Genomic DNA, 55,215 nt, shown 5'->3' on the forward strand with positions numbered 1-55,215 from the left:
GTCACCGGGTCGACGACCTTGACCTCCAGATGCGGCATGACCCGGCCGACCGTACCGGTGCGCCGCTCCAGGTCGTCGTCCCGGCGGGTCTGGGTGGAGACCGGTGAGGTCTCCGTCATCCCGTAGCAGATGGACACCTCCTCCATGTGCATCTCGGCGACGACCCGCTTCATCACCTCGACCGGGCACGGCGATCCGGCCATGATCCCGGTGCGCAGCGAGGAGAGGTCGTACGAGGCGAAGTCGGGGAGGTTCAGCTCCGCGATGAACATCGTGGGCACGCCGTAGAGCGAGGTGCAGCGCTCCTGCTGCACGGCGGCGAGCACCGCCGCGGGCTCGAAGGCCGGGGCCGGGATCACGATGCAGGCGCCGTGCGAGGTGGTGGCGAGATTGCCCATCACCATGCCGAAGCAGTGGTAGAACGGGACGGGCAGACAGACCCGGTCCTGTTCGGTGTAGGCGATCATCTCCCCCACGAAATAACCGTTGTTGAGGATGCTGTGGTGGGAGAGCGTGGCGCCCTTGGGGAAGCCGGTGGTGCCGGAGGTGTACTGGATGTTGATCGGGTCGTCGCAGGACAGCTCGGCCTCGCGGGCGGCGAGCTCACTGCTCGTCACCGATGCGGCCGAGGCCAGGAGTTCGTCCCACGAGGGATCGCCGATGTAGTGCACGGCGCGCAGGGCGGGGCAGTCGGCGCGGACCCGGCCGACGAGGGCGCGGTAGTCGCTGGTGCGGTGCGCGAGCGAGGAGATCAGGAGGGATATCCCGGCCTGTTCCAGCACGTACTTCAGCTCGTGCGCCCGGTAGGCCGGGTTGATGTTGACCAGGACGGCGCCGATCCGGGCCGTGGCGTACTGCGTGAGCACCCACTCCGGGCAGTTGACGGCCCAGATCCCGACCCGGTCGCCCTTGGCCAGGCCCGCCCCCATCAGCGCGCGGGCCAGCTCGTCAACCGCCGCGCCGAACTCGGCGTACGTCCAGCGCCGCCCGGAGGCGACGTCGACCAGCGCCTCGCGGTCGCCGTACGCCTCGACGGCGCGGTCGAGACTGCGCCCGATGGTGTCGCCGAGCAGCGGCGTGGTGCCGGTGCCGTGCGCGTAGGACAGTTCGCTCATCCCAGGTCCCCCTCGACGTACTCGGTTCCGGTGGCGTGCGCGCGGGACGGCCCGCTCATCGGAAGTCCCCCTCGGCGTACTCGGTGCCGGCGCCGGTTCCGCGGGCCGTGCGCTCGCGCAGTTCGATGCGGCGGATCTTGCCGGAGACGGTCTTGGGCAGGTCGGCGAACTCCAGCCGGCGGACGCGCTTGTACGGGGCGAGGACCGAACGGGAGTGCTCGAAGAGGATCTTCGCGGTGTCCGGGCCGGGCTCCCAGCCCTCCGCGAGCACGATGTACGCCTTCGGCACGGCGAGTCGCGTCGGGTCGGGGGCCGGCACGACCGCGGCCTCGGCGACCGCCTCGTGCTCCAGCAGCGCGCTCTCCAGCTCGAACGGCGAGATCTTGTAGTCGGACGCCTTGAAGACGTCGTCGGCCCGGCCGACATAGGTGATGTAGCCGTCCAGGTCCCGGGAGCCGATGTCCCCGGTGCGGTAGTAGCCGCCCGCCATCGCCTCCGCGGTCCGCTCCGGGTCGCCGTGGTAGCCGGTCATCAGGCCCACCGGGCGGTCCGACAGGTCCAGCGAGATCTCGCCCTCGAGCGCGCCGGGCTCACCGGTCACCGGGTCGAGGAGCTCGACCCGGAATCCCGGGCTGGGCCGCCCCATCGACCCGGCCTTCAGCAGCTGGCCGGGGGTGTTGGCGACCTGCACGGAGGTCTCGGTCTGACCGAAGCCGTCCCGGATGGTCACGCCCCAGACGCGCCGCACCGTCTCGATGACCTCCGGGTTCAGCGGCTCCCCGGCCGCCACGACCTCGCGCGGCGGGTTCTTCAGCTGGGAGAGGTCGGCCTGGATCAGCATCCGCCAGACGGTGGGCGGGGCGCAGAAGCTGGTGACCCCTGAGCGGTCCATCTCGGCCATCAGCCGCGCCGCGTCGAAGCGGGTGTAGTTGAAGATGAAGACGGTCGCCTCGGCGGTCCAGGGCGCGAAGAGGTTCGACCAGGCGTGCTTGGCCCAGCCGGGCGAGGAGATGTTGAGGTGGACGTCGCCCGGCTTGAGACCGATCCAGTACATCGTCGACAAGTGGCCCACGGGGTAGGACGCGTGGGTGTGCTCGACGAGCTTGGGACTGGCGGTGGTGCCGGAGGTGAAGTAGAGCATCAGCGGCTCGTCGGCGTCCGTCTCCCGGTCCGCCCGGTACGTCTCCGGGTGGCCGTCGGCACCCGTGTACGGCAGCCAGCCCGGCACGTCCGCGCCCACGGCGATCCGGGTGTAGCCGCCGGGCACCTCGTCGAACTTGGGGGTGTCGGTGTCCCGCACCAGCACGTGCCGGACCCGGCCGCGCTCCACCCGGTCCCGCAGGTCGGCCGGGCCGAGGAGCGGGGTGGCGGGGACGACGACGGCGCGCAGCTTCATCGCGGCGAGGGCCGTCTCCCACAGTTCGACCTGGTTGCCGAGCATGACGAGGATCCGGTCCCCGGCCCGGACGCCCTGGGCGCGCAGCCAGTTCGCGACCCGGTTGGAGCGTGCGGACATCCGGGCGAAGGACACCTCGGTGCGGTCGCCGTCCTCCTCCACGATGTGCAGGGCGGTGCGGTCGTTGTTCTCCGCGATCACATCGAACCAGTCGAGCGCCCAGTTGAAGTGATCGGTCCTGGGCCAGCGGAAACCCTCGTAGGCCGCCTGGTAGTCCTCGCGGTGACGCAGCAGAAAGTCCCGGGCGGCCCGGAACGTCTCCGTCGCGCTGGTTGCCGACATGTGCCCTCCTCATTGCGGACCGGACCGGTCGCTTAACATCATGTAAACAGTGACCCAGGTCTCACCACCCCCGAACGGGGGTGCGCCGAGTGGGTCACCCGGGCCGTGTCTTCGAACCGGCGGTGTGCGGCCGTCGGCCGGGCAGAGAGGCGTCAGCGTGCCGGAACCCGACAATCCCGTCGACATGGGAGCGGCCCTGCTGCGGCTGCGCCGGACCAGTGGGCTGCCCGTCGCCTTCGGCGGGCTGCTCTCGGACACCCGTCATGCACGGATCGCGGAGCTGAACGGGGCGCAGACCGGCGCCCTGCGCGGGCTCGTCATCTCGGCGGGCAGCGGCCTGGGCGGGAAGTCGATCGCCCTGTCCCGGCCGTGCGCGGTCACCGACTACCGCGCCTCCCGTCACATCAGCCACGAGTACGACATGGCGGTGGCGGCGGAGGGGCTGCGCTCCGTGGTCGCGGTGCCCGTGGTCGTACGGCGCAAGGTACGCGGCCTGCTGTACGGGGCGCTGCGCGAGCCGGTCACGCTCGGGGACCGCGCGTTCGACGCGGCGGTGGCGGCGGCCCGCGACGTGGAGCAGGCCCTGGTCGTCCGGGACGAGGTGCAGCGGCTCCTGGCCGTCACGCGGGAGCAGCTCACCGACGCCGGGTCCGCGGCCCCGGGGGCGTGGGAGGACGTCCGCGAGGCCCATCGCGAGCTGCGCACCCTGGTCCCGAAGGTCGTCGACCCCGCGCTGCGCGAGGAGTTGCTCGCGGTGTGCGGACGACTCGCCTCGGCGGCCGGGGCCGGATCGGGGGCGGGCGCCGGGAAGCCGCGGCGGTGCGAGGTGCGGCTGGCGCCGCGCGAACTGGACGTGCTCGCGTGCGTGGCCGCGGGCACGACGAACGCGGTGGCGGCGGAGCGGCTGGGGCTGCGGCCGGAGACGGTGAAGGGGTATCTGCGTTCGGCGATGCGCAAGCTGGGAGCGCACACGCGCCTGGAGGCGGTGGTGGCGGCGCGGCGCGCGGGGCTGCTGCCGTGAGGCCCGCCCGGTCCGCGCGACCGGGGCGGCACGTCGTCCGGGCCGGGTGGAGGGCGGGTTCCGCCGGGGCGGGGTGAGCGGTACGCCGCCGGAACCGGACGCGGCAGACACGCCCGGGGCCGGGGTCTCCCCCCGGTCCGTGCGGCCCGCCATGCCGGAGGGGCGCGGGACCGGGGATCGCGGGTCGGCCGCCCGCATCATGAGCGGGTGATCAGTGTCCTGTTCGCCGTCCTGACCGCACTCACCAACGGCGCGGCCTCCGTCCTCCAGCGCCGGGCCGCGCGCACCGTCCCCGACAGCGAGGCGATGCGGCTGTCGCTGATCGGGCACCTGCTGCGCCGTCGGACCTGGCTCGCCGGGATCGGTCTGGTGATCGTCGCGGCCGTCTGCCAGGCCGTGGCCCTGGCCACCGGGCCGATCGCCGTGGTCCAGCCGATCTTCGTGATCGAGCTGCCGGCCGCGCTGCTGATGGCGGGATTCGTCATGCGGGTCCGGCTGCCCGCCTCGCTCTGGTACGCGGTGGCGGCCATGACCCTGGGGCTGGCCCTGGGCATGATCTCGGCGGCGCCGCAGGGCGACGGCGCCGCGGTTCGGGGAGCGGTCTGGATTCCGGCGCTGTTCCTGACCGGGCTCTTCGAGGCGGCGCTGATCGGTACGGCGCTCGGCGTCCGCGGCAACGCCCGGGGCGCGCTGCTCGGTCTCGCCGCCGCGTGCGGGTACGCCCTCACGGCCGCGCTCATGAAGGACGCCATGGCGCGGCTCCAGGGTGGGGGCGGGGCGGTGGCGCTGCTGGCGTCCTGGCAGCTGTACGCCACCGCCGCGGCGGGGGTGGGCGCGCTGTTCCTGCTCCAGAACGCGCTCCAGGCGGGCATGCTGGTCGCGGTCCAGCCGCCGCTGACCCTGGGTGACGCACTGATCAGCGTGCTGTACGGGGTGACGCTGTTCGACGAGCGACTGCGCACCGGGTGGTGGCTGGTGCCGGAACTGGTCGCAGTCGGTCTGATCACGGTGGGCAGCATCGTGCTGGCCCGCTCCCCGCTGGCCTCGGGGGCCGCGCCGGAACCGCGCCGACTCCGGTGAGCGGGCGGCGCGATTCCCGGACCGGGTCGCGCCGCGCGACCGCCGGGGCTATTCTCCCGTCGAGCCATGTGTGGCGACGGGCGAGGGGCCCGGTTCTTTTTTGGGGGTTGGTGTGGTTTCTGGTCGCGTGGTGCGATTCGACAGCGCTCGGGGGTACGGCTTCATCGCGCCCGATCACGGCGGTGAGGACGTCTTCCTGCATGTGAACGACATGATGATCCCGGAGTCCTATGTGCACACGGGCACTCTGGTCGAGTTCGAGATCGAGGACGGTGACCGCGGGCTGAAGGCGTCGTCCGTCCGGCTCGCCGAGGGGCCCGACGGCAAGCCGCTGACCCCTCCGAGGCCGACCGTCTCTCACGCGGGGTCGGCGGACGACGACGCTCTGTGCGACGTGCTCAGTTCGGCCGCGTTCACCAGGGAGGTGACCGACACCCTGCTGGAGTCGGCGCCGACGCTGACGGGTGCCCAGATCCTCCAGGTCCGGGGCGCGTTGCTCCAGTTCGCCAAGAACCACGGCTGGACCGAGGGCTGACCGGGGCCCGCGTGCCGGTCCCGGCCCGCTGCCGGTGACCCGTCCCGTGCCGCACGGGCCCGGACGGGGCCCGTTCCCCGGGCGGGCCCGTGCGGGTCAGGCGCTCGTCTCGCGCACCACCAGCGGCGTGCCGAGGACCTGGTGTCCGCCGCTGGCCAGCATGCGCACCTCTCCCCGGTCGCTGATCTCCGCGCGTACGATCCCGGTCTCGTCCTCGTAGATCGGGTACCCGCCCGCGCCCGAGTGCTCGGTGCGCCGGACGGTCACCGTGTCGTCCTCCACGGCTGACGACTGAAACACCAGCTCGTAACTCTCCGGGTAATCCATGGCGGCTCTCCCGACACCGATGGGGCAGGACATGGCCCGCCTGTCACACGTCCATCGTCCCTCGGACCGGCCGTCCGCGCCCAGGGGGCGAACGGCTGCGGACTCCTGCCGGGGCCACTTATCCTGTACCCATAAGGACGCTTCGGCGGTCTTGAGGCGCTTATTACTTATATGCCGCAGGCGCGCACGTTTGCCTGCGACCCGATCCGCCCGAGTCATGTGTCCGGCGCGCAGGGCCGGGGTCCCGGAACCGGGAAGGGACAGACCATGAAGGACGCCGAGATGGGGGACGATGTCTACCAGCCCCAGCAGCCGGAGGCATCCGACCTCCCCGAGCAGCTCGACATCGAGGACACCCTCGACAACCGCGGGCTGACCGACCTGCTCGACGAGGGCTACTCCCCGCCCGAGCGACCGTGGGCGGTGGAGGACGTGGGCACCACGGCCGCCGAGCAGCACAGCGGCGAGCCCCTGGAGAGCCGTCTGGCCCGGGAGCTCCCCGACATCACCGCGGTCGACGGCGACGGCATGGGGGATCTCTCCGACAGTGACGGCGAGCTCTGGGACGGGGAGGTCGGCGACGTACGCGCCGGACGTCTCACCCGGGAACTGGACATCGACGAGCCGGACACCCTGGCGGCCGAGGACGTCGGAATCGACGGGGCCGGGGCATCGGCCGAGGAAGCGGCCGTGCACGTGGTGCCGGACAACCAGTTCTGAGCTCCGAGCGGAGACCGGCTCCGGGCCGGCCCCGGACGCCCGGAGGCGGACGGGGACCCGGACGGCCCGCACGGTCACGGCATCGCGCACGGTCACGGCACCGCATCGCACTCGCGGCATCCCCACTTCGCGCACGGCCTCGCCGTCGTGCGCTTCGGCCGGCACGCGGCCCGAGCGCCCTCGCCGTCCTCACTCCGGCTCGTCGAGGAATCTCCCGCCCTCCAGCAGGGTCTTGAGCGTCGAGAGGATCACCACCCAGCCGCTGCTGACGCCCTCCAGCATCCTGCTGTCCGGACTGTCGAAGCCGTCGTGGGTGAGCGTCAGCTTGATGCCCATCTCGGGCTCCTCGGCGGGCTCGATGGCGAAGGCGACCTTCGACCGTTCACGGACGGCCTTCTCCCACTCCTCGTCCGAGGCGAAGTCGAACATCTGACGGTGCATGGGCTGCAGGGTGTGCCAGGTGTAGGAGAGCCGCCTGCCGGGCTCCGCCGCCAGGACGCGCTGCCCGACCTCCTCGAACTCGCCGTCCGGGTCCATCTTCCAGCGGACCGGCGCGCCGACCTCCCAGGTCGAGTCCGGGCCGTATCCACCCATGTAGATCTTGATGGACTCGGGGTCGGTCAGCGCCTGGTAGAGCTTCTCCGCCGTGGTCTGGATGTAGATGACGTAGACGAATTCGGGCTTGTCCATAACTGTTTCCTTCCGGGCCTGTTCCTTCCGGGCCTGTTCCTTCCGGGGTGCGTTCAGGGGGCGGCGCGGTCGGGCGGCGTTCGTAGTGGTCGTTCCGGCGGTCGGTGACCTCCTGGACCGGGGCCCGGGTCGAGGTGGCGCGGCGTCCGCCGCCCCGGCGCACGTCGGTGGCCGGCCGCGCCGCCCTCCGGCACCGCCTTGTGCTCGCTCGCGGGCCCGTCGGGGCGCGCCCCGGCCCACGGCACCTGCGCGGCCCGCCGACCGTTCGGAGTGCGCGCCGGGCGGGATCCGCGAGCCTTGCATGTCGCGTCCACCGCCCTCGTCGCACCCACAGCCGCCCGCCCGCGTTCCCGCCCACTCCCCTCCCACCGTAGGCAACCATCCGGCCGCACGCCGGGCGCGACCCGCCCCTGCGCTTCCACGACGTCGTCAAGGATGTACGGGCCGCCGACGTGCTCACCACCGCCATCCGCACCAACCTGTCCGCCCGGATCTGCCACCGCGTCGACACCGTCGAGGACTTCCTCCACCTCTTCCCCGACGGCCGGGACCTGGACATCACCGCCGCCGACCGCACCATGCCCCAAGGCGTGTCCATCGCCTCCGTCGGCGACATGCGCACCTCCGTCCGGCTGCGCTCGTTCTACCTGCCCACCGAAGCCTGCTGGCAGATCAACGACCTCATGTGCGCCGAAGGGCTCAAGATCCGCGAACTGCCCGACCTCGTCGACCTGGACAAGGCCGCGTGACCGCCTCCGGATACCGCTTCGCAGTGATCCCCGGCAAGGGCGTGTAGTCGCCAAACCCTCGCCCCTGCCGGGGCCTCCCTCCCCAACCCATCCGCAGCACGCGTGTGCCGCAGAGCAGAGAGGTCCCGCCAGCATGCCACCGCACGACCCCACCGCCACAATCCCCCGCCCCGAAACGGCCACGGCCGCGCTGCCCACGTTCACTGGGTACCGCGACCTGCTCGGCCTGGTACGGCAGCTGTCCTCCCTTGGCGGCTGCTCCCAGCCGATCCGGCTCGAAGACCAGCGCACCGAGATCGACGCCTTCACCGGCGAGATCCTGCGCGAACTGAAGTCCAAGGACCTGCCCGCCGGACACCTCCTGGTCCGCTGCGGCAACCGCCGCACCACCCGCTGCCCCTCCTGCGCCGAGCTCTTCCGCCAGGACACCTACCACCTCATCGCCGCCGGCCTGCGCGGCGGCAAGAACATCCCCGAACAGGTCGCCACCCACCCCCGCGTCTTCGCCACCCTCACCGCGCCCTCATACGGACCCGTCCACGGCCGACGCGTGGGCGGCTCCGCCCGCTGCCGCTGCGGACGCACCCACACCAAGGGCGACCCGCTCCTCGGCACCCCGCTCGACCCCGAGCGGTACGACTACACCGGCGCCGTGCTGTGGAACGCCCACGCCCCGGCCCTGTGGGCCCGCTTCATGCTCCACCTGCGTCGCACCATCGCCGCCGCAGCCGGTTTCCCGCAACGACTGCTCTCCAAGGTCGTCCGGGTCTCGTACGCCAAGGTCGCCGAGTACCAGCAGCGCGGACTGATCCACTTCCACGCCGTCATCCGCCTCGACGGCCCCGCAGGCCCCCACACCCCGCCACCCGCCTGGGCCACGCCCGAACTCCTCGCCGATGCCATCCGGATCGCGGCCACGTGCGCCCACATCGACGGACCGGAGATCAACGGCCGCGCCCGCTCCTTCGGCTTCGGTGAGCAGGTCGACATCAGGATCATCCGGTCCACCGCCTTCCGGGCCGGGACCACGATCACCGAGGGCAAGGTCGCCGGATACGTCGCCAAGTACGCCACCAAGGGCACCGAAGCCGCGACCGGCACCCTCGACCGCCGGCTGAAGAGGATCACCGACCTCTGGTTCGAGTCCGTACCCGAGCACGCCGCCCGGATGATCCGCACCGCCTGGGCCCTCGGCAGCCGAGACGACCTCAAGCACCTGAACCTGCGCAAGTGGGCCCACATGCTCGGCTTCCGCGGCCACTTCTCCACCAAGACCCGCGCCTACTCCACCACCCTCGGCGCCCTCCGGGCCGCCCGAGCCGCCTGGCACCGCCGCCACACCCCTCTGCCCTCCCCGACCACCCTCGTCCTCGCCCACTGGGCCTATGACGGCACCGGCCTCACCCCCGACCTCGAACGCCTCGCCGCACTCATCCACGGCGGCCCGACACGCGAACAGGGAGTGACAGCCGGTGCGTGACGACGAACTCCTCACCGTCCCCGAGGCGATGGCCCGACTCAAGATCGGCCGCTCCGCCCTCTACGACCTCCTGCGCACCCGCCGCCTCGCCTCGCTGACCATCGGCCGCGCCCGCCGCATCCCCACCCACGCCCTGGACGACTACACCAGCGCCACCTGGAAGAAGCCGCCCGATGACCGCCCCCAAGCGCAAGAAGGCCCGCGCCAACGGCGAAGGCACCATCTACCAGCGCAAGGACGGCCGCTGGGAAGCCGCCAGCTACGTCCTCGCCGCCAACGGCACCCGCAAACGCGTCCGCGTCTACGGCACCACCCGGAGAGAAGCCGCCGACAAACTCGCCGAGAAGATCGCAGACAGCAACCGCGGACTGCCCGTCGCCACCGCCGACAGCACCGTCGGCGACTACCTCACCTACTGGCTCGACAGCGTCGCCGTCCACCGGCTTCGGGAGAACACCCACACCCGCTACGCGGCCTGTGTCCGCCTCCACCTCGTCCCCGGCCTCGGCACCAAGAAGGTCGCGCGCCTCACCGCCAAAGACGTCCGCACCTTCCTCGACCGCCTCCGCACCACCTGCCAGTGCTGCGCCCAGGGACTCGACGCTGTGCGGAAGAGGTGCTGCGCGGTCGGCGAGTGCTGCCAGAAGCGGTTGTCCGCTTTGACCGTGACCTACGTGCACTCGGTGCTCAAATCGGCGCTGGAACACGCCGTCCGCGAAGACGAACTGCCCCGGAACGTCGCGCGCAACGTCAAGACGACCACGCACCAGCCCAGGCGCTTCCGTCCGCTCACCGCAGCCGAGGCCCGCCAGTTCCTCGACGCGGCCCGCGCCGACCGGCTCCACGCGCTGTACGAAATCGCCCTCCGCACCGGACTCCGCAAGGGCGAACTACTCGGCCTCCACTGGGAAGACCTCGACCTCACCACCGGAACGGCCAGCATCCGGCACTCGCTCCAGCGCACTCACACAGGCGGCCTCACGCATCTGCCCACCAAGACCCGGGCGTCCGAGCGTCGTATCGCGCTCCCGACCGAATGCCTCAACTCCCTCAAGGAGCACAGAGGACGGCAGGACAAGGAGCGAGAGACAGCAGGATCGGACTGGAGCGACAGCGGGCTCGTATTCACCACGCCGACTGGCCGGCCTCTCGACCCTGCCAACCTCACCCGCCGCTTCCGCACCTTCCTCGACAGGGCCACACTCCGACGCATCCGCTTCCACGACCTACGGCACTCGACCGCGACCCTGCTCCTGGAACAGGGCGTCGACCTCGTCGTCATCAAGGAGCTGTTGGGCCACGCCCACATCGGCGTCACCGCCAGCGTCTACGCACACGTAAGGCTCCGCCTCCAACGCCAGGCCATCGACACTCTCGGCAACGCCCTCGGCCAGACCGACGACGAACCGGAAGACCCACCCGCTGCAGCCGTCGTCCGCTGACGTTGCCGTCAAATGAGTATGAGGCCCCACCGGAATCGCCCGGTGGGGCCTCATGTATTACTCGCTCAATTGGGGCATCTGCTTGCAGCGTTAGCCTTGACCACGACCTATCAGTTGATCAGCGGCGACTCCCTCGCTCTTCACCGCGAACCACCCTCCGCTTGCCTCTTCCAGAGTCCCAGAGGAAACCATGAGACGGCACTCTCGGGTCAATTCCTCGGCGGTGCTCACTGGCGCAACTCCTCGACTCAGGGAGAACCTTTCGATCCGCCATGCGTCAAATACGGGAGTCCCATTGGCGAGGAAATCGACATCGACTTCATGTCCGTCGACCGAAACAAACAGGCAGCCATTACCGTGCACCGAGTATTCGATCCCGTTCGCGAGTTCTCCATCCTTCGGCAACTGGCCTGCACGTACACGCCTCAGGATTGATGCCAGGCTCGACCCCAGGTCAGGGAGATTTTGCAGGACCTCGGATTGGACGCGAGCGAGAGCCTTGACGTATTCCGCCACCTCGACGGACGCATTACTCATTACCTGTACCCCGGCCTCTTGTGACGGTTCACGAGTTTATCGGGCCCCACTTCAGCCCATGCGGTAGTCACTTCGTCAATACCGCCCGAGTAGCGAGCCAGCAGTTCCTCTTCAGGAACCACCTGATACGGGACCTCAATCCCCGCCCGCTTCGCCGCCGCGACACGGTGATGCCCGTCCAGAATGTACAGCTCACCGTTATTCTGCGCCACCTTGATCGGATCCCCCTGCCAGCCTCCTTCCTTCATGGAAGCCGTCAGATTATCCACGTTCCGCTTAGATGCATTGCCGGACAATGCCTCGGTCCGCTTGAGGCTGTAGGGATCAGCCGTTCCGCAATTGTGAACGAGGACCGGAATTGCCCCCGCCAGCACATAGTACGCGTGGACGTCATCGATGGTCAGGTCGTGTGTGCGCTGACGCTCTGTGAAGAACCGCAGGCTCTTCACGGGGTAGGTTTTGCCCTCCGGGGTCTGAAGCAGCATGCCTGGCTTCAGATCGCCGGCGTCTACGAAACGATGCTCGTTCGCCACCCAGAACGGGTGGGTGACCGTCGCGACAAGCGAGGCGTCGCCGTCGGGTGTGGCGACAGTGAGGTCGACGAACTCCTTGTCGTCCTCGGTGACGATGGTGCCGACGACCTTGCGGGTGAGCTTCTTACCGGTCTTCGGGTCTGTCGTGACAACTGTGTCGCCCAGTGCGACGTCTTCGATGTTCTTGCGTTTGCCGTCGGCCAGCTCCACTTGCGTGCCTGGAAGGAAGCTGTGACAGTCGCCCGCGAGTTTCGACTTCGCCGCGGCCCAGGCACCCTTGGCCTTTTCATACGCCTTGGATGCCTTCCACATCTCCTGGGCGCCGTCGACCAAGTCGGCTACCAGACCGGTGACCTGCTTGATCACCTGGTAGGCCTTGTTCCACTCCCATTTTGCGCCGTACTTCGCCAGGAACTTTCCGGCGAGGCCACCTGCGAAGCTGCCGGCGACATTCAGCGCCGTTTCGCCGCAGGCGCCCAGGTCGCCGCTGGAGAAGCAGTCCAGGGCCGCGGTGACGCCCAGCTCGTCCATGACGATCTTGGTGATCGCCTTGGCGGTCTGCTTGATGCGGTGCTTGGAACCGCTGAGGTTGCTCTCCGCCCTGTCCAGGTTGTCCTTGGCGTCATTGGCCTGCTGCTGATGTTTCGTTTCGCCGGTCTTGACGCGAAGGCCAGTGCAACTGCTGGGGTGCTGCTGGCAGTACGCCCGCTCGTCCGGGTCGTACAGACCCGTGGGGTCACTCGCCGAGACAGGACGGTTGTGCGCGTACGCGTACGCGTTCAGCTGCTGGGGATCGCTGGTGTCCACCACCGGGTCGGGCGAGATGAACTTGCCGAGGAAGGAGTCGTACTCCCGCGCCCCGATCGTCGTCAGGCCCGTGGAGGCATCGATCGTGCCGCCCACGAAGCCCTTCTCGCCCGGCCAGGCGCCCTGCCCGGGCTGGGTACCGCGGTTGTTTCCGTACGGGTCGAAGCGGCGCTGGGTGATGGCCCCTGTCGTCGCGTCGATCGACAGCTCGCCGGTGCCGTGGTGGTCCGCGGCGAGGAAGAAGAGCTTCTTGGTGTCGTCACGGACCGCGATCGTGGAGTCGCCGTACCTGTAGTAGCGGGTGGCCTTGACCGTCGACGAGCCGGTGTCGAGGCGGAGTTCGGTACCGGGCAGGTAGATCGTGGTGCCCGAGGGGTCCTTGCGCTGGATCCGGCCGCCGTCGGCGTCGTAGAGGTAGCTGGTCTGCGATGCCTCGTTCTTGTCGGGGGTCGTGACGTCGTCGGGCCGGCTGTTCTTGATCACCTTGCCCGTGGCGTCGTACTCCAGGGTCTGGGTGTTGCCTCCGATGGTGCGGGTTTCGGTGTTGCCCGCAGCGTCGTAGGTGTACGCGTACTCACGGTCTCCGGTCGGAGTGTTCTCGACAACCTTGGACACCTGGTGCGTGCCCGGCTTGTAGGTCAGGCTGCGCTTGGTGTCCTTGGCGGCGTCCAGGCCGGTGTCGTGCACCGTCTCGGACAGCCGGTCGCCGACCTCGTCGAAGGTGTACGAGTTCCAGTAGGCCGCCGGGCCACCGAGTGCGGAGCTGCCGGGTGTGCCGCTGCATGCGGCCGGGCGCGCGCCCTCGAGCGGGGTCTGGCTTCCGACGGTGCCGGACGCCTTGGCGCCGTCCTTGGTGGTCGCCGGGGTCCAGGCCTCTGTCATCCGGTACTGGTAGTCGTAGGTGAAGCACTGCAGGTCGGGAGTCCCGGTGCCCGCGGTGTCCGCGACCGAGAGGATGTTGCCGATCTGGTCGTAGGAGTAGTTCGATTCCTTGGCCGGCCCGGTGGTGGAGCCCGCGACATCGACCACGGAGCGGGTCAGCCGGTCGGTGCCCGTCTCGTAGTCGAAGGTCTGCCAGGTCTTCTTGCCGCCATTTGACAGTTCCAACTGCTGCAGGAGGCTGCGTCCCGACCAGATGGTGTTGGTGACATACGGCGTGTCGCCGGTCATCGTCGTCATGCGCTGCAGGTCGTCGTACCCGTAGACGAGTGCCTCGGCGCCAAGACCGCCGACCGCGGGGAGTCCGTCGCTCTGCTTGGTGCCCTCGCGGTTGTACGTGGCGGTGAAGGTGTAGAGACCGGCCAGTGCTCCTTGGGAGGCGGGGACCGAGTAGGCCGTCTTCAGCGGACGGTAGAAGTCGTCCATGGACTGCACGATCGTGGCGAAGTACTCGGTGCCGCTGATGTAGCGCAGCGAGGCGTATTCCTTGCCCAGCCAGCCGGCCTTGTCGTAGCGCCGTTCGGTGAGCTTTGTGCCGGTGGTCGGGGCGCCGTCCCAGGTCGTCACGGTGCGGCCGAGCTTGTCGTAGACCGTGGAAATGATCTCGTTGCGGCTGTCTGTGGACGAGAGGACCCGGTCCGCGTCGTCGTAGGTGGTCTTCGTCGTTCCGGTGTCCGGGTCCTGCGCCTCGGTCCGCCGGCCTCGCTGGTCGTACGTGTATGTCCAGATGTTGCCCTTGGCGTCGGTCAGCTGCTTCAGCTGGCCCGCTGCCGTGTACGCGTACGTGGTGGTGTCGTAGCCCGAGGGCGGGCCTCCCGTGACAGGCGAGGCGCCCTTGTAGTGACGCATTTCCGTGGTCTGGCCACGGGCGTTCGTCAGGGTCGTCGTCGGCGTGCCGCCGACCGGCGGGTCGATGTGGGTGCGGTCGCCGCCGTGGGTGTACGTGGTACGCCACTGCTCGGCGCCCGCGACCGCGAAGATCTCCGCGGTGGTGCGGCCCAGACCGTCGTACTCGTACTGGGTCTGCGCGCCGACCTCGCCGTTGCGCACGATCAGCAGTTCGTCCGAGGGCCCCCCGGACGCGTTGTACGTGGCGTTGGTCTTGAGGATCTTGCCGGTGGCGTCGTAGAAGGTGTCGGCGACCAGGCGGGTGCCACCGGGGCCTTCGGTCTGCTTCTGGCGGGGCCTCAACAGTCCGTCGTACAGCTCGTACTCGCTGCCGTACGAACCGCTCTCCTCGACCTTCTCCGTCTTGACTGCGACGACCTTGTCCCGGCGCACGTTGTACGAGTACTTGATGCTCGGGGTCTGTCTCTTGGCGCGGTCCGGCAGCCAGACCGAGACCAGCCGGCCGAGGCCGTCGAAGGCGAGGTCGGTGCGCTCGCCGTTCGCATCGGTCTGACCGGTGGACTGGCCCCAGGCCGCGGCGAAGTCACTGGTCGTGACGTGCCCGAGCGCGTTGGTCACCTTCGTCTGCGCGATGAGGCCGTTGACATCGGTGTACGCGGTCTTGGTCTCCGCGCCGACAGCGTCGGTCTGCGAGGTGGGGCGGCCGAAGGCGTCGTATGCCGTGGTGCCTGTCACCTGATAGGTCGCGGTGGTGCCGTCGTGCGATTTGAGTCGCTCGGTCGTCGTCGCGTTGCCCTTGGTGGGCGCGGCGCCAAAGGCCCCGCCGTCGTACGAGGTGCGCTCGTCGGAGATGACCTGACTCGTGCGGTCGGGCGTCACGGAGCACTGGACGGCGACGGTCTCGATCCGTGATGTCAGCTCCAGCATGTTCGCCGCGGTGTTGTCCGCGTAGTACGTGCGGGTGCACGTGTCGTCGGCGGTGGTGGAGAGGTCACCGAGGTCCTCGGACTCGATCACGCGGCCGGTGCCGTTGGACGTGTCGTACTTGGTGTTCGCCTCGGTCTCGCGGCGGCCGTCACCGCCCTCGGTGACGGTGTAGCCGCGCACCTTGGTCGTCTTGGTGATCGACGCCTTGGTGGTGCCCCAGGTGTTGGTGTCCGTCGCGGTGAAGTACCGCGCGGGGGTGTTGATCGACTTGGAGACGAGCGTGTCGCCGTCGTAGGTCGCGGCCTCCAGCTCCTGACCGGTGAACTCCTTGTGGTCCGGGTACTTGGTGCCTTCGGAGTCGGTCACCTCCGCACTGCGCGTACCGCCTGCGGGGTCCTTGTCCCCGTCCATTCCCTGGAAGTACGTGTAGTCGACACGGGTGGTCTGCTTGTTCTCGGCGCCGCCGGTCACCTTTACCTTGCCGTAGCCCTGCCAGCCGCCCCACGTGAGGTACTTGTCCTCGGTGATGCCGTCCGGCTCGGCCTTCCGCCAGGCGGCCGGGCCCTGGTAGTCGTACCTCGTCACCAGCTTGTCGCCGCCGCCGGTGCGGTCGGTCTCGATGACTTCCGCGACGACGTACTTGTGGAACCAGTCCGTGATCGGGTCGATGTGGCCCGGCGGGGACCACTTGACCGGGTAGCAGCGCTTGGTCGACTCACCCGGCTTCGGCAGCGCGGCCTTGGTGCAATGGGTGGGCGCGTAGTTGACGTCCAGCTGGGCGCCCGTCTCGCTCAGAACCGCGGCGAGCCGGAAGCGGTGGAAAGGGGCGATGTTGTCGCCGATCGCGTCCACGCGGTTGGCGAGCTGTATGCCGTAGAGCTCCAGCGAGGGAAGCTTGGCGACGGTGCCGACGCGGCCCTCGTGGTCGATCTTGGACAGCCACAGCGTCTTGGAGTCGTCGCCGTTGTCGGTGAACAGGTGGGTGAAGGTCCAGGCGTCCACGTCCTGGTACGTCGTGTCGTCCTTGCGGATCTGTGTGGTGACGCCGGCCAGCCGCTTGCGGGTCCAGAACGACGGCGCCACCTGCGAGGCGGTGCACTTGGTGCTCGCGGCGCAGTACCGGTCCATCGGGACGTCCGGCCAGTGAGCGGCGTTCGCCTTCTTGAAGTCGGCCGCCGCGCAGGTGAAGGTGTCGGTCGGCAGGCAGCGCTCTTGGGTGTTGAAGACGACCCGGGCGGGTGCCTTGGCGGCGTACACCTGGCCGTCGCGCTGGCCGTAGTCGATGCGCTTCAGGTAGCCGCCGGCATGGTAGGCGGTGCCGTTGACGTCCGTCTTGCCGTTCAGCGCGTAGTGGTTGGTCTCCCGTTCGTAGAAGTACGAAAGGGCGTTGCCCTGCGGGTCCTTGACGTAGTCGAGGCTCCAACGCCAGGCCTGGTTGCAGTGGGCGCTGGTGAAGGTGGCGTTGTAGCAGGGCTCGCCGGAGTCGTCGCCGAAGACCGGGGTGGTCCAGACCGAGGCGGTCTCCTCGTTCCCCGTGTCCCAGCCGGGCAGCCGGTTCTTGCCGAAGTAGTACTCGGTGCCGTCGGTCGTGGTGATCTTCCAGTACTCACCGTCGTTGTCGCCGTTGGTGGCGCCGGTGAGCTTCTCCACCTTGGCGCCGTCGTCGGCGGCGAGGTGCCACTTGCCGTCGGTGTCGTCCTTGACCAGCTCCGTCGACATGCCGTTCAGCAGGATGGTGGCGTTGTCGAACGCCCAGCACTGCTCGGCGGAGCCGGAGTGGCCGTCGTCGGAGCATGCCTTGTAGCGGCGCTCGATGTAGCCCGGCTCGTAGCTGAAGCCCTCACCGATCCAGGAGCCCTGGTTGTTGGTGTCGGCGGTGCGGCCGTCGGCGGACTGGGACGAGTAGGCGAGGCCGACCGTGGGCGTGAGGCCGCCGGGGGTCGGGGGCGTACGCAGCGGGTACGACCAGGAGAAGCCGCCCGAGGAGTTCGCGACGGTCCAGCTCGCGGACTTCGACAGCGGAGTGGCCGAGTAGTTGCCCTGCGAGGAGGAGTCGCCTGCGGCCAGGGCGACCAGCGAATCGCCCGTCACGGCCATGGTCGAGGCACCGGAGGCGGCCGGAGCGGCGGTGACGTCCGCGGAGACCGTGTGGTCCTTCGCGTTGTTCACCGTCGGCAGCGCCTCGGGCAGTTCGGGACAGGCCTTGCTGCCCGGCTCGGCGACCGCGGCGCAGGCCGGCAGCCGTACGAGGCGCAGCCGGGCCCCGTAGTTGCCGCCGTAGCCGTCGTCGAACGCCGAATAGTCCACGTTCAGACGGACCTTGGCCGCCTGCTCGCCTTCATCCGCCCGCCGCACACGCAGCAGTGCGTCGGCACCGAGCTTGGCGGCGCGCTTCGGGTCCAGAAGGTCGATCTTGACCTCGCCCGGGGCCGTACTCGCCTTCCCCGCAGTGGACTTGGCCTTGGCGGAGGTCTTCGGCGCAGTGACGGAGAGCGGCAGGCCGCCGGCCTCGACCTCGGTGGGGCTCTTCGCCCCGGCGGCCGACACGGTGATGTCGGCGCTGCCCTGACCGGGCCAGACGGCCTTGTCGAGCTGGGTCACGGCTGCCTTGCGGGCGGGGTCGGCCGGTCGGCCCTTGACTGTGCCCGCCGTACCGTCGACCGGGTCACCGAGATCCTGGACGCCGGGTCGGCCCTGGCCCTTGCTGTCGGCGTAGGCCACGGCCTGAAGGGTGGACGCCGTCAGCGCCAGCGTCAGGCCGAGCACGGTTGTGCTGAGGATTCGTCTTGGTATGCGCCGATCAAGCAATCGGCCACGTAGATACATCAATGCACTCCATGTAGCGAGGTCTCAATGGGCAAAGTGAGCAGCAAAAGAAGTCGCGGGTGTGCCGACCCTCCGCGGAGGGCCGGCACACCCGCGAGGTGCGTTACATCTCAGGCAGCGCCGCCAGCGCCGCCATCCGGCGGATGGCCACCGCGTCGGCCGCACCCGTGTAGGCGCGCACCTCGTCGATGGCGCCGGCGAAGTACTCGCTGCCGCCGCCCAGCGCCGAACGCCCCACCTGCAGACCGCCGGTGGCGGCCCAGAGGGTGTCTTCGGCACCGTGCGCCGTGCCGGCCAACTGTCCGTTGACATACAGCCGGATCTCATTGGCGAAGGCGTCATAGACCACGGCCAGGTGCTGGCCGGAGCCGCCCGTGTCGGGCAGCTCCTGGTCACCGGTGAAGACCTTCACCTCGGCCTCGGACGAGTCGGACTGGGCGACCGCCAGCTCCCACTGCTGGGTAGCTGCCTGGTACCGGACCTGGACCCGGTTCGCGGCCGTCCCCGGCAGCGAGAGCACTGTCTGCGACTTCGTCGCGTCGAGCGAGGTGAGCAGCGCCCGGGCCGAGATCGTGAAGCTGGTGCCGCCGGTCACCGGGGCCGTGGCCGTGGCCGCGTAGTCCCCGTCTCCGTCCAGCACCAGGTTGCCTTCGCCGACCAGCGGCGCGGTGTCGAGCGGATCCGCCGGGCGGTAGATCGACGCGTTGCCGGCGAGGGTCAGACCCGCACCGTTCCCGGTCTCCGGGGAGACACCGTCGGTCGCCGCGTCGAGCTGCCAGTAGCCCTTGCGCTGCGGCTTGACCGTCTTGAGCTCAGCTACCTGCGCTGCGGGCAGCACCCGGTCGAAGACGCGGACCTCGGCGATGTCCCCGGTGAAGTTGTCGCGGTATCCGCTCTTCGCCGTGGCACGGCCGATCTGCAGCGGGCCGTACGACTTCCACACCGTGCGACGCGCCACGGCACCCTTAAACAACTCGTTGACGTAAAGCCGCAGTTCGGTCGTCTGAGCGTCGTAAACACCGGTCAGCAGGACCCACTGGTCCTTGACCACGGAGACTCCAGTGGCCACCGCCTTCCATTCGCCGATCGTGTCGACGTCCGTGACAGGCACGGAGAACGCCCAGGTGCCGGCTGTGGCGTCGTAGCCGAGGGTGAAGCCGGGCTCGCCCGTGCCGTCCTGGCTCACGACCGCCATGCTGCGGTCCAGGGCCGTGGGACGGACCCAGGCGCTCACGCTGAAGCCCTTCGAGGAGTCGATCACCGTCTCGCCGACATCGAGGTAGGCGCCCGCGCTGCCGTCGAAGGAGGCTGCCAAGTCCACCTTGCCGCCGGGTCCTTCGGCTCCGAAGGTGACACCGGTACCGACGTTCGCCGGGAACTCACCACTCTCGTCGTGGGCTTCGGATCCCGCCTCGTCGGCGAGGTTCCACTGACCCGCGACCGGGGCGCCTTCGGTCACCAGGAACTCGTAGTGCTGCTTGGCAGAGGGGTGCTCCGTCTTGTCGACCGCGATGACGTCCACCCAGTGGCGTCCGGCACGCGACGGCATCCAGGTCACCGATGCCGGGCCGCCCGCCGTGGACGCGGTCACCGTCGTGGTCGGGTTGGCAGTGCCGTCAAAGGCGTACCGGTACTTCACGATGTCGGTGTCGGGTACCGAGTCGTTCGGGTTCGGCGCGAAAGTGAAAGTGCCGTAGGTGCCCACCCCGTCGTGGTAGACGGTGTCCGACGGGTACTCCCTGGACAGCACGTTCGGCTTGCCGGGATACGTCTTGTCGTACATGAACTCGCAGCGCTGCGGGGTGTCGCCGCTATTGCTCCACGGGCCCCAGCCATCGCCGTCATTGGCGCGAGCGCTCCAGTAGATGACCACGCCCTCCGGGATCGTCGACTTCACCGTGTGCGTGAACTTGGTGTTGGCCGTGGGGGCCAGATACGAGGTGTCGTACGTGTACGACGTCTCCGCGGTGGCTCCCTTGGGGGTCCAGGCCACCTTGAACTGCACCTTGACCTTGTCGGTCTGGCCGTTGGCGTGGTCGGGGTCGCTGGCGATCGCCTGGAGCTGCGGCGGAACATCCGCGTACGGGCGGTTCGCGCCCCAGGCGCAGATACCGCCGGGGTTGGAGAACATGTCCGTCGTCTTGATCTGCCGTGGCAGGTTGTTGTAGCTGATCGACAGATAGGCGTTGCCGCAGATGCGCTTCCACTCGGGAAAGCGGGACTCGTCGGCGGCCCTGAGACCGAACGTCATCGAGGACCAGCCGCCGGCGGCCGCAGTCTTCACCTCGGAGGTGAGTTCGCCGGTCGCACCGCTCTCGAAGTGCAGGTTCGCCTGGCTGGAACAGGACGTCGGCGAGATGGCCTTGTCGACGGTCTGCAGGTGGTTCGACCAGTCGTTCTTGGTGTTCGACCAGTCGCTGCCGGAGGTGATGCTGTAGTTCTTGCCACCGATCCGGTACAGCTGGATCGGCTCGGCCGTCGGCGAAGCGCTGTAGATGTGCGCGACCCGGGCGTTGAACGAGGCGCCCAGGATCTGCTTCCCCTTGTAGAACGACATCGGCATGGTGAACAGCAGCCGACGTACGCCGACTCCGTTGCAGGACACCGGGTTGTAGTCGGTCGGACACTTGCCCACACCAGCGCTGTCCGAGTACTTCCAGTCCTGCTCGCCCGGCATCCCGGACATCACACCGGTCCACGCTGTACGCGAAGTGGTGCGCTGGATCGGGTCGATGACCACCGGGAAGACGGTGTCGCTCCCCTTGAGCAGCTTCTGGTCGGGTATCAGTGTCAGCTTGCCCTCTGCGACCTCGATGTCCAGCGGAGCGGCCTTGCCGCCACCGCCTGGGCCCTCAAGTGCGGGCGCTGGAGCGGTCTTCTGCTCTTCCGCGGCGGGCACGTCGGTCACCGAGGAGGTCAGGGCCCGGGCAACAGCCTGCGGGCCTTCGCTCCTCGCCGCCGCCTCCTGGACCGCGGACGAGTCCCACATGCCCGGCTTGCCCGCCTCGAAGACCGTGCCGCCCACCGCGGCGTCCTCGGCCTTGAGGGCACCTGCTGCGTCCTCCTTGACATTGAGGCCGTCAGTCGTCAGGCCGAGGTCGAGCCTGGCCAGCTGCGGATTCTCCGCGGCCTCGGGCGTCTTGACCACCAGCAGATGACCAAAGCCGTCGGCCTCGGCACGCACCTTCAGGTCGACGCCGGGAAGGGCATCGGCGTACGTAGCCGTGTCTCCCTCGACCTGCGGCGCGGGGAGCTTCCCGTACAGCCAGGTCAGGGCGAGCTCGCGGCCCGCACGGCGCATCGTCACGAAAGGCTTGTCCGCCTGCCCCGCCGAGAACCTCAGCTCGACGGTGGAAGCCTTCGGACCCCAGCTCCCGTCCGCGTGCTTGACCAGTGTCTCGTCGATGTCGGCCCATGCGCCGTTACGGACAGTTCGGATCGGATTGGTATACTCGCGGGCCGTGAACGTCCCGTCCGGCTCGGCGAAGATCTCACGCCGCTCCGTCCGCAGACCGAGAACCTCAACGTTCGTGCCACTCCTGCGGGCGGCCGCCAAGGCCTGATTTTCCGTCTGCACCGGTGCGGTCGAGGCCACTTCGGCTCGCTTGCCCGCCGTACCGCCGGCCTGCGGCAACCAGGCCAGGCCAGTCGTCAGTACAGCGCCCGCCGCCACGGCGGCCACCGAGGCACGCAGCACCAGGCTGCGCCCTGTTCGTCTGGACACTCGTCCACTCTCCATGTCGTTCATTGCGGTCAGCGGACTGTGGCACCGAAGGCGACACGGTCGGTCGGGAGGCCACCCTCACCGGGCTTCCAGGTCTGGGTGGGAGCACCGCCGGAGGCCACGTTCCACGGGAAGCCGTGGACCGCGTGGCCCTCGGCCGGGCCGTAGGGCATGCCCACGTACAACAGGGAGGGGCTGCTGCCCAGGCTCATGCCCGCGTACTGACGGGACGCGGGCTGAGCCGGAATGCCGTAGCCCGGCTCGATCCAGCTGTCTGCCGCTCCGGGCGCCCCGAGCATCGAGAACAGGGCCACTCCGCCCTTCTCCGCGTGCTCCTCCGCAGTTTCCTCGCCCGGCACACCGACTGCAAGACGCATCGTGGCCGCCGTACTGACCACATCGGTTGCGGTGTTGACGGCGGCAAGCCGCTGACCGAAGAAATCGCCCGGCTCTGCCTCGCCCTCGACATCGGGGATGTTCTGATCAATCCACTGGGTATGGACGACCGTCCGGTCGGCCTTGACCTGATACACCTGCACGGCACCTGCGTCGACCGTGGTCGAGAGATCCTCGCCGGGGACTCCCACCGCGAGCATCGAGTCAGTGATGGTCGCTGCCCCGCTAGGCCGATATGGAGCCATCGCCAGCGAGGTCCCGTACCCGTCACCGGTCTGCGCGGCGTTGTCGGGTCCGTCGGTCCGTCCCTGGCCCATGCCGAACATCGGGGCCGGTATCCCGTCAGTGTTGAGTGACGGGAGAAACGCCACTACAGCGCCGGCGGATTGCACGGTTCCGAGCGACTCACCCGGCACACCGACGACGAAGTGGCGGTCGGTGGAGGCGAGCGACGCCCCGAAGCGATCATAGGGCTCGGCATCCTCCCACACACCGGTGCTGTCCTGGCCGAAGGACACCGAGTTCAAGGAGGTGCCGTAGACGTAGTGAGCGATACCGATGTCCGTGCCGCCGGGTCCGTCCTCTCCGGGGACGCCGATGACGAGGAAGGGAATGTTGGTGGTCGACTTTCCGGCGGTCAGGGCATATCCGACCCAGTCCTCCGCCTCGTAGCCGCCCCCCAGCTTCCCGTCGGCACCTTGCCAGAGGCCCACTGATGCCGCCGCTCCCTGGCCGAGGCCGGCCGTGGAGCCGTAGACGAGATGCACCAGGCCGGCGTCCTTCACCACCCCGTCCGCCAGGTTCATATCCTCGTAGGGGGCGCCCACAGCAATGTCACTGCAGCCATCCAGGTTCGCGTCGTACACAGCAAAGGAGAAGCCGAACTGGTCTCCGGTCTCAGCCGAGTCCGAAATATTCGCTGTATCCTGTGAGAGTTCGAAAACTCCCTTGCCTCCGCCGTACACGACATGGACGAGCCCGGCCCGCTGCTTTCCGGACACAGTGGCTTCCGGATCGGCTATCACAACGTCACGAATGCCGTCTGCGTTGAAGTCGGAGGCCACGCCGGAACATGCGGTTGCCGCGACCGCCGGTGCGCCCCTACCCAACGGGCCACTCTGCCCCAGCGCGAGGAGTGCCGCCGCCAGGACAGTCGCGATCACCCCTCGCCGGACGGCCCGCAAAGGACCACCACTCAAGCCAGCCGCAGGCATAGCTGTTTGCAGCATTTCCCGCAATCCCCCATATCGGCGGGACACGCGCCAGCGCCCACCGAGGTCTATGTTCTCGAATGTGATGCAGCCGGAACCACGCCGCCCGCAATTCCGGCGGAAGCGATGGACCACGGATCAACAGGCGTCTTCCGCACGCCTGTTGACCATGTCAGCTTGAAGAGCATATGAACGTGCGAACCGGATGCCGGACGCGCGCATGGCGCATCGACACTTCCCCCCGGTCACCTGAGCTCCCCACCCGTGACGACTACTTGAAGCGGAAGTCACTTTGCCTTGAACTCACGGGACCAACAACCCACCCATGTCCGGCATCATCCGATCTCGGCGATCACGGGATCATCACAATGAACACATGAAGCTCAACTTCTAGCGTGTCAAGAAACGCCCGCGAGTCTGATGCGCTGCCGCCAGACTGACGGTTCGGAGTCCCGGACCGGGAATGGCTCACCCCAGGGACAGCGCCGCTCCGCCAACGTCGAGACTGCCCGGCATGCCGCGGGCCGGATCGCTGACATCACGACGAACACGCACATGGAGGGCGTGCGCTTCATGTACGCTGCCCGCCTTCCCGCCACCGTCACCATCCCGGTCACCGTCATACGTCACCAGTGCCCGCACTGCCGCCGCACCTGGGCCAAGCAGTACGCCGCCGACCTGCGGGCCGCCGTCAAGAACGGCGACGCCACCGTCACCCCAGTCGCCCCCGCCGTCGGCAACACCACCCCGACCCAGGTGCAAGCCATCAGTCTGGCCGACGCCGTCGCAACCGCGCTCGCCCTCGCTCCCCGGCCAATCGCTCGTACGCGGCCGGACCGTGAGCGAGCCGTTCGCGGAGATAGGCGGTGACCCACCCGACGCCGAGCGGGGCGCCGTCGAGAACGTCGCGCAGCGCGATCCTCGCGTGCATGGCGCGGTCGTTCAACACGCGGTCGTGCGCCTCCGTGCCTCCGACCGTGGCGGGCGCGGAGATGTCGAGGGCGTCAAGGACGGCCGCGATCAAGTCGTGCACAGCACCGTCCGGGGTACGGTCCTGCACGGGTCTGGACTCCTTGTCCTGAAAGGGGTGCGGATCAAGGCGCCGTCCGGTGGTAGGACACCTGACGGCGCCGCCCCGGCGGTGGGTGCGCGTGCACCGGGACCGGGGGCCGTCCGGCCCCTCCCGCCGCGGTGACCGCGACCATAGACTCCGCGATCATGACAACAGATGCGAGCATTCCGGACAGCGTGACCATTTCAGCCGACGCGATCACGACGGCCGACGGCATCACCGCCGACGGCGCCGTCACGGCGAGCGATGAGCCGAAGGACGCGGCCGGGGCCGGCGGACCGGCACTGTTCACCGTCATGTCCACCATGCGCGCCATGCGCCGCCTCAAGCCGGACCCGGTGCCCGACGAGACGTTGGAGCGGCTCGTGCAGGCCGCGGTCTGGGGGCCGAGCGGCGGCAACATGCAGTGCTACGAGTACGTGGTGGTGACGGACCGTGAGGTGATGGCCCGTCTCGCGCCGTTGTGGAAGCGGTGCGTGGACGCGTACCTGGCGACGACCGGGAAGCACGCGCCGAAGGGCATGGACGAGGCGGCCTACGGGCGGATGGTCGCCGCGATCACGTACCAGCGCGACCACTTCGCGGACACTCCCGCGCTGATCATTCCGTGCTACCGGTTCCCGGAGCCGCGGGTCGACGAGGAGGGGCTGCGGGAGTCCGCGCGGGCACTCGGCCCGGCCGCGACCGAGCGCATGATGAACATCCAGGACCGGTTCCAGGCGCTCGCCGAGGGCTCGTGCGTCTACCCGGGGGTGCAGAACCTGCTGCTGGCCGCGCGGGCGCTGGGGCTCGCGGCGAACATCACCGTCTGGCACCTGATGCTGGAACGGGAGTGGAAGGCGGTGCTCGGCATCCCCGAGGACATGCACACCTTCGCGGTGATCCCGGTCGGCCTGCCGCTGGGCTCCTTCGGTCCGGTCCGGCGGCGTCCGGTGGCGGACGTCGTCCACCGCGACCGCTGGTAGCGGTGCCCGCCCGGCCCCATTCGCTCAGCAGGGGCCGGGCCTGCGGGCGTCCACGGCCCGGCCCTCGACCGCGCACCACCCCCGGCTCGGGCTCGCGTTCCGGACGGCACGTCAGCCCCGTTCAGCTGAAAGGGAGTTGGACGCGCGGGCGAGATGATTGTCATGACCTGAACACATCATTACCCTGAGCGGCTCCGTGCCCCTCCCGCCCACCCGGGCCCGGGGACGCACGCCTTCCCCCCACACAGAGCAGGAGCAGGTATGTCACGACGAGCCGCCTCCCACGCCAGGGCCCGTACCTCCGCCCTGGCGGCCCTCACCGCCACCGCCCTGGCCGCGGCCGGCGCGCCGGCCCTCGCCGCGCCCGAGGGCGGCCGGCCCATGAACCGGGCGTTCGCGCGGGCGGCCGAGGAGTTCGGCGTACCGCGCGATCTGCTCACCGCCGTCGGTTACGGCGAGACCCGTCTCGACGGCCATGCCGGGCGGCCCAGCCAGGCCGGCGGGTACGGGGTGATGCACCTGGTGAGCAACCCCGTGAACCGGACGCTGGAGCGGGCCGCCGCGCTCACCGACGCGTCCCCCGCCGAGCTGCGCACCGACACCGCGGCCAACGTCCTGGGCGGCGCGGCGGTGCTGCGGGGTTACGCCGACACGCTCGGCCTCGACAGCCGGGACCGCGACGACATCGACGCCTGGTACCCGGTCGTCGCCCGGTACGCCGGTACGGACGGGCCGGCCGCGGCCCTGTACGCCGACGCCGTCTACGACATCCTGGCCGACGGCCTCGACACCGTCGTCCCCGGCGGCGAGCGGGTCTCGGTGACGGGCCGTCGGGTCGCCCCGCGGAAGGGCTCGACGGCCTCCGCGGACGTACGGACGCAGAGCCCCGACTACCCGTCGGCGCTGTGGGTCCCGGCCCACGCGGACAACTTCGCCGGCGGACGCACCGCGGAAATCGACAAGGTGATCATCCACGTCACGCAGGGCTCGTACGCGGGCTCGATCAACTGGTTCCGGGACCCGGCGTCGGGGGTGAGCGCGCACTACGTGGTGCGCTCCTCGGACGGTGAGATCACCCAGATGGTCCGCGACGCCGACACCGCGTACCACGCCCGCAGCGCCAACTCCTCGACGCTCGGGGTCGAACACGAGGGGTTCATCGACGACCCGTCCTGGTTCACGGACACGATGTACCGCTCGTCCGCCGCACTGACCAGACACCTGTGCGACCGGTACGGCATCCCGAAGGACCGGGCGCACATCATCGGGCACCACGAGGCCCCCGGCAACGACCACACCGACCCCGGCCCGCACTGGGACTGGGCGCGGTACATGGAGCTGGTCGGCGGGGACTCCGGCACCCCGGCCGACGGGCTGAGCTTCACCACGTACGACACCCTGAGCAGCGGTTCGACCGGTCCCCAGGTCACGGCGGCGCAGCGGCTGCTGGGCGAGCAGGGCCACCCCGCGGGGGCGGAGGACGGCGCCTTCGGCCCGGCCACGCTGAACGCGGTCCGGGCGTACCAGACGGCCCTGGGGCTGGACGCCGACGGCGTCGTGGGGGCGAGGACCTGGACCGCGCTGCTGTCGGGCGGCGCGACGCCGACGATCGGGCAGGGCGCCTCGGGCGACGCGGTGAAGCGGCTCCAGCGTGCGCTGACCGCGGCGCTGGGCTCGCCGCTCGGCGTCGACGGGAGCTTCGGCCCGGCGACGGCGACGGCGGTGCGCGCGTACCAGACGAGCCGGGGCCTGGCGGCCGACGGCGTCGTGGGCGCCGCCACCTGGGCGGCGCTGCAGGCCGGGCGCTGACGAGCTCGGTGCGGCCGGTTCCCGGTGCGCCCCCGGCCCGGTCCGGTCGGGGGCGCACCGGCCTCCGCTTCCGGCCACCGGCCGGGCCTCCGGCCACCGTCACTTTTCGGTAACCTGGCCGAAACCCTTGACGTTTCTCCCGGCGCTTTCTTAACCTCACTGCCCAGTAGGTAGTTCCAGCAGTTCACGTGCTGCGGCGCTTTCCGCAGTGTTTTGACAGGCACAGACACAGACCACCTGTCGGTGGCTTCGTCATGCCTGTTTCTGTGCTCCCCGTGCCGCCGACGGGTCTTCCTCGAAGGCGGACTCATGGCACAACGTCCGAGCGTCAAAGGCGTCGCCGACGTCGTTGCGCTCATCGATGGGCTGGGAAAGATCACCGGCCGGGCGCAGATCATCTGGTTCCTGGTGTTCGGCGGGCTGTTCCTCGACGCCTACTCCAACGCCGCACTGAGCGCGGGCCTGGGGCCGATGACGTCCCAGATGGAGCTCACGAGCACCCAGGTCTCGATCCTCACGGCCACCGCTCCGGCCCTGGCGATCATCTTCAACCCGGTGGGCGGCTGGCTCGCCACCCGGATCGGCCGCGTTCCCCCGCTGCTCATCGCCAAGGTGTTCGCGATCGCGGGCGCCCTGCTCGCCGCGTTCGCCGGTGACTTCACCGTCGTCTGGCTCGGCCGGGTCCTGGTGGGTGTCGCGTACGGCATCGACTTCGCGGTGGCCATGGCACTGCTCGCCGAGTACACGCCCGCGAAGCTGAGCGGCCGGCTCAACCTGTGGCAGGCCGTCTGGTACGTCGCCACCACCAGCAACCTCGCACTGGCCCTGTTCTTCTTCCACCTGGACGTCGGCGCGGACATCTGGCGCTGGTCGGTCGGCTCGGCCGCGGTCGTCGCCGCCGCGCTGCTGCTGGGCCAGGCGCTGATGCTCAAGGAGAGCCCCACCTGGCTGGCCAGCAAGGGGCGGCTGAAGGATTCCGTCGCCAACCTGGACCGGATCTACGGGATCAAGGCCGTCGCCGGTACGCCCGACGCGGCGACCCGCACCGCCGCCGAGGCGCCCGCCGTCGGGTTCCGCCAGGCCGGGCTGCTCTTCAAGGGCGCGTACCTGCCGCGCACGATCCTGTCCTCGGTGATCTCGCTCGGGCAGTCGATGCAGTACTTCGCGGTCGGCTGGTACCTGCCGCTGATCAGCCTGGCGATCTTCGGCGAGAGCTTCGAGAAGGCCACCATCGGATCGATGGTGTTCAACGCCTTCGGCATCGCGGGCGGGCTGCTGTCCGCGTACTTCGGCCGACGCCTCGGTCTGCGGCTCAGCTCCGCCGCCGGTTTCGCCGGGGTCTTCGTGGCCCTGGTGGCGATGGGGTTGACCTTCGAGAAGGTGCCCACGGCCGTGGCGTTCCTGCTGCCGGTCCTGTTCATCCTGTGCCACTCGGCGGGCCCCGGCGCCAACGGCAAGTCCATCGCGGCGCTCTCGTACAGCAGCGACGTGCGTGCGCTGGGCACCGGTGTCACCGGCATGGTCGGCAGCTTCGGCAGCGTCGTCGGGCTGTACGTGTTCCCGCAGATCAAGGAATCGCTCGGGCTCGCCGACACCTTCCTGGCACTGTCCGTCGTGCCGCTGCTCGGACTGATCACCTGTCTGGTGATCAAGTGGGACCCGATGAAGGCCGCCTCGCCCGACGAGGTCGCCGGTCAGGACCCCGACGCCGCCGCGCGGCCGGCCCGGTCCATGGCCGCGCGCTGATCCGCCGCGCACCCTCCCCTTCTCCTCGCTTCCCCCCGCCCCCTCCTCTCCTCCGCACGGCTCGCTCGCGATGCCCGCAACGAAAGGGCTGCAATGACGCAGACGTTCCCCGGCGCCGCCCCACGGCGCGGCGTGCTGTCCATCGACGAGGGCACCACGGGCACCCGGGCCGGAGTCGTCCTCGACTCCGGAGCCGCCCACGAGGTGTTCTACCGGTCGATCGCGGTCGGCCACCCGGACGACCTCTCCGTCGAGCAGGACCCGATGGAGATCTGGACCGCCACCGTCGAGGTCGCGCGCCGGGCCGTCGGCAGGGCCCGTGAGGAAGGCATCGAGATCACCGCGGTCGCGCTGTCCACCCAGCGGGCCACGGCGATGCTGTGGGACCGGGTCACCGGCCTGCCGCTGCTGCCCGCGGTGGTGTGGCAGGACCGGAGGTACGCGCAGGAGCTCACCGCGTACGAGGCGGAGTGGGACGCCGCCCTGCTGGCCCGGCAGGGCCGGCCGGTCGGCGCCCGCGCACCGTTCCTCTGGGCCGCCCGGCAGATCGCCGCGCACCCGGAGGTGGCCGCCGCGCACCGCGAGGGCCGGCTGCTCTTCGGCACCGTCGACACCTGGCTGATCTGGCGGCTCACCGGAGGCGCCGTGCACGCCACGACGCCGACGAACGCCGCCTCCACCGGTGGATATCTGCTGGAGCGACACGCCTGGGACGAGGAGTGGATCGGCCACCTCGGCTTCCCCCTCGGCCTGCTCCCGGAACTCCGCTCCGACGACGCCGGATTCGGCACGACCGACCCGGCCGCCCTCGGGATCGCCGTCCCGCTGACCGCCTCCATGGGCGACCAGCACGCCGCGCTCGTCGCGCTCGGCGGCCTCGCCGCCGGGCAGGGCATGTGCGTGTACGGGACCGGCGCCTTCGTCGACGCGGCGACCGGCACCACGCCCGCCCTGCCCCGGCCGGACATCTCCGGGGTGCTCGCCCAGCCCGGCCGGCGGCAGGGCGACATCAGCCACTACAGCCTGGAGGCGTACACCTCCACGGCGGGTTCGGCACTGCGCTGGCTCTGCGACGACCTGGGCCTGTTCGCGTCGCCGAAGGAGCTCGGTGAGGAGGCGGGCCGGGTCCCCACCCGGCCGGGCCGCACCCCGCGTTTCGTCCCGGCGCTCGCCGGGGTCCGTACGCCGGTCTGGCACCCGGAGGCCACCGCCGCCCTCACCGGGCTCACGCTCGCCACCACCCGCGCCGATCTCGCCCGCGCCGTGCTCGACGGGATCGCGCACTCGGTGTGCGACCTGATCGACGGGGTCGCCGACACCATGGGCACCCCGTTCACCCGGCTCCGGGTCGGCGGCGGCGTCTCCGGCAGCGACCCGCTGATGCGGATCCAGGCCGACCTGACCGGTCTGCCGCTGGAACGGGTCTCCGACTCCGCCACCGCCAGCCTGCGGGGCACCGCGTATCTCGCCGGTGTCGCCCAGGGCCTGTGGTCCTCACTCGAAGAGATCGTCGAGGCGCAGCCGCACGGCCGCGTCTTCGAGCCGTCGCTCCCGGCGGCCGAGCGCGCCGAGCAGCGGGCCGCCTGGCGCGAGGTGCTGATCGCGCATCTCGGCGACCCGGCGCTGCGCCCCCTCAACACGTCCACCCCCCACTGACGGCCCCCGGCCGTCGCACCGGCGGCCCGTCCCCCGACGACGCGGCCGCCGCACCGAAACACCAGGAGTTGATGTTGTGATCACCATGCCCGCCCGGAAACCGCGGCGCAGCGCCGCGGCGACCCGCCGAACGCCCCTGCTGCTCGACCGGACGGCCCTCAAGCGCCGGCTGGCCGATGACACGTACGACGTGCTCGTCATCGGCGGCGGTATCACCGGGGCGTACGCCGTGCTGGACGCGGTCTCGCGCGGACTGCGCGCGGCGCTGATCGAGAAGGACGACTTCGCCTCCGGCACGTCGTCGAAGTCGTCGAAGATGGTGCACGGCGGCCTGCGCTACATCGAGCAGGGCAACGTCAACCTGGTCCGCCACTCGCTCCTGGAGCGCCACCGCTTCCGCAAGAACGCCCCGCACCTGGTGCACCGGCTGCCGTTCCTCTTCCCGATCCTGGAGAAGGAGGGCATCTTCGACGCCCGCCTCGCCAAGGGCTTCGAGGGTCTGCTGTGGACGTACGACCTGGTCGGCGGCTGGCGGATCGGCAAGCTGCACCAGCGGCTCACCGTTCCCGAGGTCCTCGCGCAGGCGCCGACGCTGCGCGCGGAGAACCTCAAGGGCGGGCTGATGTACTTCGACGCCCGTACCGATGACGCGCGCCTCGTGCTGACCATCGTCCGGACCGCGGCGGCGCTCGGTGCGACGATCCTCAACGGTGCCCGGGCCGAGGGTCTGCTGATGCAGATGGGCAAGGTGGCCGGCGCCCGGGTCTCGGCGGACGGCGACACCTTCGACATCCGTGCGCGGGCCGTCGTCAACGCCACCGGCGTATGGACCGACGAGCTGGACGTGAAGGCCGACGAAGGCCACCGGCCGCAGGTCAGGCCCGCCAAGGGCGTCCACATCGTGGTGCCGTGGGACAAGGTGCGGATCAACTGCACGGTCACCGTGCCGATCCCCGGCCGGGCCCGCCGCGCGACCTGCACCCGCTGGGGCAACAGCGTCGTGCTCGGCACCACCGACGAGGACTACCAGGGCTCCCCCGACGATGTGCACTGCACCCGGGAGGAGATGGACTTCCTGCTGGAGGGCGCCAACACCGCCTTCGAGGGGAAGCTCACCCCGGACGACGTGGTCGGCTCCATCGGCGGTCTGCGCCCGCTGGTCGGCGGCAAGGAGGGCGCGACCCTCGACATGCGCCGCGACCACCACATCACGATCGGCCGCACCGGCATGGTGACGGTGACCGGCGGCAAGCTCACCACCAGTCGGCACATGGGCGAACTCGTCATCGACAAGGTGATGACCGTCCTCGGCCGCAAGGGGAAGAGCCGCACCACCGACCTCCCGCTGCTCGGCGGCGCAGGTTACGACGCCGAGGCCGTCGCCGCCTCCGGCGGCATCGCCGCGCACCTCGGCGAGCGCTTCGGCACCGAGGCCCGGTTCGTCGGCGACCTCATCCAGGACGACCCGTCGCTGGCCGAACCGGTCATCGCGGGACTCCCGTACACGAAGGCGGAGGTCGTCTACGCGGCCCGCGCCGAACTGGCCCGTTCGGTCGACGACGTCCTCTCGCGCCGCACCCGCGCCCGGCTGTTCGCCCGGGACGCGTCCGTGGACGCCGCCGAGGCCGTCGGCGCGATCCTCGGCCGCGAACTCAATCTCACGGAGGCGGAGGTCGAGCGCTCGGTCGCCGAGTACCTCGCAGCCGTCCGTCACGAAAAGTCCGTACTCCTCGAAGGGGCAGCAGCATGATCAGCCGTCAGACCATCACCCATCCGTTCAACCGGGGCGACTACACCATCGGCGCCCCCAGCTTCGCGAAGTGGGCACGCAACACCCCGATCGGCGACGGCGAGGCCGCGCTCCAGGCGGACCCGGTCGAGGTCCCCGAGGCCGTGGTCGAGGCGCTGCGCGAGGCCGCGCACGCGGTGCACACCTCCCGCGAGGAGGTCGTCACCCGGACCCGCGACTGGTGGGCCGGTTCGATGATCGGCGAGACCGAGGGCCGTCCGGCGACGCCCGACGCCGTGGTCGTCGAGGCGGCCGACGCCGACCAGGTCGCGGCCGTGCTGCGGATCTGCCACGAGGCCGGCGTCCCGGTCACCCCCTCGGCGGGCCGCTCCAACGTCACGGGCGCCGCGCTGCCCGTCTTCGGCGGTGTCGTCCTGGACCTGTGCGGGCTGAACCGGATCGTCGGCTTCGACGCCGAGTCGAACATCGTGGACGTCCAGTCCGGCATGTTCGGGGACCTCTTCGAGAAGCAGCTCCAGGAGGAGTACGGCGTCACCACCGGCCACTGGCCGTCCGCGTTCGCCGTCTCCACCGTCGGCGGCTGGATCGCCTGCCGCGGCGCCGGCCAGCTCTCCACCCGCTACGGCAAGATCGAGGACATGGTCGTCGGCGTCGACGTCGTGCACGCGGACGGCACCCGCGCCACCTACGGCGACTACGCCCGTGCCGCGGTCGGCCCGGACCTGCGCCAGCTGTTCGTCGGCTCCGAGGGCACCCTCGGCGTCATCGTCTCGGCCCGGCTGCGGGTCCACCCGCTGCCCGAGTACGCCTCCGCCGCCGCGTACGGCTTCAAGACCTTCGCGGAGGGCCTGGACGCCTGCCGCCGGATCATGCAGCGCGGCGCCACCCCGGCGGTCCTGCGCCTGTACGACGAGCTGGAGTCGGGCACCCACTTCGGCCACTCGGGAACCAACCTCCTGCTGATCGCGGACGAGGGCGACCCGGCGATCGTCGACGCCTCGATCAAGGTCGCCAAGGAGGTCTGCGAGGAGTACGGCCCCGAGCTGGACAGCCAGGCCGTCTTCGAGCGCTGGCTGGACGAGCGGATGCTGGTCGGCAAGTCCGCCGACGGCTTCAAGCCCGGTCCGGGCTTCGTCGCCGACACCCTGGAGATGGCCGCGTCCTGGACCGACCTGCCGGTGATCTACGACGAGGTGGTCGCCGCGATCCAGGGGGTGGACGGCACCCTGGCCGCCTCCGCCCACCAGTCGCACGCGTACACCGACGGAGCCTGCGTCTACTTCTCGCTGCGCGGGGACGTGGCGCCCGAGGCACGCCGCGACTGGTACCGCGCGGTGTGGGACGCCGCCAACGCCGTGCTCGTCAAGCACGCGGCGGCGATCAGCCACCACCACGGCTGCGGTCTGCTGCGCGGCCCCTACGTGCCGGACGCCCTCGGCGCGGGCTTCGCGGCCTTCGTCGCGGTGAAGAACGCCCTGGACCCGAAGGGCATTCTCAACCCTGGCAAACTGGGCCTTCCCAGCCGATTCGGTACGTCCCCGCTGAGCTGAGCCCAGCAGCCGCGCACCCTTCCTCCCCAGGCAGGCCCTTGCCATGAACCCTTCCCCGTCCCGGCCCGGCATCGCTCTCGACCCCCGGCTGGCCTCCGCGCTCGCCGAGATCCCGGTCGTCGCGTCGGTCGTCGGCACCCAGCCGCTGCGGCAGTTCCTGACCGCACCGGCCCGGGTGTGCATCGCCGCGTCGCTCACCGTGGGCCAACTGCCCCAGGTCGTACCGGCGCTGGGCCGGGCGGGGAAGACCGTGTTCGTGAACGTCGACAGCAGCCCCGGTCTGGCCCAGGACCGGGGCGCGCTGGAGTTCATCAAGAACATGGGCGCCCACGGCGTGGTCAGCACCCGGCTCTCGCTCATAGAGAAGGGCCGCCCGCTCGGCCTGCTGACGATGATGAAGGTGTTCGTCACCGACCGGTCCAATCTGCGCCGCTCCACGGACGCGATCTCGCGCGGGGCGCCGGACCTGGTCGAGATCATGCCCGCCCCGATCGTCGCCCGGATGAGCGCGCAGGCGCAGCGCGCGATGTCCCCCTCGGTCGCGGCGGGCTTCGTGGAGACCCCCGCCGACGTGGCGCTGGCGCTGGCCCTCGGGTCCGTCGCCGCCGCCACGTCCGACCCCCGCCTCTGGCACCTGCGCCGGGACCAGCTGCCGCCGGTCCCGCCCGCCGCGCTGAAGAGGCCCGCCGCACCACCCCAGGAGTGAAACCCGCATGACCTACGTCGTCGTCGCCCGCTACCGCACCAAGGAGGGCGAGGAGAACACCGTCCTTCCCCTCCTCGACACCATGGCCGCCGCCTCCCGCCAGGAGCCGGGCAACCTCGCCTACCGGGTCCACCAGGGCACCGAGGACCCGCGGGCGATCGTGCTGTACGAGGAGTACGCCTCCGAGGCCGACTTCACCGCCCACTGCGCCACCCCGCACTTCCAGCGGATCGTGCTCGGCGAGGTCGTCCCGCTGCTGGAGAGCCGCGACGTGCTGCGCTGCGCCCCGCGTCCGGAGACCCAGGCATGAGGACCCGAGCGGCGGTACTGCGCGGGGTGTCGACGGCCCGCCCCTACACCACGGCCCGCCCGGTGGAGGTGGAGGAGCTGGAGCTGGGCGCGCCGCGCGAGGGCGAGGTGCTGGTGCGGATCGCGGCCGCCTCGCTCTGCCACTCGGACCTCTCGGTGGTCAACGGCGACCGGGTGCGCCCGCTTCCGATGGCGCTCGGTCACGAGGCGGTGGGCGTCGTGGAGGAGACCGGCCCGGGCGTCGGCCGGGTCTCCCCCGGCGACCACGTAGCACTGGTCTTCGTGCCGAGCTGCGGATTCTGCGCCGACTGCGCGGCGGGACGGCCCGCCCTGTGCGAGCGCGCGGCGGCGGCGAACGGGACGGGGGCGCTGCTGCACGGCCCGTCGCTGCTGACCGACGCATCGGGCTCCCGCGTCCACCACCAGCTGGGCGTCTCCGCGTTCTCCGAACACGCGGTGGTGGCCCAGGAGTCGGTGGTGCCGATACCCCGGGACGTCCCGTTCACGGTGGCGTCGATGTTCGGCTGCGCGGTGCTGACCGGCGCCGGGGCCGCCATCAACACGGCGGCCCTGCGCCCCGGGCAGTCGACGGTGGTCTACGGCCTGGGCGGGGTGGGCCTGTCCGCCGTGCTGGGGGCCCGCGCGGCGGGCGCGTACCCGGTCGTCGCGGTCGACCCGGTTCCGGAGAAGCGCGAACTGGCCCTCCAGCTGGGCGCGTCGCACGCGTTCGCCCCCGACGGGGCGGTCGAGGCGATCCGCGAACTCACCTCCGGCGGCGCCGAGGTGGCGGTCGAGGCGGTGGGCAGCCCGAAGGTGATGGCCGAGTGCCTGACGGCCGTGGGCCGGGGCGGCAAGGTCGTCTCGGTGGGCCTGCCGGCTCCCGGCCGGACGCTGGAGGTCCCGGCGCTGGCGTTCGCGGGCGAGGGCAAGTCCCTGATCGGTTCGTACATGGGCGACGCGGTTCCGCGCCGCGACATCCCCCGGTTCCTGGACCTGTGGCGGGCGGGCCTGATGCCGGTGGAGCGGATGCACACCGGCACATTGCCGCTGACCGGCATCAACGAGGCGCTGGAGGAGCTGGCCTCGGGCCGGGCCATCCGCCAGATCATCGACACCTCGGGAGTGCAGGCCGCCTGACGGGCCGACACCCTTCGGCCGGCGGGCCGACGGCCGACGGCGCCCCTTCCGTGACCGGAGGGGGCGCCGTCGGTCACGGGGGCGGGACGCGGCCCGGGGTCCGGACGGGCGAGGGTGTGTCCCGTCGCGGCCGGCACCCACCGGAGCCGTCGCGCCACACCAGCGTGTACCGCCAGAACAGCCTGCGCCTCGCCTTCGCGCCGGGCAGCACGTCCCGCGCCCCGTGAACGATCTCGCGGAACGTCATCCCGGCAGGCCGGGTCACGGCGGTCATCGAGACGGGGCGCGGCGCCCTGCGGCCCTTGTTCCTGATCCAGCCCGTGGCGGCGTTCAGCGGACTGGAGACGAGATTCAGCAGGTGGTCGCCCCGGGTCTCCTCGCGGGCGAGGCCGACCACCACCAGGGTTCCGCCGAGCGCCAGACGCTCCCGGAATCCGGCGAGGGCGTCGGCGAACGGAAGGTGGTGGAGGGCGGCGACGCACGTGATCACGTCGTACGGACCTGCCGGCATCCCGGCCGGCGCCTCGGTGACGGTGAAGGCCACCGGGGCTTCGGGACCGGTGAGTTCACGGGCCCGGGCCACGATGTCCGGGTCGGCGTGCGGGGCGCGGACGTCCGCCCGACGGGCCACCGCACCGCTGCCGCCGCGCGCCTCCGCTCCTGGTACGTTGATACGCATGTTCCTCCCCCGTGCGTAGGACCCCGTACCGGCCGCGCCCCGTCCCACCGGGTGCGGTCCTCCGGTGTCCCCGCACGCCCGCGGCGCCGTCGCGCGCGCCGCCCTCACGAGGAACGTCCTCATGCTCCGGCTCTCACCCGCGCCTTCGCGCGCCCCTTCGTACGCCGCCGTCCTGCGCGCCCCGCACGCCGCCCCGGCCTTCGGTGCCGCTCTCGTGGGGCGGCTGTCGTACGGGATGATCTCCCTCTCCCTGATGCTGGCGGTGAAGGACGCCACCGGTTCCTTCACCGCGGCCGGGGTGGTCATGGCCCTGTTCGGGGCCACCAGTGTTCTTCTCTCCCCCGCCCGTGCCGCGTTGGTCGACCGGTACGGGCCGCGCCGGGCCCTGCCGCCGATGGCCGGTCTGTACGCGGTCCTGCTCGCCGCCCTGGCGTACGCCACCTGGCGGCCGGGCGCCTCCTCGCCGCTGCTGGGGGTGCTCGCCGTGACGGCGGGCGCCTGCACGCCGCCGCTGGGTCCGGTGATGCGGACCCTGTGGAGCCGTCTCGTCCCGGACCGGGAGCTGTTGCGGCGTGCGTACAGTCTGGACGGCGTCGCCGAGGAACTGCTGTTCGTCACCGGGCCGTTGCTGGTGGGCGTGGTGATCCGGCACACCGTCCCCGCGGCGGGCGTCGCGATCAGCGCCGCGCTGGTGCTGGTGGGGACGGGCGCGCTGGTGGCCTCCCCCGCGGTGCGGGGCGCGGCCCCGGGACCGGCGGCGCAGCCGGCCGCCGGTCCGGACGGGGTGGGCGGCGGGCGGCGGACGCTGCTCAAATTCGCCGGGCTGCGGCACGCCGCGCTCGCGGCCGCCGCCGTGGGACTGTGTCTGGGCGCCCTGGACCTGCTGGTGGTGGCGTTCGCCGAGCAGCACCACCGCGGCGGCTCGGTGGCATGGGCGCTGGCGGCACTGTCGGCGGGCAGCGCGGTCGGCGGGATCGCGTACGGCGCGGTCCCCTGGCGCGCCCCGAACCGGACGCGGCTGCCGGTCCTGGTCACCGGTCTGGGCACGGCCCTGGTCGTGGCCGGTCTCTCCCCCGGTGTGCCGGTGCTGGTCGCGGTGGTCGCGGCTGCCGGGGTCTTCGTCGCCCCGGCCCTGACGACGGCGTATCTCCTGGCCGACGACTCCGTGGACCCGGGTGCGCGCACCCGGGCGGGCGCGTGGGTCAACACGGCGGTCAACGCCGGGTCCGCGCTGGGCGGCGCGACAACGGGCCTGCTGGTGGACCGGCTGCCGTCGCCGGTCTGTTTCGCGATCGCCGCGGTGCCCGCGCTGGCGTGCGCGGCCGTGGTGGCGTGCGGCGCGCCCTCCCGCGGCCGCGCGGAACGGACACCGGCCCCGGACACCGACGGGGCTTCGCCTGCCTGAACGCCGGGCTCGGTGCCGGGTGCTGTCGTCGAACTGTTTAAGGGCTGTCCCGTCATCCCTGGCGGGCGCGCGACGACGGCTGCGGCACCTCGCCGCGTTGTCGGAACGTCCGCATACATCCAGTATGCGAACGCTCCTCCGCCTTGCGATGCACCACATCCGACGCCGCGCGCTGGTCCGCCACGGATGACGGGACAGCCCTCAGGCAGGCTCCAGTCCTCACACCGAATCGTCGAACCGACGTCGTCCGGCCGCCGACCGTGCCTCCTCGTGGTGGATCGGCGTGTGCGCGCCCCGGAGCGGTACGCCGCTGCCGCCGCGCAGGACGGCGACGATCTCGGCGGCGATCGACAGCGCGGTCTCCTCGGGGGTGCGGGCACCCAGGTCGAGGCCGATCGGGGAACGCAGCCTGGCCAGTTCTGCCTCTCCGACACCGACCGCGCGCAACCGTTCGTTGCGTTCCATGTGCGTGCGGCGCGAGCCCATCGCCCCGATGTACGCCACCGGCAGCCGCAGCGCCCGTTCGAGCAGCGGGACGTCGAACTTCGGGTCGTGGGTGAGGACGCACAGCACCGTGCGCGCGTCGACATCGGTCGCCGCGAGGTAGCGGTGCGGCCAGTCGACGACCAGTTCGTCGGCGTCCGGGAACCGCGCGCGCGTGGTGAAGACGGGACGGGCGTCGCAGACGGTGACGTGGTATCCGAGGAACTTGCCCGCCCGTACCAGCGCCGCGGCGAAGTCGACGGCACCGAAGACGATCAGCCGGGGCGGCGGGACGCTCGACTCGACGAGCAGGGTGAGCGGTTGCCCGCAGCGCGATCCCTCGGCGCCGATGGTGAGGGTGCCGGTGCGTCCGGCGTCCAGCATGGCGCGGGCCTCGGCCGCCGCCGTGCGGTCCAGCTCCGGGTGCCCGCCGAGTCCGCCCTCGTACGAGCCGTCGGGGCGCACGAGCAGGGGGCGGCCGAGGAGCTGCGCGGGTCCGTCGGCGATCCGGGCCACGGCCGCCGCCTCCCCCCGCGCGGCGGCGTCGAGCGCGGCGGCGAACACCGCCCGCGCGGGGTCGTCCGCGCGGATCGGGGTCACCAGGACGTCGATGACACCGCCGCAGGTCAGGCCGACCGCGAAGGCCTCGTCGTCGCTGTGGCCGAAGCGCTCGCGGACGGTCGTGCCGTCGTCCAGCGCCCGCTCGCACAGTTCGTACACCGCGCCCTCCACGCACCCGCCGGAGACCGACCCGACGGCCGTGCCGTCGCGGTCGACGGCGAGGGCTGCGCCCGGCATGCGGGGCGCGCTCCCGCCGACCTCGACGACGGTGGCGACGGCGAAGTCGCGTCCCTGACCGGCCCACCTGCTCAGTTCCTCGGCGATGTCCAGCATGGCGTTTCTCCTTGGCTGCGGGGCGGACGAAGGAGCCGCGGGAGTTCGAAGGATGCTCGGCGGCGGTGTCGCGGCGGGCCGGGGGAAGCGTACGGCCCGGGGCACCGGGACAACTCTCGTCCGGGCCGGGCGCGAAGTACACGGGAACACTCCGGTCCCCGCCCCCCGCGGCGGAACCGGGTCCGCCCGGGCCCCGCCCCGGGCCCGCGGTGGCCCAGGGCCTGTCGGGCGACCTCCGCCCGGAGAGCGGACGCGGCATGGTGCGTGCGGTTCCGAGGCCTCGGAAAGGTGCGTACCGGGGCGTGACCGCCCCGTAGGAGGTCACCCGACGGGCTCTCAGGTGTCCGTGAGGTGTTCGGGGCGCACCGGCGTCCGGTTGAGCTCCAGGCCCGTCGCGTTCCGGATCGCCGCGAGGACGGCCGGGGTCGACGACAGGGTGGGGGCCTCGCCGACGCCGCGCAGCCCGTACGGGGCGTGGTCGTCGGCGAGTTCGAGCACGTCGACGGGGATGGCCGGGGTGTCCAGGATGGTGGGGATCAGATAGTCCGTGAAGGACGGGTTGCGCACCTTCGCGGTCACGGGGTCGACGACGATCTCCTCCATGACCGCGATGCCCAGGCCCTGGGTGGTGCCGCCCTGGATCTGTCCTTCGACGGACAGCGGGTTGAGGGCCTTGCCGACGTCCTGGGCGCAGGCCAGTTCGACGACCTTGACCAGGCCGAGTTCGGTGTCGACCTCGACGACCGCGCGGTGGGCGGCGAAGGAGTACTGGACGTGCCCGTTGCCCTGTCCGGTGCGCAGGTCGAAGGGTTCGGTGGGGCGGTGGCGCCACTCCAGTTCGGCCTCGACGCTCTCGCCCTCCAGCACGTCCGCCAGGGCGGCCAGCACCTCGCCGCCGTCGGTGACGACCTTGCCGTCCTCCAGGAGCAGTTCGGCGGTGGCCCAGGCTGGGTGGTACGGGCCGAACCTGCGGCGGCCCAGCTCCAGGACCTTCTCGCGGACGGCCTCGCAGGCGTGTTTCACGGCGCCCCCGGTGACGTACGTCTGCCGGGACGCGGACGTGGAACCCGCCGAGCCGACCCGGGTGTCGGCGGGCTGGATGGTGACCCGGGCGACGCCGAGTTCGGTGCGGGCGATCTGGGCGTGGACGGTGACGCCGCCCTGGCCGACCTCCGCCATGGCGGTGTGCACGACCGCGACGGGTTCGCCGCCGACGACCTCGATACGGACCCGGGCGGTGGAGTAGTCGTCGAAGCCCTCGGAGAAGCCGACGTTCTTGATGCCGACCGCGTAGCCGACCCCGCGCACGACGCCTTCGCCATGGGTGGTGTTGGACAGTCCGCCGGGCAGGGCCCGTACATCGGGCCGCTCGCCCGCCGTCTCCCACTGGCGCTCGGGCGGCAGCGGTCTTGCCTTGACGCGGCGCAGCAGTTCGGCGACGGGGGCGGGCGAGTCGACGATCTGGCCGGTGGGCAGGACGCTGCCCTGTTCCATGGCGTTGATCCGCCGGAACTCGACGGGGTCCATGCCGAGTCCGGCGGCCAGCTTGTCCATCTGGGCCTCGTAGGCGAAGCATGCCTGGACGGCGCCGAAGCCGCGCATGGCCCCGCACGGCGGGTTGTTGGTGTAGAGCGCGACCGCCTCGATGTCGACGTCGTCGACGACGTACGGGCCGACGCCGAGCGAGGCGGCGTTGCCGACGACCGCCGGGGAGGAGGAGGCGTAGGCCCCGCCGTCCAGCACGATGCGGCACTTCACATGGGTCAGCCGGCCGTCGCGGGTGGCCCCGTGCTCGTAGCGGAGCCTGGCGGGGTGCCGGTGGACGTGTCCGAAGAAGGACTCGAAGCGGTTGTAGACCATCTTGACGGGCCTGCCGGTGCGCAGGGCGAGGAGGCAGGCGTGGATCTGCATCGACAGGTCCTCGCGTCCGCCGAAGGCGCCGCCGATGCCGGAGAGCGTCATGCGGACCTTGTCCTCGGGCAGGCCGAGGACGGGGGCGATCTGGCGCCGGTCGGCGTGGAGCCACTGGGTGGCGACGTAGAGGTCGACACCGCCGTCCTCGGCGGGCACGGCCAGCCCGGACTCGGGCCCGAGGAACGCCTGGTCCTGCATGCCGAAGACGTACTCCCCGCGGACCACGACGGCGGCCCGGGCCGCCGCCGCTTCCGCGTCGCCGCGCACGACGGGCTGGCGGTGGACGATGTTGGGGTGCGGTACGTGTCCGGCGTGGTGGTCGGTGCGGTGCTCGTGGACGAGCGGGGCACCGGGGGCGAGCGCGGACGCCTCGTCGGTGACGACGGGCAGTTCGCGGTAGCCGATCCTGATCCTCGCGGCGGCGCGGCGGGCCGTCTCGGGGTGGTCGGCGGCGACGAGGGCCACGGGTTCGCCGTGGTGGCGGACCTTGCCGCGGGCCAGGGCCGGGGTGTCCTGGATCTCCAGCCCGTAGTTCTTGACTGCGGCGGGCAGGTCGTCGTGGGTGAGCACGGCGTGGACGCCGGGTGTGGCGAGCGCCTCCGCGATGTCGATGGAGACGATCTCGGCGTGCGCGAGCGTGGAACGCAGGGTGTGGCCCCAGAGCATGTCCTCGTGCCACATGTCGGAGGAGTACGCGAACTCCCCGGTGACCTTCAGGACGCCGTCGGGGCGCGGGGTGGACTCGCCGATGCCGCCCCGGGTACGGGTGCCCCGGTCGATGCCGGTGGGATCGCCGGTGCCGCCCATCGTCAGACCTCCCCTTCCGCGCGAGCGGCCGCGAGGCGGACCGCGTCCATGATCTTCTCGTAACCGGTGCAACGGCAGAGGTTCCCGGAGAGCGCCTCGCGGATGTCCGCGTCGGACGGCCGGGGGCTGCGTTCGAGCAGGGCGTCTGCGGCGACCAGCAGGCCGGGGGTGCAGAAGCCGCACTGGACGGCTCCGGCGTCGATGAACGCCTTTTGGATCGGGGCGAGTGCGCCGCCGTCCCGGGGCTCCTGCCCGGCCGGTCCGGGCATCCGCCGGATCTCGTCGGACGGGGTGCCTTCGCCGTCGGCGGGCGCCGGGGAGCGCCGGGCGGAGAGGCCGGCGAGGCCCTCCACGGTGACGATCTCGCGTCCCTCGGCCTGGCCCGCCGCGACCAGGCAGGCGCAGACCGGCACCCCGTCCAGGCGTACCGTGCACGACCCGCATTCGCCTTGTTCGCAGGCGTTCTTCGAACCGGGCAGGCCCATCCGCTCCCGCAGGACGTGGAGCAGGGACTCGCCCTCCCAGACGTCGTCCGCCTCGTAGCGGCGGCCGTTGACGGTGAATGCGACACGCATGGTCAGGCGGCTCCTTCGCTGCTGCGGCCGTCGCCGCGATACGAGTCCCAGGTCCAGCCGAGGGTGCGGCGGGCCATGACCCCGACCGCGTGTCTGCGGTAGCGCGCGGTGCCCCGCACGTCGTCGATCGGGTTGCAGGCGCCGGCGGCGAGGTCGGCGAAACGCCGGACGAGGGACGGGGCGAGGGGCGTGCGGCTGTCCCAGAACCCGCCTTCGTCGAGCGCGGCGTTCAGGAACTCCTCGGCCGCCTCCGCCCGGACGGGCGTGGGCGCGGCCGAGCCGATGCCGGTGCGGACCGTGCGGGTCCCGGGGTGCAGGGCCAGCCCGAAGGCGCAGACCGCGATGACCATGGCGTTGCGGGTGCCGACCTTGGAGTACTGCTGCGGCCCGTCGGCCCTTTTGACGTGCACGGCCCGGATCAGCTCGTCCGGGGCGAGGGCGTTGCGTTTGACACCGGTGTAGAAGGCGTCGATCGGGATCATCCTGGTCCCGCGCACGGACGCGGCCTCCACCTCGGCGCCCGCGGCGAGCAGTGCCGGGTGGGCGTCCCCGGCGGGCGAGGCGGTGCCCAGGTTGCCGCCGACGCCGCCGCGGTTGCGGATCTGCGGGGAGGCTACGGTGTGCGCGGCGAGCGCCAGACCCGGCAGCTCGTCGCGCAGGTGCTCCATGATCCGGCTGTACGGCACGGACGCGCCGAGCCGTACGGTCTCCTCGCCCACTTCCCACTCGGACAGCTCATCGACGCGGTTCAGGTCCATGAGGTGTTCGGGGCGCCGGTGGTCGAAGTTGATCTCGACCATCACATCGGTGCCGCCCGCGATGGGCACGGCCGTCGGGTGCGCGGCCTTGGCGGCGAGCGCCTCCTCCCAGTCGGCGGGGCGAAGGAAGTCCATGGGCGGCTCTCTCCTCGATCGGGGTCGTCGTCCGCCGGGCAGGAGCCGGGGGCGGAAGCCGGGGCCGGAGGCGCGGGGCTGCCGGTCCTCGTCGGATCGTCCCCATGTGGTTATCGCGGCATGGGCCCCAGTACACAAGGGGTGCTCCACCCGGTGCAGTCACCGAAACCATGAAGGCGTTGGCCGGCCGTTCTTGTCGTCTTGTAGATTCGAACGAATGGCGGGCATCGGTGGTCTCACCGTTTCACCCGGTTTTCACCCTCACCAACGAGAGAGATCGGCGGCGACGAGATGCGGCTGCGCGCACTGCTGGAGACCGACGCGCTGGGCCTGCGACTGCTCGGCGGCGAGGACGAGCTGGACCGGCCCGTACGTGGTGTGATGACCACGGACCTGCGCGATCCCAGCCGCTATCTGTCGGGCGGCGAGCTGGTCCTGACGGGCCTGGCCTGGCGTCGCGACGCGGCGGACTCCGAGCCGTTCGTACGCATCCTGGTGCGCTCCGGGGTCGCCGGGCTCGCGGCGGGCGAGGCGGAGCTGGGGGCCGTCCCCGGCGATCTGGTCGACGCCTGCGCCCGGCACGGCCTGCCGCTCTTCGCCGTCCATGAGACCGTCGCGTTCGCGACGATCACCGAGCATGTGGTGCGCCAGGTGTCGGGCGAGCGCGCGGGCGATCTGGCCGCGGTCGTGGAGCGGCACCGCAGGCTGATGACGTCGGGTCCGGCGGGCGGCGGCCCGGACGTGGTCCTCGATCTGCTCGGTTCCGACCTCGACCTGCGCGCCTGGGTGCTCTCCCCCACCGGGCGGCAGATCGCGGGCGCCGGTGACGCCCCGCTGCCGGCGCCGGTCGGCGCGGCGCTCGCCGGGCACCACATGGCCGCCGCCCGCGGCGGCCGGCGGACCCCGTACCGGGCCGTGGTCGACGGCACCGCGTACGCCCTCTTCCCGATCCGGAACACCGGACGGGGCACGGCCGAGGTCCCCGGGGACGCGCGCGCGTCGGTGCTGTCGGACTGGCTGCTCGCGGTCGAGGCGGACCCGGGAGACTGGCCGGCGGCCCGGCTGGACCTGCTCCAGGGCGTCACCCAGCTGATCGCGGTCGAACGGGACCGGCGCGACGCGGCCCGTACGGTACGCCGCAGGCTCGCCCAGGAGGTCGTGGAGCTGGTCCAGACGGGGGCGCCGCCGGCCGAGATCGCCGCCCGGCTGCGGGTCGCCGCCCCGGTGCTGCTGCCGGGTCTGGGGCCGGCACCGCGCTGGCAGGTCGTGGTGGCGCGGGTCGAGTGGGACGTTGCGGGGGGCGGGCCCTCGGCGGGCCCCGGAACCGGCACCGCCGTCACGGGCGGCGCGACCGCCCAGGCGCTGCTGGAGGAGATCCTGGTCGACCCGGCGGTCACCGGCGCCGAGTCCGCCGACCGTACGGCCGTCGCCGACACGGGCGACGAGGCGGTGGCCCTCGTGCCCCTGCCCGCCCCGCCCGGGTCCGCCCAGGACGCGGGCGGCGGCCCCGAGCCCGTCGGCGAGGACGTCTCGCTGCACGCCGAGGTGCTGCTCGCGGCCGTGCGCGAGCCCCTTTCCGCGGGCCTGGCCGACGACGGCCGGCTCACCCTCGGTGTCAGCGCGGCCGTGCACTCTCCCGAGGGCCTGCGCGGGGCGCTGGAGGAGGCCCGGCACGCGCGCCGGGTGGCGGCGGCCCGTCCGGGCCGGGTCTGCGCCGCCGGGCACCACGAACTGGCCTCGCACGTGCTGCTGCTGCCGTTCGTCCCGGACGACGTGCGCCGCGCGTTCACCGCACGGTTGCTCGACCCGTTGCGCGACTACGACCGGCGCCACCGTGCGGACCTGATCCCGACGCTGGAGGCGTTCCTGGACTGCGACGGTTCCTGGACCCGCTGCGCCTCCCGGCTCCACCTCCACGTCAACACACTGCGCTACCGGATCGGACGAATCGAGCAGTTGACGGGGCGTGACCTCTCGCGCCTGGAGGACAAGCTCGACTTCTTCCTCGCCCTGCGTATGAGCTGATTCCCGCCCCCTACCGGGCCCGTCGGCCGATGCGGTGGTTTGTGAAATCTTTCACCTGACATCGCGACGACCTCTTGGCCCGGCGTGCCCATCCGTGCTGAGATGCCGCCCAGACTCAACTGCTCGATGGCGCGCTAGGGGAGGGCAATGTGGCGCATACCGCCATGTCTGGTTCCGGCACGACAGCAGATGACGATCCGCCGCTCCAGACCGCGGTATGGCGGCTGCGGTCACGCGCCTGCTGGACGGACGCCGCCGCACTGCTCGAACACGACGCCGCCACCGACCCGGCCGCGGCGCTCCAGCGGACCGCGCTGCTGACCGAACGCTGCCTCTACACCGGGCAGGGCTGGACGGACGCCGAGGACGCCCTGCGCACCGCGGAGGCGCTCGCCCACGACGACGCCGAGCGCGGCGCCGCCGCCTGCGAGCGCGGCCACCTGGCGTACGCGTCGACGCTCCTGGGGGTGCGGGACCGGGCGGACGAGGCCAGTGTCGCCCTGAGCCGCGCCGCCGCGCTCCTCTCCCCGACCGCGCCGGGCCGCCCGCTGCTGGACTTCCGCCGCGGCCTGATCGCCCACAACATCGCCGACTCGCCCCAGGCGGCGCGTGCCGCGTACCGCAGGGCCCACGCCGGTGCCATCGCGCAGGACGACGCGTTACTGCTCTCCTCCACCTGGCGCCATCTCGCCCTGCTCGCCCTGCGGGAGGGCGAGACGGCGGAGGCGCGACACGGTTTCGCCGAGTCCCTGCGGCTGCGGGAGGAGTTGGGCTACCTGATCGGTACGGCTCCGGCCCTCATCGCCCTCGCCGACGCCGAGCCGGAGCCGGAGACGGCGACCCGGCTGCGCGCCGAGGCGGGCCGGCTGTTCCGGCTCCTCGGGGGCGTACCGACGTGGCTGGCCCCGCACCTGGATCCGCCGTCCCCCAGTGCCGTGACCGGCAACGTTTGCCCCGTCGCGCCGCCCGTCACTTCCCCGAACTCTCAGCTTCGTTCGAGCAGGGGAGACCCCATTGCTCGCGACGTTGGCCGAAAGCCCACGTAGCCCTTCCCCGAGCGCTCGACTTCGTTCGAGCAGGGGAGGCCCCGTCCGAGGGCTTCCGGACGCCTTGCGACCGCACGCACCGGACAACACGCCTTCCGGGCAAACCTTGCCGGTCACGGCACCAGGACCGCCGAGGCGAACTGAGCAGCGCGGCACCGTCCACGCGCGAACAGCCCCGGGCAGCCCTGCCGGGCCCCGGGCGGTCCGGGCCGCACGACACGGGCCGGGGCGTGGGACCCGGGGGCGGGGCGTACGGGCCGGGGCCGTTCGTGTCCGCACCGGCTCGGCCCCTGCGGGCTGAGGCGGTGCGCATCCATACCCGGCTCAGCCCGCGGCTCCGGTGAAGTGCCCGCGTACCAGCGACTGCACGGCGGTGAGGTCCTGGGCGATGAGCGCGTCGAGCAGCGCGGCGTGCTCGGCGGCGTCGGCCAGGAGGTCGGCGCGACGGGTGGCGGGGTTGTCCGCGGCCGGCCACCGGGCGCGGCGGTGCAGGTCGTCGGCGACCATCACCAGCTGTTCGTTGTCGCAGAGCGCGAGGATCGCGCCGTGGAACGCCCGGTCGGACTCGGCGTAGCCCGCCAGGTCCCCCACGGCGGCGGCGGTCGCGGTGGCCTCGGCGAGCGGGCGCAGGGCGCGCCAGCGGGCGGGCGGGACGGTCCGGGCCAGCCGCAGCACGACGGGGACCTCGATCAGGGCCCGCACCTCGGCCAGTTGGGCAAGCTCGCGCGGGCCGCGCAGCGACACCCGGAAGCCGCGGTTCGGCACGACCTCGACGGCGCCCTCGACGGCCAGTCGCTGCATCGCCTCGCGCACCGGGGTCGCGGAGACCCCGAAGCGGGCGCCGAGGGCAGGGGCGGAGTACACCTCCCCCGGCACGAGCTGACCGTCGGCCAGGGCGGCCCGCAGCGCCTCCAGCACCTGGCCGCGCACCGAGTGGCGCCGCACCGCCGGACGCGGGGGCGGCGCGGCGGCCGGGACGGACGGAGCGGGCGGGACGGACGATGCGGGCGACCGGGCCGGCTCGGCATGGGTGTGCTCGCCGCGCGCCTGGTCCGGCACGCGATCGGGGCGCGGCTGCTCCCCGCGCGCCTGCCCGGGCACCCGCACGGGCACGGACGGCGGACGCGCCTGCCCACACGCTCTGACCTGCTCCACCCGGACCTCCTCGGCCTGCCGTGGGCGCGGCTCGCGTGCGCCATGCCCCTGTGCACGATAGGCGGAGCGGGCGACAGTTCACACCTCGATCAACTCGGGTAAGGTAAGCCTTACCTGCAAGTATCGTGATTCGGCGGTCCCGCATGCCCCTCCCCGCCCTGCGTTCCGGCACCTCCGCGCCCGCCCTGGCGGACGCGTACACGCGCCTGGCCGAGGTCTTCCCCGGGCTGCGCGCGGACGCGCTGCCGGACGGCGAGGACGTGCCCCGGGGCGACGGCTGGGTGGGCGCGGACGAGCTCGCGGCGGGCGGCGACGCGCTCGACGCCTTCCTCTCCTGGGACCACGCGCAGATGGTGCGGGACTACGGGCAGCAGCCGCGCCCGGACGTGGTCGCCGGATTCGGACTGCACCGCTACGCCTGGCCCGCCTGCCTGCTGGTGACGGTGCCGTGGTTCCTGCACCGCCGGGTGCCCCGGATCCCCGTCGAGGACGTGGCGTTCCAGCGGGCGCTGGGCCGCATGACCGTCCGTGTCACGGAATTCGCCTGCCTCCCGGACGATCCGGCGGCCGTACTGCCGGGCGCCCGGCCGGTCCCGGACGAGGCGGCGCTGCGGGCCGAGGTCCTCGCCGCCGTGGCCGAGCACATCGGCCCGGTGCTGGACGGCTTCGGGCCGCGGATGCGGCGCGGCAGCCGGGCGCTGTGGGGCATGGCGACGGACGAGGTCGTCGAGGGGCTCTGGTACATCGCCTCCCTGCTCGGCGAGGAGCGGCGCGCGATGACCGAGCTGGAGTCGCTGCTGACGGGCGCCGGGAAGCCGTACGTGGGCACGCCGGGCTTCCGCGAGCTGACGGGGCCGAACGGCGAACCGCTCCCCACCCGGGACCGGGTGAGCTGCTGTCTCTTCTACACCCTGCGCCCCGAGGACACCTGCGTCACCTGCCCACGCACCTGTGACGCCGAGCGGGTACGGAAACTGACGCCCACTCACTGAACGACACCCCTCGAACGGGTAGTAGTATTCGAACGCACTTCACTGGCCGTGTACGGGTATTCGACCAGATCCCGGCTATCCGTATGCGCTGCCAACCCAATGGCGTTCTCTTGTCCCGAAACCCCCTGTGTGTGATGCGGTTTCGGCAATCATGGCGCCCGAAATGCCCTACGTGACGCAAGGGACCGCGCATGAGACTGACCGACATATCGCTGAATTGGCTGCTTCCGGGCGCCGTGCTGCTCGTGGGAGTCCTGGCGGCGGTGGCGGTGGTCGTACGCGGCAAGCGCGCCGCCGACAAGTCCGCCGCCGACGACAGCTGGGAGCGCAGCGAGGAGCGCCGCAGGCGCAAGGAGGCGGTGTACGCCATCGCGTCCTACGTCCTGCTCTTCTGCTGCGCGGCCGTCGCCGCCGCCCTCTCCTTCCACGGGCTCGTGGGCTTCGGCAAGCAGAACCTCGGCCTCTCCGGGGGCTGGGAGTACCTCGTTCCGTTCGGCCTCGACGGGGCCGCGATGTTCTGTTCCGTCCTCGCCGTGCGCGAGGCCAGCCACGGTGACGCGGCGCTCGGTTCGCGACTGCTCGTGTGGCTGTTCGCCGGTGCCGCGGCCTGGTTCAACTGGGTGCACGCCCCCCGGGGTGTGGACCACGCGGGCGCCCCGCAGTTCTTCGCGGGGATGTCGCTCTCGGCGGCCGTGCTCTTCGACCGCGCGCTGAAGCAGACCCGCCGGGCCGCGCTGCGTGAGCAGGGCCTGGTGCCCCGCCCGCTGCCGCAGATCCGGATCGTGCGGTGGCTGCGTGCCCCCCGGGAGACCTTCGGCGCCTGGTCGCTGATGCTGCTGGAGGGCGTGCGCACGCTGGACGAAGCGGTCGAGGAGGTACGCGAGGACCGGCGGGAGCAGGAGCAGGAACGCCTCCGCAGGAAGGAACAGGCCAAGCTGGACCGGGCCCACATCAAGGCGCTGAACCGGCAGCACCGGGCCTGGGGCCGACTCGGCCGGGGCGGCACCCAGGTGGAGGTCCAGCAGCTCCCTCCTACGACCGGAGCCGCCCCGTCGACAGCGGAGCCGGTGATACCGGAACAAGGACAGCTGCCCTTGCGGCCGTCCCTGCAGGCCGTCACGGGGGCGCCCCGGAGCGACCAGGACCGGAAGGCGAGTGAGCCGGTCACCGTCGACCTCACGGCCGAGGACGACACCCAGGCGCTGCCCCGGCTCGACTCGCTGGAGCGGAAACTGAAGGATCTGGAGCAGCAGTTCGGCTGACGCTCCGCCCTGGAGGCCCTGACGGCCCGGTTGCTTCCGGGCTCTCAGGGCCTCTCGCCGTCCAGCTCGAACCAGACGACCTTGCCCAGGGTGCGTGCGTCGATCCCCCAGGCATCCGCGAGACTCCGGACCAGAATGAGTCCCCGGCCGTGCGTACCGTCGTCGGCGTCCGGTACGTACGACAGGGACGGCAACGGCCCGAAGTCCCGCACTTCCACCCGGAGTCCGGCGGGACCCAAGCTCGCCGAGACGACGGCCCCGTGTCTCGTGTGGATCAGCGCGTTGGTGACCAGCTCGCTGAGCAGGAGCTCCGCCGCTCCGGTCGGCTCGGCCCGCCAACGATGGCGGAGCAACTCCCGTAACGCGCGGCGGACTTCGCTCACGGCCGCAAGGTCGGTGTGTGCCAGCCGTCTCCGCATCCGGGCCGGCCCCCACGCCTCCCGTCGTGGCCCCATCTCCTCGCACTTCGAACCGGTCACTTCCTGACGCTGCGTCTTCTCCCCCGCGCGCACGGTGAATCGCCCCCTTCTCGTCGTCTCGTCGGACTCCTTCTCGGAACACGTTCACGGGGATGCATGCCCCCGGGGAGGGCCGCCACGCTTGTCGGACCACCCCTGTGTGAATGCGCGCACGAGCGATCCGAGCGCTCGGGTACACGTCGGCGTCGCCTTTCCTGCCCTGCGGTCAACTTCCACAGAATTCCCATGAATCGGAGTTGACGGGTCCATGTCTACGCGCGTCATCATGGGGGCATGAGAATCCCCCCACGGATCACCACGCTCGGCGGCGCCGCCGCCCTCCTGTCCGCGCTCCTCGTCGGCGGCCCCGTCGTCACGGCCGCCACCGCCGCCCCCGCCTCGGTCGGCAGCATCTGCTACTCGGACCTGCCGGCCCAGGCGCACGACACCCTCCGCCTGATCGCGGCGGGCGGGCCGTTCCCGTATTCGCAGGACGGTTCCGTGTTCCAGAACCGTGAAGGCGTCCTGCCCAAGCAGAGCACCGGCTACTACCACGAGTACACGGTCGTCACGCCCGGCGCCCCGACCCGCGGCGCGCGACGCGTCGTCACGGGCGACCGGGTGCGGGAGGACTACTACACCAGCGACCACTACGCCACCTTCGACCTGATCGACCGCGGCTGCTGAAGCCCGGCCCCGAACCGGTCCGCGCCGTAGCCCCCCACCTGCGGCGCGGATCACCGTCCGGCGCGGATCACCGTCCGCGCGGGCGGCCCGGTCCGCTCCCGGCCCCCGGCCGGTAGCCTCCGGTCATGACCGTGACCTATGTGATCGACGGCTCCCGGATCAGCGGCCTGGAGCGGTTCTGGACCGTCATCGGCGAGGCCGTGAACGGCCCCGGCGGATACTTCGGCCGCAACTTCGACGCCCTGGCGGACTGTCTGGGCGGCGGGATGGGCACTCCGGACGACGGGGACTTCGTCATCGAATGGCGGGACCACGAACGGTCGGCGCGGGCCCTGGGCCATGAGGAGACGGCCCGTTACCTGCGGGAGAGCCTGGCCCGGGTGCACGAGAGCAACCGTCCCGAGGTACGGCGCCGCCTCGACGACGCGCTGGCCGGGCGGGGACCGACCCTGTTCGACCTGCTCGTGGACGTCCTCACGGCCGGGACGCGGCCCGGCACGCTCAGACTGCTGTGAACCTACGACGACGGCCGGCCTGCCCGCGGAAGGGGATCCCTCTGCGGGCAGGCCGTTGTCGTGTGTCCGAAGGTGCTCAGTACTTGGTGGAGACGGTCACGCCGTCGAATCCCTCAACGGCGTGCAGGCTGATGAAGCGGTCTCCGGCTTCCGGGCGGTCGATGGTCAGTGTGTGCTCGTTCCCGGCGCCGACGGCCCGGCTGGTGTAGGCGGTGGTGGTCGCCCACTTGTCCGCGTTGTAGTAGAGGTCGGCGTCGCCCGTGCCGCCCGTCACGGTGATCTGCAGCTGAGCGGTGCCCGCCGGAATGCGGACGTACAGATAGGCGTAGTCGTCCTTGACCGCCTTCAGCCCGCTGCGCTTGCAGTCCTTGCCCAGCTCCCTGGTGTCCTTCCCGGTGCACTCGCCCCCGGGCTCGGTGGGCGTGCCGCCGCCGCAGCTGCCGGCCGCGCAGGCGGTCAGCCAGGTGTTCCAGTCGGCTTCGTAACGGTCGCCGATGGTCGAGGTGAGCAGGGTGCGGGCACCGTCCCAGTCACCCTTGCGGTAGAGGCCGAGGAGTGTGTCGATGTCCCCGCGGTGGGACTCCAGCATGTAACGGACGGCCAGATAGCCCCAGTTGTAGACCCGGGTCTGGTCGGCGTTCTCGTAGGTGGTGTCGAACAGGGTCCGCAGGGTGTAGGTGTGGTTCGCGGCCTGCTCAGCGGCGGCGTCGTAGTTGACCTTGCGGTACGAGTAGGAGACGTACTCCGCAAAGCCCTCGACCCACCAGACGGTCGGCGTGGTCAGCCCGTCCTCGAAGTCGCCGTGCATGTTGAAGCGGCCGTCGAGGTAGTGCGTGTACTCGTGGTTCAGGTTCCAGATCTGGAAGTCGGGGCGGACCCACTCGGCCTCGTAGGCGATGAACCGGGGCTGATTGCCTTCCGCGGCGGGGTCGCCTTCCAGGTACATGCCGCCGTTGTTCGTGTTGATGCCGTAGATCGCGCCGGCGTAGGTCTGGTAGTCGGTGCTGGAGTCGAAGGCCACGACCTCGATGGTCTTGTTGTTGTCGTCGGCGACCGGGCCGTTGTCCCGGGCCACCTCGTGGAAGTAGGCGTCCTGGTTGCGCAGGCTGGTGCAGCTGGCCTCGAGTTCCTCCGCGGCCATGTCCTGCGCCCGGATGGTGATGCTGTCGCTACAGGTGTGCGTCACCGGCAGGACGGCCTTCTCAAGACGCTCCGCGAGGTCACAGGTGCCGTAGTACGAGCAGTTCGCCTTGTCGTAGGCCTCGACCATCTGCGCCACGGCGACCCAGAGCGGGGCGGTGGGGCCGGTGATGGAGCTCTTGCCGAGCAGTTCGGCGGCCAACGGGCTCGCCTTGGGGCGCAGGGAGTCTTCCTTGAGGAAGCGGCCGAGCTCGAGTCCCGCGTTGGAAGCGAGGAACGACTGCTTGGTGCCCAGCAGGTCGAGATGGCTCGACGCGAAGTCGCTGAGGGCTTGCAGCACGCCCGGGTCGGCCTCCACCGCGGCGATGAACTCCGGCACCTGGTGACCGCGGAAGAACACCGTGTACACGCTGTTCACGGCGTTGACCATGTTGTAGAACTCGTTGTACGAGGAGTCGTAGCTGGCCAGCAGCCGCTTGACGACGGACAGGTAGCGGGCGTTCTCCACGGCGCTGTCGATCAATATGACGGCCTCGGACAGGGTCTGCCCGTTGGCGTCGGTGACGTCGAAGGCGTGCGAGGAGGCGAAGAACGCGTCGAGCGCGCCCTGGATGGCCGTACGCAGCTCCGGCCCGTAGCTGCCCACCGTGTCGGGGTCGTAGAACTGCACGTAGTACCCGGCTCGGAGATAGAGGACCAGCTGGGGCATGCCGGTACTGCTGTCGCCGGGGTAGGCGGCCGATCCCTCGCGCATGGCGTTGGCGACGGTGACCATCTGCGCCTCGCGGAAGGCCAGATTGCCGTCGTTGCCCTTGACACGGAACAGCGTGTTGACGCAGTCGGTCGTCGACGACTTGATCTGCTGGACCAGGTCGCTTCCGGTGCGACTGGTGAAGTCGCTGACATTGCACTCGGCCGCGGTCCGGGCCTTGGATCCGGCCCTGGCCTTGGAGTCGGCCTTCATCGACGGCGCCTGGTGGCTCGGGAGCATGGCTCCGGGGTCGTCGTAGTCCCGCCGCAGTGCGTCCTTGGAGGCGGACAACGGCGGGCGGTCGGCGGCCTTGAGGGCCTTGCTGCCGAAGTGGTCGGCGTCGTCCGCAGGTGCGGCCGGCGCCTCGGCGGAGGGGCCGGCCGGCCCTGCGGCAGGCCCGCCGCCCGTACGGACCGGACCGGTCGCCGCCGATACGGCGGAGCGCTGCTCGACGGCCTGGCTCGGCGCGGAGAGCAGGCCCAGGCCCAGGCATGCTGCCAGGACCGCAGTGGACAATCCGGTGAATCTCCTTTGAAGCGTTCGGTTCTTCACGTGCCGCCTCCCAGCGGTATGTCAACCGCGCGACTGCGCGGGTGGGGGGAATGCGAGGGAGCGGACTGGGGATGGCATGAGCACACCCACTCCCTTCGCGCGCTGTACAATGGCACATGTCACATGTCCTTAGGAACCCCTCTCGCACGCATTGCTCTTCAGAACAACTCACGGCGGGTGCAAGGGACTTCGCCCAAAGGTCGGTATGCACCGATCGCCGCCGCCGGACGCCTCACGAGGAATCGCCGTCCGGGCCGGATCCCGAACCCCGCTTCCTGGACCGGGCTTCGCAAGCCGCCGAGAAGCCGAGGAGTGACGATCGCTGCACCCGCGCCTCTTTGACCGAGCCCGTCCGGACGCCCGGGAGAGGCCGCGGTCCGGGGCGCGGCCGCCGATCCGGATGCCGAGCGGCGCGTCCTGCGTCGGTGGACTTCTGCCCTCCGTGAGCCCGCCGCAGCCCGCACGCACGGCAGCGGTCGCTACGGGAACGGCGCGCGGCGAACTCCGTCTCCTGGAGGAGCGCCGGCAGACCGGGCGACGACTAGTGCCGCGGCAGGCAACGTTTGCCCGTCAAGGAGCGGCGTGGGGTGCGTGCTCTCGGTGTGCCGGCCGGAAGTCCTTGTACTGGACGTACTT

General features: G+C 71.2%; 40 protein-coding genes and 1 pseudogene (1 of these 41 cut by a window edge). 25 read left to right on the forward strand and 16 right to left on the reverse strand.

Going from position 1 to position 55,215, the window contains the following annotated elements; all coding sequences use genetic code 11:
* Both ACFYXM_RS25810 and ACFYXM_RS25815 read right to left on the reverse strand, forming a co-directional pair.
* Nucleotides 1–1,115, reverse strand: the 5' portion of a protein-coding gene (locus tag ACFYXM_RS25810) for an AMP-binding protein (protein ID WP_389292744.1). It extends 493 nt beyond the left edge of the window; the window shows 1,115 of its 1,608 coding nt (coding positions 1–1,115); it begins with the start codon at nt 1,113–1,115; its stop codon lies off the left edge, out of view.
* Between the two features lie 55 nt (nt 1,116–1,170).
* Complete coding sequence (locus tag ACFYXM_RS25815; protein WP_389292746.1) at nt 1,171–2,853, reverse strand: AMP-binding protein; 1,683 nt, start codon at nt 2,851–2,853, stop codon at nt 1,171–1,173.
* Between the two features lie 157 nt (nt 2,854–3,010).
* On the opposite strand from ACFYXM_RS25815, the gene ACFYXM_RS25820 reads away from it, so the two are divergent.
* The 3 genes from ACFYXM_RS25820 to ACFYXM_RS25830 all read left to right on the forward strand — a co-directional run bounded on the left by ACFYXM_RS25820 (nt 3,011) and on the right by ACFYXM_RS25830 (nt 5,489).
* Nucleotides 3,011–3,874 carry a response regulator transcription factor gene (locus tag ACFYXM_RS25820; protein WP_389292748.1) on the forward strand — a complete coding sequence of 288 codons (864 nt, stop codon included), beginning with the start codon at nt 3,011–3,013 and terminating at the stop codon, nt 3,872–3,874.
* 207 nt (nt 3,875–4,081) lie between these two features.
* Nucleotides 4,082–4,954 (forward strand): DMT family transporter, encoded by an 873-nt coding sequence (locus tag ACFYXM_RS25825; RefSeq protein ID WP_389292750.1) that lies wholly within the window; start codon nt 4,082–4,084, stop codon nt 4,952–4,954.
* 112 nt (nt 4,955–5,066) lie between these two features.
* Nucleotides 5,067–5,489, forward strand: a complete 423-nt coding sequence (locus ACFYXM_RS25830) for a cold-shock protein (protein ID WP_389292752.1) — start codon at nt 5,067–5,069, stop codon at nt 5,487–5,489.
* Nucleotides 5,490–5,585: 96 nt separating this feature from the next.
* On the opposite strand, the gene ACFYXM_RS25835 is transcribed toward ACFYXM_RS25830, so the two are convergent.
* Entirely contained in the window at nt 5,586–5,816 is a 231-nt protein-coding gene (locus tag ACFYXM_RS25835; protein ID WP_389292754.1) for a DUF6296 family protein, read from the reverse strand.
* Between the two features lie 267 nt (nt 5,817–6,083).
* On the opposite strand from ACFYXM_RS25835, the gene ACFYXM_RS25840 reads away from it, so the two are divergent.
* A complete protein-coding gene (locus tag ACFYXM_RS25840; RefSeq protein WP_389292756.1) occupies nt 6,084–6,536 on the forward strand; it encodes a DUF5709 domain-containing protein in 453 nt (150 codons plus the stop codon).
* A 189-nt stretch (nt 6,537–6,725) separates the two neighbouring features.
* Here the strand turns inward: ACFYXM_RS25840 and ACFYXM_RS25845 are convergent, their stop codons facing one another.
* On the reverse strand, nt 6,726–7,226 hold the full coding sequence (locus tag ACFYXM_RS25845; protein WP_389292758.1) for an SRPBCC family protein: 501 nt from the start codon (nt 7,224–7,226) through the stop codon (nt 6,726–6,728).
* A 452-nt stretch (nt 7,227–7,678) separates the two neighbouring features.
* On the opposite strand from ACFYXM_RS25845, the gene ACFYXM_RS25850 reads away from it, so the two are divergent.
* The 4 genes and pseudogenes from ACFYXM_RS25850 to ACFYXM_RS25865 all read left to right on the forward strand — a co-directional run bounded on the left by ACFYXM_RS25850 (nt 7,679) and on the right by ACFYXM_RS25865 (nt 10,897).
* A complete protein-coding gene (locus ACFYXM_RS25850) occupies nt 7,679–7,975 on the forward strand; it encodes a hypothetical protein (protein ID WP_389292760.1) in 297 nt (98 codons plus the stop codon).
* 133 nt (nt 7,976–8,108) lie between these two features.
* Nucleotides 8,109–9,455: a replication initiator gene (locus ACFYXM_RS25855; protein WP_389292762.1), complete on the forward strand. Its 1,347-nt coding sequence runs from the start codon at nt 8,109–8,111 to the stop codon at nt 9,453–9,455.
* Nucleotides 9,448–9,632: pseudogene (locus tag ACFYXM_RS25860) on the forward strand (helix-turn-helix domain-containing protein). Before ACFYXM_RS25855 ends, ACFYXM_RS25860 begins: the two are co-directional and overlap by 8 nt.
* Nucleotides 9,629–10,897 (forward strand): tyrosine-type recombinase/integrase, encoded by a 1,269-nt coding sequence (locus tag ACFYXM_RS25865; RefSeq protein WP_389292764.1) that lies wholly within the window; start codon nt 9,629–9,631, stop codon nt 10,895–10,897. The pseudogene ACFYXM_RS25860 and the gene ACFYXM_RS25865 overlap by 4 nt, the downstream one beginning before the upstream one ends.
* 90 nt (nt 10,898–10,987) lie before the next feature.
* Here the strand turns inward: ACFYXM_RS25865 and ACFYXM_RS25870 are convergent, their stop codons facing one another.
* From ACFYXM_RS25870 to ACFYXM_RS25885, 4 genes are all read right to left on the reverse strand, one after another.
* Nucleotides 10,988–11,434 carry a DUF6896 domain-containing protein gene (locus ACFYXM_RS25870; protein ID WP_389292766.1) on the reverse strand — a complete coding sequence of 149 codons (447 nt, stop codon included), beginning with the start codon at nt 11,432–11,434 and terminating at the stop codon, nt 10,988–10,990.
* The gene (locus ACFYXM_RS25875) at nt 11,434–18,255 is read right to left on the reverse strand and encodes an RHS repeat-associated core domain-containing protein (protein ID WP_389292768.1); all 6,822 of its coding nucleotides are present in this window, start codon (nt 18,253–18,255) and stop codon (nt 11,434–11,436) included. Before ACFYXM_RS25875 ends, ACFYXM_RS25870 begins: the two co-directional genes overlap by 1 nt.
* Nucleotides 18,256–18,418: 163 nt before the next feature.
* Nucleotides 18,419–22,039: a LamG domain-containing protein gene (locus ACFYXM_RS25880; RefSeq protein WP_389292769.1), complete on the reverse strand. Its 3,621-nt coding sequence runs from the start codon at nt 22,037–22,039 to the stop codon at nt 18,419–18,421.
* A gap of 29 nt (nt 22,040–22,068) precedes the next feature.
* Entirely contained in the window at nt 22,069–23,499 is a 1,431-nt protein-coding gene (locus ACFYXM_RS25885; RefSeq protein ID WP_389292771.1) for an FG-GAP repeat domain-containing protein, read from the reverse strand.
* 720 nt (nt 23,500–24,219) lie between these two features.
* Between ACFYXM_RS25885 and ACFYXM_RS25890 the strand changes: the two genes are divergently transcribed.
* From ACFYXM_RS25890 to ACFYXM_RS25935, 10 genes are all read left to right on the forward strand, one after another.
* Nucleotides 24,220–24,516 (forward strand): hypothetical protein, encoded by a 297-nt coding sequence (locus ACFYXM_RS25890; protein ID WP_389292773.1) that lies wholly within the window; start codon nt 24,220–24,222, stop codon nt 24,514–24,516.
* Between the two features lie 498 nt (nt 24,517–25,014).
* Nucleotides 25,015–25,683, forward strand: coding sequence for a nitroreductase family protein (locus ACFYXM_RS25895; RefSeq protein ID WP_389292818.1), 669 nt, complete (start codon nt 25,015–25,017; stop codon nt 25,681–25,683).
* Nucleotides 25,684–25,944: 261 nt separating this feature from the next.
* Entirely contained in the window at nt 25,945–27,492 is a 1,548-nt protein-coding gene (locus tag ACFYXM_RS25900; RefSeq protein ID WP_389292774.1) for a peptidoglycan-binding protein, read from the forward strand.
* 309 nt (nt 27,493–27,801) lie between these two features.
* Entirely contained in the window at nt 27,802–29,238 is a 1,437-nt protein-coding gene (locus tag ACFYXM_RS25905) for an MFS transporter (protein ID WP_389292775.1), read from the forward strand.
* A gap of 93 nt (nt 29,239–29,331) precedes the next feature.
* Complete coding sequence (locus ACFYXM_RS25910) at nt 29,332–30,894, forward strand: FGGY family carbohydrate kinase (RefSeq protein WP_389292777.1); 1,563 nt, start codon at nt 29,332–29,334, stop codon at nt 30,892–30,894.
* 76 nt (nt 30,895–30,970) lie between these two features.
* Nucleotides 30,971–32,644: an FAD-dependent oxidoreductase gene (locus ACFYXM_RS25915; protein ID WP_389292779.1), complete on the forward strand. Its 1,674-nt coding sequence runs from the start codon at nt 30,971–30,973 to the stop codon at nt 32,642–32,644.
* Nucleotides 32,641–34,194 (forward strand): FAD-binding oxidoreductase, encoded by a 1,554-nt coding sequence (locus ACFYXM_RS25920; RefSeq protein ID WP_389292780.1) that lies wholly within the window; start codon nt 32,641–32,643, stop codon nt 34,192–34,194. Before ACFYXM_RS25915 ends, ACFYXM_RS25920 begins: the two co-directional genes overlap by 4 nt.
* Nucleotides 34,195–34,237: 43 nt before the next feature.
* A complete protein-coding gene (locus ACFYXM_RS25925) occupies nt 34,238–34,900 on the forward strand; it encodes a glycerol-3-phosphate responsive antiterminator (RefSeq protein WP_389292781.1) in 663 nt (220 codons plus the stop codon).
* Nucleotides 34,901–34,907: 7 nt separating this feature from the next.
* The gene (locus ACFYXM_RS25930) at nt 34,908–35,210 is read left to right on the forward strand and encodes a putative quinol monooxygenase (RefSeq protein WP_389292783.1); all 303 of its coding nucleotides are present in this window, start codon (nt 34,908–34,910) and stop codon (nt 35,208–35,210) included.
* Nucleotides 35,207–36,346, forward strand: coding sequence for a zinc-binding dehydrogenase (locus ACFYXM_RS25935; protein WP_389292785.1), 1,140 nt, complete (start codon nt 35,207–35,209; stop codon nt 36,344–36,346). Before ACFYXM_RS25930 ends, ACFYXM_RS25935 begins: the two co-directional genes overlap by 4 nt.
* A gap of 73 nt (nt 36,347–36,419) precedes the next feature.
* Here the strand turns inward: ACFYXM_RS25935 and ACFYXM_RS25940 are convergent, their stop codons facing one another.
* Nucleotides 36,420–37,025 carry a class I SAM-dependent methyltransferase gene (locus tag ACFYXM_RS25940; protein ID WP_389292787.1) on the reverse strand — a complete coding sequence of 202 codons (606 nt, stop codon included), beginning with the start codon at nt 37,023–37,025 and terminating at the stop codon, nt 36,420–36,422.
* Between the two features lie 121 nt (nt 37,026–37,146).
* On the opposite strand from ACFYXM_RS25940, the gene ACFYXM_RS25945 reads away from it, so the two are divergent.
* Nucleotides 37,147–38,430 (forward strand): MFS transporter, encoded by a 1,284-nt coding sequence (locus tag ACFYXM_RS25945; protein ID WP_389292788.1) that lies wholly within the window; start codon nt 37,147–37,149, stop codon nt 38,428–38,430.
* A 219-nt stretch (nt 38,431–38,649) separates the two neighbouring features.
* Here ACFYXM_RS25945 and ACFYXM_RS25950 read toward each other — a convergent pair whose 3' ends face one another.
* From ACFYXM_RS25950 to ACFYXM_RS25965, 4 genes are all read right to left on the reverse strand, one after another.
* Complete coding sequence (locus ACFYXM_RS25950; protein ID WP_389292790.1) at nt 38,650–39,807, reverse strand: XdhC family protein; 1,158 nt, start codon at nt 39,805–39,807, stop codon at nt 38,650–38,652.
* 336 nt (nt 39,808–40,143) lie between these two features.
* Nucleotides 40,144–42,528, reverse strand: a complete 2,385-nt coding sequence (locus ACFYXM_RS25955; RefSeq protein ID WP_389292791.1) for a xanthine dehydrogenase family protein molybdopterin-binding subunit — start codon at nt 42,526–42,528, stop codon at nt 40,144–40,146.
* A 2-nt stretch (nt 42,529–42,530) separates the two neighbouring features.
* The gene (locus ACFYXM_RS25960) at nt 42,531–43,103 is read right to left on the reverse strand and encodes a (2Fe-2S)-binding protein (protein WP_389292793.1); all 573 of its coding nucleotides are present in this window, start codon (nt 43,101–43,103) and stop codon (nt 42,531–42,533) included.
* A gap of 2 nt (nt 43,104–43,105) precedes the next feature.
* On the reverse strand, nt 43,106–43,996 hold the full coding sequence (locus ACFYXM_RS25965; RefSeq protein ID WP_389292794.1) for an FAD binding domain-containing protein: 891 nt from the start codon (nt 43,994–43,996) through the stop codon (nt 43,106–43,108).
* Nucleotides 43,997–44,287: 291 nt separating this feature from the next.
* Here ACFYXM_RS25965 and ACFYXM_RS25970 point away from each other — a divergent pair, with 291 nt between their 5' ends.
* Together ACFYXM_RS25970 and ACFYXM_RS25975 are read left to right on the forward strand one after the other, a co-directional pair.
* Entirely contained in the window at nt 44,288–46,021 is a 1,734-nt protein-coding gene (locus ACFYXM_RS25970; RefSeq protein WP_389292796.1) for a PucR family transcriptional regulator, read from the forward strand.
* A gap of 164 nt (nt 46,022–46,185) precedes the next feature.
* Complete coding sequence (locus ACFYXM_RS25975) at nt 46,186–47,067, forward strand: hypothetical protein (RefSeq protein ID WP_389292798.1); 882 nt, start codon at nt 46,186–46,188, stop codon at nt 47,065–47,067.
* A gap of 324 nt (nt 47,068–47,391) precedes the next feature.
* Here the strand turns inward: ACFYXM_RS25975 and ACFYXM_RS25980 are convergent, their stop codons facing one another.
* Nucleotides 47,392–48,222, reverse strand: a complete 831-nt coding sequence (locus ACFYXM_RS25980) for a GntR family transcriptional regulator (RefSeq protein ID WP_389292800.1) — start codon at nt 48,220–48,222, stop codon at nt 47,392–47,394.
* Between the two features lie 143 nt (nt 48,223–48,365).
* On the opposite strand from ACFYXM_RS25980, the gene ACFYXM_RS25985 reads away from it, so the two are divergent.
* A complete protein-coding gene (locus tag ACFYXM_RS25985; RefSeq protein WP_389292802.1) occupies nt 48,366–49,214 on the forward strand; it encodes a (2Fe-2S)-binding protein in 849 nt (282 codons plus the stop codon).
* Nucleotides 49,215–49,405: 191 nt separating this feature from the next.
* A complete protein-coding gene (locus tag ACFYXM_RS25990; RefSeq protein ID WP_389292804.1) occupies nt 49,406–50,476 on the forward strand; it encodes a DUF2637 domain-containing protein in 1,071 nt (356 codons plus the stop codon).
* Nucleotides 50,477–50,520: 44 nt separating this feature from the next.
* Here the strand turns inward: ACFYXM_RS25990 and ACFYXM_RS25995 are convergent, their stop codons facing one another.
* Nucleotides 50,521–50,895, reverse strand: a complete 375-nt coding sequence (locus ACFYXM_RS25995; RefSeq protein WP_389292819.1) for an ATP-binding protein — start codon at nt 50,893–50,895, stop codon at nt 50,521–50,523.
* Between the two features lie 333 nt (nt 50,896–51,228).
* On the opposite strand from ACFYXM_RS25995, the gene ACFYXM_RS26000 reads away from it, so the two are divergent.
* Entirely contained in the window at nt 51,229–51,621 is a 393-nt protein-coding gene (locus ACFYXM_RS26000) for a ribonuclease domain-containing protein (RefSeq protein ID WP_389292806.1), read from the forward strand.
* Nucleotides 51,622–51,746: 125 nt separating this feature from the next.
* Nucleotides 51,747–52,136, forward strand: coding sequence for a barstar family protein (locus ACFYXM_RS26005; protein ID WP_389292807.1), 390 nt, complete (start codon nt 51,747–51,749; stop codon nt 52,134–52,136).
* Between the two features lie 76 nt (nt 52,137–52,212).
* Here the strand turns inward: ACFYXM_RS26005 and ACFYXM_RS26010 are convergent, their stop codons facing one another.
* Nucleotides 52,213–54,579 carry a M9 family metallopeptidase gene (locus ACFYXM_RS26010; protein WP_389292809.1) on the reverse strand — a complete coding sequence of 789 codons (2,367 nt, stop codon included), beginning with the start codon at nt 54,577–54,579 and terminating at the stop codon, nt 52,213–52,215.
* Nucleotides 54,580–55,215 lie beyond the last annotated feature (636 nt).

The organism is Streptomyces sp. NPDC002476, assembly GCF_042889785.1.
Taxonomy (GTDB): domain Bacteria; phylum Actinomycetota; class Actinomycetes; order Streptomycetales; family Streptomycetaceae; genus Streptomyces.

Bases quoted from the DNA above. Each gene is read 5' to 3' on its own strand.
- ACFYXM_RS25815 (WP_389292746.1), bottom strand. From the start codon at position 2,853: ATGTCGGCAACCAGCGCGACGGAGACGTTCCGGGCCGCCCGGGACTTT.
- ACFYXM_RS25835 (WP_389292754.1), bottom strand. From the start codon at position 5,816: ATGGATTACCCGGAGAGTTACGAGCTGGTGTTTCAGTCGTCAGCCGTG.
- ACFYXM_RS25840 (WP_389292756.1), top strand. From the start codon at position 6,084: ATGAAGGACGCCGAGATGGGGGACGATGTCTACCAGCCCCAGCAGCCG.
- ACFYXM_RS25845 (WP_389292758.1), bottom strand. From the start codon at position 7,226: ATGGACAAGCCCGAATTCGTCTACGTCATCTACATCCAGACCACGGCG.
- ACFYXM_RS25855 (WP_389292762.1), top strand. From the start codon at position 8,109: ATGCCACCGCACGACCCCACCGCCACAATCCCCCGCCCCGAAACGGCC.
- ACFYXM_RS25865 (WP_389292764.1), top strand. From the start codon at position 9,629: ATGACCGCCCCCAAGCGCAAGAAGGCCCGCGCCAACGGCGAAGGCACC.
- ACFYXM_RS25870 (WP_389292766.1), bottom strand. From the start codon at position 11,434: ATGAGTAATGCGTCCGTCGAGGTGGCGGAATACGTCAAGGCTCTCGCT.
- ACFYXM_RS25890 (WP_389292773.1), top strand. From the start codon at position 24,220: ATGTACGCTGCCCGCCTTCCCGCCACCGTCACCATCCCGGTCACCGTC.
- ACFYXM_RS25895 (WP_389292818.1), top strand. From the start codon at position 25,015: ATGTCCACCATGCGCGCCATGCGCCGCCTCAAGCCGGACCCGGTGCCC.
- ACFYXM_RS25900 (WP_389292774.1), top strand. From the start codon at position 25,945: ATGTCACGACGAGCCGCCTCCCACGCCAGGGCCCGTACCTCCGCCCTG.
- ACFYXM_RS25905 (WP_389292775.1), top strand. From the start codon at position 27,802: ATGGCACAACGTCCGAGCGTCAAAGGCGTCGCCGACGTCGTTGCGCTC.
- ACFYXM_RS25910 (WP_389292777.1), top strand. From the start codon at position 29,332: ATGACGCAGACGTTCCCCGGCGCCGCCCCACGGCGCGGCGTGCTGTCC.
- ACFYXM_RS25920 (WP_389292780.1), top strand. From the start codon at position 32,641: ATGATCAGCCGTCAGACCATCACCCATCCGTTCAACCGGGGCGACTAC.
- ACFYXM_RS25925 (WP_389292781.1), top strand. From the start codon at position 34,238: ATGAACCCTTCCCCGTCCCGGCCCGGCATCGCTCTCGACCCCCGGCTG.
- ACFYXM_RS25930 (WP_389292783.1), top strand. From the start codon at position 34,908: ATGACCTACGTCGTCGTCGCCCGCTACCGCACCAAGGAGGGCGAGGAG.
- ACFYXM_RS25935 (WP_389292785.1), top strand. From the start codon at position 35,207: ATGAGGACCCGAGCGGCGGTACTGCGCGGGGTGTCGACGGCCCGCCCC.
- ACFYXM_RS25940 (WP_389292787.1), bottom strand. From the start codon at position 37,025: ATGCGTATCAACGTACCAGGAGCGGAGGCGCGCGGCGGCAGCGGTGCG.
- ACFYXM_RS25945 (WP_389292788.1), top strand. From the start codon at position 37,147: ATGCTCCGGCTCTCACCCGCGCCTTCGCGCGCCCCTTCGTACGCCGCC.
- ACFYXM_RS25950 (WP_389292790.1), bottom strand. From the start codon at position 39,807: ATGCTGGACATCGCCGAGGAACTGAGCAGGTGGGCCGGTCAGGGACGC.
- ACFYXM_RS25955 (WP_389292791.1), bottom strand. From the start codon at position 42,528: ATGGGCGGCACCGGCGATCCCACCGGCATCGACCGGGGCACCCGTACC.
- ACFYXM_RS25960 (WP_389292793.1), bottom strand. From the start codon at position 43,103: ATGCGTGTCGCATTCACCGTCAACGGCCGCCGCTACGAGGCGGACGAC.
- ACFYXM_RS25965 (WP_389292794.1), bottom strand. From the start codon at position 43,996: ATGGACTTCCTTCGCCCCGCCGACTGGGAGGAGGCGCTCGCCGCCAAG.
- ACFYXM_RS25970 (WP_389292796.1), top strand. From the start codon at position 44,288: ATGCGGCTGCGCGCACTGCTGGAGACCGACGCGCTGGGCCTGCGACTG.
- ACFYXM_RS25975 (WP_389292798.1), top strand. From the start codon at position 46,186: ATGTCTGGTTCCGGCACGACAGCAGATGACGATCCGCCGCTCCAGACC.
- ACFYXM_RS25985 (WP_389292802.1), top strand. From the start codon at position 48,366: ATGCCCCTCCCCGCCCTGCGTTCCGGCACCTCCGCGCCCGCCCTGGCG.
- ACFYXM_RS25990 (WP_389292804.1), top strand. From the start codon at position 49,406: ATGAGACTGACCGACATATCGCTGAATTGGCTGCTTCCGGGCGCCGTG.
- ACFYXM_RS25995 (WP_389292819.1), bottom strand. From the start codon at position 50,895: ATGCGGAGACGGCTGGCACACACCGACCTTGCGGCCGTGAGCGAAGTC.
- ACFYXM_RS26000 (WP_389292806.1), top strand. From the start codon at position 51,229: ATGAGAATCCCCCCACGGATCACCACGCTCGGCGGCGCCGCCGCCCTC.
- ACFYXM_RS26005 (WP_389292807.1), top strand. From the start codon at position 51,747: ATGACCGTGACCTATGTGATCGACGGCTCCCGGATCAGCGGCCTGGAG.